This is a genomic window from Bacillus sp. FSL K6-0972 (assembly GCF_037976035.1).
Classification (GTDB): domain Bacteria; phylum Bacillota; class Bacilli; order Bacillales; family Bacillaceae; genus Bacillus; species Bacillus haynesii.
On record NZ_CP150260.1, the window covers coordinates 3,180,013 to 3,237,110 of the forward strand.

At 46.7% G+C, this 57,098-nt stretch carries 57 protein-coding genes, 1 riboswitch and 1 other annotated feature (1 of these 59 running past the window's edge); of the genes, 11 read left to right on the forward strand and 46 right to left on the reverse strand.

Annotation, left to right across the window (positions count from 1 at the left end; genetic code table 11):
* The 4 genes from MKX80_RS16085 to MKX80_RS16100 form a co-directional block, all read right to left on the reverse strand.
* Positions 1–1,915, reverse strand: the 5' portion of a protein-coding gene (locus MKX80_RS16085; RefSeq protein WP_339227158.1) for a DNA translocase FtsK. 1,106 nt of this gene lie to the left of the window's left edge; 1,915 of the gene's 3,021 nt are visible here — the first part of the coding sequence; it begins with the start codon at positions 1,913–1,915; its stop codon lies beyond the left edge, outside the window.
* Between the two features lie 185 nt (positions 1,916–2,100).
* Positions 2,101–2,706, reverse strand: coding sequence for a YtpR family tRNA-binding protein (gene ytpR, locus MKX80_RS16090; RefSeq protein WP_154998894.1), 606 nt, complete (start codon positions 2,704–2,706; stop codon positions 2,101–2,103).
* A gap of 18 nt (positions 2,707–2,724) precedes the next feature.
* A complete protein-coding gene (locus tag MKX80_RS16095) occupies positions 2,725–3,534 on the reverse strand; it encodes a DUF1444 domain-containing protein (RefSeq protein ID WP_154998892.1) in 810 nt (269 codons plus the stop codon).
* Between the two features lie 19 nt (positions 3,535–3,553).
* Positions 3,554–3,874 (reverse strand): thioredoxin family protein, encoded by a 321-nt coding sequence (locus tag MKX80_RS16100; RefSeq protein WP_003184462.1) that lies wholly within the window; start codon positions 3,872–3,874, stop codon positions 3,554–3,556.
* Positions 3,875–4,164: 290 nt separating this feature from the next.
* Between MKX80_RS16100 and MKX80_RS16105 the strand changes: the two genes are divergently transcribed.
* The gene (locus tag MKX80_RS16105; RefSeq protein ID WP_268342712.1) at positions 4,165–4,611 is read left to right on the forward strand and encodes a YtoQ family protein; all 447 of its coding nucleotides are present in this window, start codon (positions 4,165–4,167) and stop codon (positions 4,609–4,611) included.
* A 40-nt stretch (positions 4,612–4,651) separates the two neighbouring features.
* Here the strand turns inward: MKX80_RS16105 and MKX80_RS16110 are convergent, their stop codons facing one another.
* The gene (locus MKX80_RS16110) at positions 4,652–5,725 is read right to left on the reverse strand and encodes a M42 family metallopeptidase (protein WP_268342713.1); all 1,074 of its coding nucleotides are present in this window, start codon (positions 5,723–5,725) and stop codon (positions 4,652–4,654) included.
* Positions 5,726–5,861: 136 nt separating this feature from the next.
* Between MKX80_RS16110 and MKX80_RS16115 the strand changes: the two genes are divergently transcribed.
* Positions 5,862–6,176, forward strand: a complete 315-nt coding sequence (locus tag MKX80_RS16115; protein WP_154998888.1) for a PepSY domain-containing protein — start codon at positions 5,862–5,864, stop codon at positions 6,174–6,176.
* A 34-nt stretch (positions 6,177–6,210) separates the two neighbouring features.
* On the opposite strand, the gene MKX80_RS16120 is transcribed toward MKX80_RS16115, so the two are convergent.
* From MKX80_RS16120 to trmB, 3 genes are all read right to left on the reverse strand, one after another.
* The gene (locus MKX80_RS16120; RefSeq protein ID WP_268324538.1) at positions 6,211–7,908 is read right to left on the reverse strand and encodes an NAD-dependent malic enzyme; all 1,698 of its coding nucleotides are present in this window, start codon (positions 7,906–7,908) and stop codon (positions 6,211–6,213) included.
* 72 nt (positions 7,909–7,980) lie between these two features.
* On the reverse strand, positions 7,981–8,826 hold the full coding sequence (locus MKX80_RS16125) for an MBL fold metallo-hydrolase (RefSeq protein WP_268324539.1): 846 nt from the start codon (positions 8,824–8,826) through the stop codon (positions 7,981–7,983).
* A 96-nt stretch (positions 8,827–8,922) separates the two neighbouring features.
* Positions 8,923–9,564, reverse strand: a complete 642-nt coding sequence (gene trmB, locus MKX80_RS16130) for a tRNA (guanosine(46)-N7)-methyltransferase TrmB (RefSeq protein ID WP_154998882.1) — start codon at positions 9,562–9,564, stop codon at positions 8,923–8,925.
* A 179-nt stretch (positions 9,565–9,743) separates the two neighbouring features.
* Between trmB and MKX80_RS16135 the strand changes: the two genes are divergently transcribed.
* Complete coding sequence (locus MKX80_RS16135) at positions 9,744–10,022, forward strand: YtzH-like family protein (protein ID WP_154998880.1); 279 nt, start codon at positions 9,744–9,746, stop codon at positions 10,020–10,022.
* Here MKX80_RS16135 and MKX80_RS16140 read toward each other — a convergent pair.
* From MKX80_RS16140 to thpR, 5 genes are all read right to left on the reverse strand, one after another.
* A complete protein-coding gene (locus tag MKX80_RS16140; RefSeq protein WP_154998878.1) occupies positions 10,017–10,820 on the reverse strand; it encodes a phosphotransferase family protein in 804 nt (267 codons plus the stop codon). The two genes, MKX80_RS16135 and MKX80_RS16140, sit on opposite strands and share 6 nt — an antisense overlap.
* 188 nt (positions 10,821–11,008) lie before the next feature.
* Positions 11,009–13,141 carry a type I pullulanase gene (gene pulA / locus MKX80_RS16145; RefSeq protein WP_339227163.1) on the reverse strand — a complete coding sequence of 711 codons (2,133 nt, stop codon included), beginning with the start codon at positions 13,139–13,141 and terminating at the stop codon, positions 11,009–11,011.
* 26 nt (positions 13,142–13,167) lie between these two features.
* Positions 13,168–14,088 carry a YegS/Rv2252/BmrU family lipid kinase gene (locus MKX80_RS16150; RefSeq protein ID WP_268299322.1) on the reverse strand — a complete coding sequence of 307 codons (921 nt, stop codon included), beginning with the start codon at positions 14,086–14,088 and terminating at the stop codon, positions 13,168–13,170.
* A 52-nt stretch (positions 14,089–14,140) separates the two neighbouring features.
* Complete coding sequence (locus tag MKX80_RS16155) at positions 14,141–15,082, reverse strand: hypothetical protein (protein ID WP_268299324.1); 942 nt, start codon at positions 15,080–15,082, stop codon at positions 14,141–14,143.
* Entirely contained in the window at positions 15,066–15,671 is a 606-nt protein-coding gene (gene thpR / locus MKX80_RS16160; protein WP_154998869.1) for an RNA 2',3'-cyclic phosphodiesterase, read from the reverse strand. Before thpR ends, MKX80_RS16155 begins: the two co-directional genes overlap by 17 nt.
* Before the next feature lie 139 nt (positions 15,672–15,810).
* On the opposite strand from thpR, the gene cysK reads away from it, so the two are divergent.
* Positions 15,811–16,743, forward strand: coding sequence for a cysteine synthase A (cysK, locus tag MKX80_RS16165; protein ID WP_154998867.1), 933 nt, complete (start codon positions 15,811–15,813; stop codon positions 16,741–16,743).
* A 38-nt stretch (positions 16,744–16,781) separates the two neighbouring features.
* Here cysK and MKX80_RS16170 read toward each other — a convergent pair whose 3' ends face one another.
* The 4 genes from MKX80_RS16170 to pepV all read right to left on the reverse strand — a co-directional run bounded on the left by MKX80_RS16170 (position 16,782) and on the right by pepV (position 19,969).
* The gene (locus tag MKX80_RS16170) at positions 16,782–17,234 is read right to left on the reverse strand and encodes an MFS transporter (protein ID WP_268342717.1); all 453 of its coding nucleotides are present in this window, start codon (positions 17,232–17,234) and stop codon (positions 16,782–16,784) included.
* A complete protein-coding gene (locus tag MKX80_RS16175; protein ID WP_268342719.1) occupies positions 17,215–17,973 on the reverse strand; it encodes an MFS transporter in 759 nt (252 codons plus the stop codon). The genes MKX80_RS16170 and MKX80_RS16175 overlap by 20 nt, the downstream gene beginning before the upstream one ends.
* Before the next feature lie 114 nt (positions 17,974–18,087).
* Complete coding sequence (locus MKX80_RS16180; RefSeq protein ID WP_182070208.1) at positions 18,088–18,561, reverse strand: DUF2691 family protein; 474 nt, start codon at positions 18,559–18,561, stop codon at positions 18,088–18,090.
* A gap of 16 nt (positions 18,562–18,577) precedes the next feature.
* A complete protein-coding gene (gene pepV / locus MKX80_RS16185; RefSeq protein WP_154998861.1) occupies positions 18,578–19,969 on the reverse strand; it encodes a dipeptidase PepV in 1,392 nt (463 codons plus the stop codon).
* Between the two features lie 107 nt (positions 19,970–20,076).
* Here pepV and MKX80_RS16190 point away from each other — a divergent pair, with 107 nt between their 5' ends.
* Positions 20,077–21,384 carry an NCS2 family permease gene (locus tag MKX80_RS16190; RefSeq protein WP_043926246.1) on the forward strand — a complete coding sequence of 436 codons (1,308 nt, stop codon included), beginning with the start codon at positions 20,077–20,079 and terminating at the stop codon, positions 21,382–21,384.
* Between the two features lie 20 nt (positions 21,385–21,404).
* On the opposite strand, the gene MKX80_RS16195 is transcribed toward MKX80_RS16190, so the two are convergent.
* Both MKX80_RS16195 and MKX80_RS16200 read right to left on the reverse strand, forming a co-directional pair.
* Positions 21,405–22,565, reverse strand: a complete 1,161-nt coding sequence (locus MKX80_RS16195) for an ABC transporter permease (RefSeq protein WP_268342724.1) — start codon at positions 22,563–22,565, stop codon at positions 21,405–21,407.
* A complete protein-coding gene (locus MKX80_RS16200; protein ID WP_182070205.1) occupies positions 22,562–23,272 on the reverse strand; it encodes an ABC transporter ATP-binding protein in 711 nt (236 codons plus the stop codon). The genes MKX80_RS16195 and MKX80_RS16200 overlap by 4 nt, the downstream gene beginning before the upstream one ends.
* Positions 23,273–23,539: 267 nt before the next feature.
* Here MKX80_RS16200 and MKX80_RS16205 point away from each other — a divergent pair, with 267 nt between their 5' ends.
* Entirely contained in the window at positions 23,540–23,761 is a 222-nt protein-coding gene (locus tag MKX80_RS16205; protein WP_003184500.1) for a DeoR family transcriptional regulator, read from the forward strand.
* Positions 23,762–23,881: 120 nt separating this feature from the next.
* Here the strand turns inward: MKX80_RS16205 and MKX80_RS16210 are convergent, their stop codons facing one another.
* Both MKX80_RS16210 and MKX80_RS16215 read right to left on the reverse strand, forming a co-directional pair.
* Positions 23,882–24,604 carry a pseudouridine synthase gene (locus MKX80_RS16210; protein WP_154999617.1) on the reverse strand — a complete coding sequence of 241 codons (723 nt, stop codon included), beginning with the start codon at positions 24,602–24,604 and terminating at the stop codon, positions 23,882–23,884.
* 42 nt (positions 24,605–24,646) lie between these two features.
* Positions 24,647–26,275, reverse strand: coding sequence for a polysaccharide biosynthesis protein (locus tag MKX80_RS16215; protein WP_182070203.1), 1,629 nt, complete (start codon positions 26,273–26,275; stop codon positions 24,647–24,649).
* Between the two features lie 234 nt (positions 26,276–26,509).
* On the opposite strand from MKX80_RS16215, the gene MKX80_RS16220 reads away from it, so the two are divergent.
* On the forward strand, positions 26,510–27,784 hold the full coding sequence (locus MKX80_RS16220; RefSeq protein WP_182070202.1) for an NAD(P)/FAD-dependent oxidoreductase: 1,275 nt from the start codon (positions 26,510–26,512) through the stop codon (positions 27,782–27,784).
* 230 nt (positions 27,785–28,014) lie between these two features.
* Positions 28,015–29,550 carry a BCCT family transporter gene (locus tag MKX80_RS16225; RefSeq protein WP_154997213.1) on the forward strand — a complete coding sequence of 512 codons (1,536 nt, stop codon included), beginning with the start codon at positions 28,015–28,017 and terminating at the stop codon, positions 29,548–29,550.
* Positions 29,551–29,585: 35 nt separating this feature from the next.
* On the opposite strand, the gene MKX80_RS16230 is transcribed toward MKX80_RS16225, so the two are convergent.
* From MKX80_RS16230 to MKX80_RS16275, 10 genes are all read right to left on the reverse strand, one after another.
* Positions 29,586–29,768, reverse strand: coding sequence for a sporulation protein Cse60 (locus MKX80_RS16230; RefSeq protein ID WP_003184510.1), 183 nt, complete (start codon positions 29,766–29,768; stop codon positions 29,586–29,588).
* Positions 29,769–29,943: 175 nt separating this feature from the next.
* Entirely contained in the window at positions 29,944–30,261 is a 318-nt protein-coding gene (locus MKX80_RS16235; protein WP_003184512.1) for a rhodanese-like domain-containing protein, read from the reverse strand.
* Positions 30,262–30,340: 79 nt separating this feature from the next.
* The gene (locus MKX80_RS16240; protein ID WP_261763508.1) at positions 30,341–30,475 is read right to left on the reverse strand and encodes a hypothetical protein; all 135 of its coding nucleotides are present in this window, start codon (positions 30,473–30,475) and stop codon (positions 30,341–30,343) included.
* On the reverse strand, positions 30,472–31,590 hold the full coding sequence (locus MKX80_RS16245) for a hypothetical protein (RefSeq protein ID WP_186807207.1): 1,119 nt from the start codon (positions 31,588–31,590) through the stop codon (positions 30,472–30,474). Before MKX80_RS16245 ends, MKX80_RS16240 begins: the two co-directional genes overlap by 4 nt.
* Before the next feature lie 104 nt (positions 31,591–31,694).
* The gene (locus MKX80_RS16250; protein WP_154997207.1) at positions 31,695–32,054 is read right to left on the reverse strand and encodes a DUF1992 domain-containing protein; all 360 of its coding nucleotides are present in this window, start codon (positions 32,052–32,054) and stop codon (positions 31,695–31,697) included.
* A gap of 34 nt (positions 32,055–32,088) precedes the next feature.
* Positions 32,089–32,736, reverse strand: a complete 648-nt coding sequence (locus MKX80_RS16255) for a YesL family protein (RefSeq protein WP_154997205.1) — start codon at positions 32,734–32,736, stop codon at positions 32,089–32,091.
* 15 nt (positions 32,737–32,751) lie between these two features.
* A complete protein-coding gene (locus tag MKX80_RS16260; RefSeq protein ID WP_268317845.1) occupies positions 32,752–34,029 on the reverse strand; it encodes a Gfo/Idh/MocA family oxidoreductase in 1,278 nt (425 codons plus the stop codon).
* A gap of 19 nt (positions 34,030–34,048) precedes the next feature.
* Positions 34,049–34,543, reverse strand: coding sequence for a lipoprotein YteS (locus MKX80_RS16265; protein ID WP_154997201.1), 495 nt, complete (start codon positions 34,541–34,543; stop codon positions 34,049–34,051).
* Positions 34,540–35,661, reverse strand: a complete 1,122-nt coding sequence (locus MKX80_RS16270) for a glycoside hydrolase family 105 protein (protein WP_268342726.1) — start codon at positions 35,659–35,661, stop codon at positions 34,540–34,542. Before MKX80_RS16270 ends, MKX80_RS16265 begins: the two co-directional genes overlap by 4 nt.
* 28 nt (positions 35,662–35,689) lie before the next feature.
* Positions 35,690–36,655 (reverse strand): sugar ABC transporter permease, encoded by a 966-nt coding sequence (locus MKX80_RS16275; protein WP_154997197.1) that lies wholly within the window; start codon positions 36,653–36,655, stop codon positions 35,690–35,692.
* Between the two features lie 215 nt (positions 36,656–36,870).
* Between MKX80_RS16275 and MKX80_RS16280 the strand changes: the two genes are divergently transcribed.
* On the forward strand, positions 36,871–39,180 hold the full coding sequence (locus MKX80_RS16280) for a helix-turn-helix domain-containing protein (protein ID WP_182070198.1): 2,310 nt from the start codon (positions 36,871–36,873) through the stop codon (positions 39,178–39,180).
* Between the two features lie 31 nt (positions 39,181–39,211).
* Here the strand turns inward: MKX80_RS16280 and MKX80_RS16285 are convergent, their stop codons facing one another.
* The 5 genes from MKX80_RS16285 to MKX80_RS16305 all read right to left on the reverse strand — a co-directional run bounded on the left by MKX80_RS16285 (position 39,212) and on the right by MKX80_RS16305 (position 44,705).
* Complete coding sequence (locus MKX80_RS16285) at positions 39,212–40,717, reverse strand: extracellular solute-binding protein (protein ID WP_154997192.1); 1,506 nt, start codon at positions 40,715–40,717, stop codon at positions 39,212–39,214.
* A 16-nt stretch (positions 40,718–40,733) separates the two neighbouring features.
* Positions 40,734–41,612: a carbohydrate ABC transporter permease gene (locus MKX80_RS16290; RefSeq protein WP_076791082.1), complete on the reverse strand. Its 879-nt coding sequence runs from the start codon at positions 41,610–41,612 to the stop codon at positions 40,734–40,736.
* A gap of 141 nt (positions 41,613–41,753) precedes the next feature.
* Complete coding sequence (locus MKX80_RS16295; protein WP_268316053.1) at positions 41,754–42,518, reverse strand: NAD-dependent epimerase/dehydratase family protein; 765 nt, start codon at positions 42,516–42,518, stop codon at positions 41,754–41,756.
* 17 nt (positions 42,519–42,535) lie between these two features.
* Entirely contained in the window at positions 42,536–43,423 is an 888-nt protein-coding gene (locus MKX80_RS16300) for an alpha/beta fold hydrolase (RefSeq protein ID WP_268335314.1), read from the reverse strand.
* Between the two features lie 31 nt (positions 43,424–43,454).
* Complete coding sequence (locus MKX80_RS16305; protein ID WP_268342728.1) at positions 43,455–44,705, reverse strand: amino acid permease; 1,251 nt, start codon at positions 44,703–44,705, stop codon at positions 43,455–43,457.
* Positions 44,706–44,831: 126 nt separating this feature from the next.
* Here MKX80_RS16305 and MKX80_RS16310 point away from each other — a divergent pair, with 126 nt between their 5' ends.
* Positions 44,832–45,725, forward strand: coding sequence for a LysR family transcriptional regulator (locus tag MKX80_RS16310; RefSeq protein WP_268299344.1), 894 nt, complete (start codon positions 44,832–44,834; stop codon positions 45,723–45,725).
* A gap of 11 nt (positions 45,726–45,736) precedes the next feature.
* On the opposite strand, the gene MKX80_RS16315 is transcribed toward MKX80_RS16310, so the two are convergent.
* The 5 genes from MKX80_RS16315 to MKX80_RS16335 all read right to left on the reverse strand — a co-directional run bounded on the left by MKX80_RS16315 (position 45,737) and on the right by MKX80_RS16335 (position 51,789).
* Positions 45,737–46,144 carry a VOC family protein gene (locus MKX80_RS16315; protein ID WP_268299346.1) on the reverse strand — a complete coding sequence of 136 codons (408 nt, stop codon included), beginning with the start codon at positions 46,142–46,144 and terminating at the stop codon, positions 45,737–45,739.
* A 126-nt stretch (positions 46,145–46,270) separates the two neighbouring features.
* On the reverse strand, positions 46,271–48,685 hold the full coding sequence (leuS, locus tag MKX80_RS16320; RefSeq protein ID WP_154997180.1) for a leucine--tRNA ligase: 2,415 nt from the start codon (positions 48,683–48,685) through the stop codon (positions 46,271–46,273).
* 112 nt (positions 48,686–48,797) lie between these two features.
* Positions 48,798–49,009, reverse strand: a binding site (T-box leader).
* Between the two features lie 102 nt (positions 49,010–49,111).
* Positions 49,112–49,441, reverse strand: a complete 330-nt coding sequence (locus MKX80_RS16325) for a DUF4257 domain-containing protein (RefSeq protein WP_142238592.1) — start codon at positions 49,439–49,441, stop codon at positions 49,112–49,114.
* Positions 49,442–49,661: 220 nt separating this feature from the next.
* Positions 49,662–50,843, reverse strand: a complete 1,182-nt coding sequence (locus tag MKX80_RS16330) for an MFS transporter (protein ID WP_216930539.1) — start codon at positions 50,841–50,843, stop codon at positions 49,662–49,664.
* A 121-nt stretch (positions 50,844–50,964) separates the two neighbouring features.
* The gene (locus MKX80_RS16335) at positions 50,965–51,789 is read right to left on the reverse strand and encodes a MetQ/NlpA family ABC transporter substrate-binding protein (RefSeq protein ID WP_268299349.1); all 825 of its coding nucleotides are present in this window, start codon (positions 51,787–51,789) and stop codon (positions 50,965–50,967) included.
* A 57-nt stretch (positions 51,790–51,846) separates the two neighbouring features.
* Positions 51,847–51,954: riboswitch (SAM riboswitch) on the reverse strand.
* Between the two features lie 129 nt (positions 51,955–52,083).
* On the opposite strand from MKX80_RS16335, the gene MKX80_RS16340 reads away from it, so the two are divergent.
* The gene (locus tag MKX80_RS16340; protein ID WP_154997175.1) at positions 52,084–52,764 is read left to right on the forward strand and encodes a hypothetical protein; all 681 of its coding nucleotides are present in this window, start codon (positions 52,084–52,086) and stop codon (positions 52,762–52,764) included.
* A 28-nt stretch (positions 52,765–52,792) separates the two neighbouring features.
* Here MKX80_RS16340 and MKX80_RS16345 read toward each other — a convergent pair whose 3' ends face one another.
* Genes MKX80_RS16345 through MKX80_RS16365 form a run of 5 tightly spaced genes read right to left on the reverse strand, consistent with a single transcriptional unit; the run spans position 52,793 to position 57,071 of the window.
* The gene (locus MKX80_RS16345) at positions 52,793–54,124 is read right to left on the reverse strand and encodes an FtsX-like permease family protein (RefSeq protein WP_154997173.1); all 1,332 of its coding nucleotides are present in this window, start codon (positions 54,122–54,124) and stop codon (positions 52,793–52,795) included.
* Positions 54,114–54,812 carry an ABC transporter ATP-binding protein gene (locus MKX80_RS16350; RefSeq protein WP_182070188.1) on the reverse strand — a complete coding sequence of 233 codons (699 nt, stop codon included), beginning with the start codon at positions 54,810–54,812 and terminating at the stop codon, positions 54,114–54,116. Before MKX80_RS16350 ends, MKX80_RS16345 begins: the two co-directional genes overlap by 11 nt.
* A gap of 24 nt (positions 54,813–54,836) precedes the next feature.
* Complete coding sequence (locus MKX80_RS16355; RefSeq protein ID WP_182070187.1) at positions 54,837–55,814, reverse strand: ABC transporter permease subunit; 978 nt, start codon at positions 55,812–55,814, stop codon at positions 54,837–54,839.
* A complete protein-coding gene (locus MKX80_RS16360) occupies positions 55,808–56,686 on the reverse strand; it encodes an ABC transporter ATP-binding protein (RefSeq protein WP_182070186.1) in 879 nt (292 codons plus the stop codon). The genes MKX80_RS16355 and MKX80_RS16360 overlap by 7 nt, the downstream gene beginning before the upstream one ends.
* Complete coding sequence (locus MKX80_RS16365; protein WP_003184565.1) at positions 56,679–57,071, reverse strand: GntR family transcriptional regulator; 393 nt, start codon at positions 57,069–57,071, stop codon at positions 56,679–56,681. Before MKX80_RS16365 ends, MKX80_RS16360 begins: the two co-directional genes overlap by 8 nt.
* Between the last annotated feature and the right edge of the window lie 27 nt (positions 57,072–57,098).

Here is a 57,098-nt window from a genome sequence, read left to right on the forward strand (position 1 = left end):
TTTTGCTGTGCAGATTCGGCACTTCAATTCCGATCGTATTTTTTCCCGGAATCGGTGCCTCGATCCGAATATCTTTCGCTGACAGGCTGAGTTTAATATCATCTGACAGATTTGTAATTTTGTTGACTTTCACTCCGGGCTCAGGATGCACTTCAAACCTTGTCACAGAAGGCCCCTGGGTGACATGAACGACATTTGCTTTGACATTGAAGTTCTCAAGCGTAACGTCCAACAGCTCGCGCTGCTCGTGTATCCAGGCCTGATCATCCTGCTTTTGCGCCGGCGGCACATCAAGCAAAGACATATTCGGGAACTGATACCCTTGAGGCGCTTTTTCTTTTTGTTTATCTGACGCAAGCATCATGACATTAAACGGAACAGAGCCTTTCTTCGATCCCGGAGCGGCTCCTGCTTCCCGCTTCCGCGGAGCTTCAGGCCGACCCTCGTCTGTCCTTTTACTCTCCCGGTTCTGTTCGCTGCTTTCGGGTGCACCCGCGCTTGGCGTTGGCTTTTCCGTTTCTGCCTGCTCTTGTTTCCAGCCAGCCTGGCTGCTTCCGTTTGTTTCTTCAAGAACGTCAGCCGGCGCGTTGGAATCTATCCGGTTTTTGATATCGGAAGGCCCATCGCTCTGGACGGATATTTCAGAGTCGCGGCCATGAGTGTGCGGCTCTTCCGTAACTGAAGGGGCAGGACGCGTTTCGTCCATGCCGTTAGCCTTCCATTGTTCTTCAGTGACGGCTTCTGCATCCTCTGCCGGTTCCATCTCTTCTCCGGTTTCCTCAATCTTATCCAAAAGCTTTTCAATTTGTTCCGGCGTTTGTTGAGCGGGGATTGCTTCTTCTTCCGTCGTTTTGCTCCAAGATGTGGAGGCTTTCTCTTTTTCAGCTTCATACCCTAGCGCTATCTCTTCGACGAGCCCGCCACCTTCTGTCTTTTGCTCTGGACGGAATTCCGTTTCTTCTGGAATGTGCGTTGAGACAGGTTTTTCTGTTCGTTCGGATTCATACCGCAGCGCTTTTTCTTCAGCGAGCCCCGCACCTTCTGTCTTTTGCTCTGGGCGGATATCCGTTTCTTCCGGAATATGCGTTGAGACAGGGGCTTCTGTTTGTTCAGCTTCATACCCCAGCGCTTTTTCTTCAGCGAGCCCGCCACCTTCTGTCTTTTGCTCTGGGCGGATATCCGTTTCTTCCGGAATATGCGTTGAGACAGGGGCTTCTGTTTGTTCAGCTTCATACCCCAGCGCTTTTTCTTCGGCGAGCACGGCACCTTCTGTCTTTTGCTCTGGGCGGATATCCGTTTCTTCCGCCATATCCGTGGATACCGGCGGGACATTTTCGAATTCGGCACGCCATGCCGGATTGCGGCTCTCGCTTTTGGTCAGCGGACGGCCGTTCTTTTCAGTTTGCAAGGAAGCTTCTTCTCGTATCGGCTGCTTATTTCCAACAAACTTCTGCTCTTTTTCAATTTCTTCGTTAAACAGCGTGACACGCGCTTCAGTTTGTTTTTTTGCACGATATGTATGATTTTCCGGCTTGGCCCTTTTCTGTTCATGAAAGCCGTAAACCGGTGATGGGATAACGGACGGCCTAAAAGGTTTTCTCGCCGCTTTCTCTTCATTATGATATGAATTGCCGGGTTTCGGCTGAGAAGCTGAATGCCGGCTTTCCGGACGGCGGGTCCTTTGTTCTCGGCTGCCATCCTTTTCCCGCGGCCGCGTGCTTTGATCAGGAATAACCGGGAAGCGGAATTTCCCTTTTGGATATTCATATACGACTTTTGCGTCGGATATTTGCGGCATCTCTTCGTCTTCCTCTAAAGATGAATCCGCCTCAAATTCCTCTATGTGCTTTTTTTGTTTTTCATTATCTTCATCATCGCCTAAAAACAGGCTGAACATTTTATTAAACCAGCTCATGAATCATCACTCTCTAACTCCCTTAAATTTTTCGGGGACGGTTTTAAGTATACCACTGCTTCCCCACCCAGAAAAGGACAAGTCCTTCTCAAGCGTCCGCCCTCCCGAATAAAAAAGCCGCCAAGTTTGTCTACCCAGCGGCTTCTTTTTTACATCTATTCGAAAGTTTTGTTCATTTTATGCCGTTAAAATGCAAAGGCTTCTCCTGCTTTACGGCTGTCATCAAGGACAAGAATGCCTTTTTCCTTCGGCGCGTCTGGGAGGTTCAGCTCCTTGGCAGAACAAATCATGCCGCTTGACGCCACTCCGCGAAGTTCGGCATCTTTAATGATCATACCGCTTGGCATCACAGCTCCGACTTTGGCTACGACGACTTTTTGGCCGGCTTCAACATTAGGAGCTCCGCAGACGATTTGCAGCGTCTCGCTCCCTACATTCACTTTGCAGACACTCAATTTATCGGCATTCGGATGCTTTTCTTTTTCCTCGACATATCCAACCACAAACTTCGGAGAAAGGTCGACGGTCAGCTCGTCTTTCAAACCGTTGCGGACCAGAATTTCATTCACATCCTGGACAAAGGATTCGGAAAGCGCAATAGCTCCGCTTTCCTCAATGCTCAAATATGAGGAGGCATTAAAAATGTTATAGCCTGCTGTTTCCTTTGTGTCTTTGTGAAAAATTTTCACGACGTCTCCGTACCGCTCAAAAGCGATCTCTTCGCGCGGAATATCGTTCAATGAGATGAGCAGCGTATCGCCTACGCCTTCTGGATTATAAAATGCGTTCATGAGAAAAATTCCTTTCTATCATTTCTTTTTAGGGCGGTTTTTAGCCAGAATAAAGATCGGTTCAAGCTTTCCATCCTCATACAGGAAAGAAAGTGCAGTGATCGGCACTGTTCCGTTTGCAAAAAAGCTCATCGACATCTGCCCGAGAATATCGTATCCGGCATTGTTGCGGATGTCGGCAATAATCAGCACATCCTGGTGAGGGATTGACACGGCGAGGGTCCCTCCCGCGCTTTTCTCATACTCTGCGAGAATCGATTCGTTCAACACCCTGCTGGCGTCATAGCCGTCATTTGCTCTGAAAAAGTAGAAGTGATTGCCGGCAACTGTGTCTTCTTTGACAACGGTCTGGAGCGAGCGAAGGTTAAAGGAAGCTGTTTCCCGAATCCTTTCCTTTGTCCAGCCCTCTTTTTCAAGCATTTTTTCATCGATCAGCCGGTATGTGTTGCCAAGGTCGAGCGCATAGTAAATTCGTGTTTCAGCCGTGTGGCCGTCAAAAACCAAGGGAACGCCTGCGCTGGACTTCTCGGGAAAGGAAGTTGAGCGGATGACGGGATAAATCAGACTTTCGCGTCCTTCCATTTCCTGCGACTGGCCTTTCATGGCATTGAGCGCTTCCTCAGTATAATAGACGACTTCGTCAATCGCATCATCTTTTTTCTGCTCCCATTTGGCGATGATCCCAGGGAGCTCGAGTGTAATGCCTTTTCCAGTGTTTTTATCCTCGATTCTCAAGCTGTCTTTTTCCCTGTCGAAATGAAAGGACCAGTTGTCATTTTGCAAACGTTTTTTTAATATATCGGAAAGTTTCCTTGACGTCATTTTCATAGGGGAACTCTCCTTTCGGCTACTTATTCAGTGAATCTGTCAAAAATTGCTCGATTTCCTCTTTCGTTTTCCGGTCTTTGCTGACAAAGCGGCTGATTTCGTTTCCTTCTTTAAATACGAGGAAGCTTGGAATTCCGAAAATGTCCCACTCCGCGCACGTATCAATAAATTTGTCGCGGTCAACATAATAGAATGTAAATTCCGGATAATTCGCTTCAAGCTCTGGCAAAAACGGTTCTACAAAACGGCAGTCCGGGCACCAGTCAGCCGAAAACATCAACAAGGATAAATCGTCTTTCACAACTTTTTGCAATTCTTCATTCGTCTCGATCGTTTTCATCACTCAACGCCTCCAATATATGTTCTTATCATCCATTCGGATCATACCAGACAACCGGCTCCATAGCCAGCCTTTTGCTGTCCACCGGCTTTTTTAAAAGATGGACGATTCTTTATGTATCTTACCCGTTTTAAAAAGGGAAAATCTTAACGATCCGATCCCCTTTCATATCATAAGCATAATTTTTTTGCTTTATCAAGCCATTCTCGTTTAACATGGTAAGTAATAGGGTAAAAATATCCGTTAAGGCGCCTTGCGCCGTGATCTTATGACAGTCAGGAGGAGCATGTATGGAATTTATCGTTTATCTTGCCGGAGAAATACATAGCAATTGGCGCGAAGAAGTGAAGGAAAAAGCAAAATCGCTCAAGCTGCCGATCACATTTGTCGGACCGATGGAAAATCACGACCGCTCCGACAACATCGGTGAAGAAATTATGGGCAAGCAGGCTGATTCGATCGCGAAAGATGATGCAGCCTCAGATTTGAACAATTTTAGAACTTCCATTTTAATGAACAAGGCAGATGTGGTCATCGCTCTTTTCGGGGAAAAATACAAGCAATGGAACACGGCAATGGATGCTTCATACGCGATCGCCAAAGGCAAGCCCCTGATCATCATCCGACCTGAGTCACTCCATCATCCGTTAAAAGAACTGTCAAACAAAGCGAACATTACTGTAGAAACCGTAAATCAGGCGATTAAATCGTTGTCATACGTATTTGAAAGCCGGTAAAAAGATACCCTGTGCGTAAAGCAGCACAGGGTTTCTTTGTTCAATCATTTCTCAATATCGACTGTACGGCAGAACTGTCGCAAGCTTTGACAAGCTTAATCAGCAATTCTTTTGCAGCAAGGTAGTCATCAACGTGGATAATGGAAGCAGATGTATGGATGTATCTTGAACAAATACCGATCACGGCCGAAGGAACGCCTTCATTTGAGATGTGAACACGGCCGGCATCGGTTCCTCCCGGGGAAACAAAATATTGATACGGGATGTCATTTGTCTCTGCCGTATCCAGCACAAAATTTCTCATTTCGCTGTGCGTCACCATGGTCCGGTCGAAAATCCTCAACAGCACCCCTTTGCCAAGCTGGCCAAATTGATTTTTGTCGCCGCTCGCATCATTTGCCGGACTTGCGTCAAGCGCGAAAAACAAGTCAGGCTGTATCATATTGGCCGCAGTTTGCGCGCCCCTTGTCCCGAGCTCTTCCTGGACGGTCGCGCCTGAGTAAAGAGTGTTCGGAAGTTCTGTTCCCTGCAGTTCTTTCAGCAATACAATGCTGAGTCCGCAGCCGTAGCGGTTATCCCATGCTTTCGCAAGAATCTTCTTTTCATTTGCCATCGGAGTAAACGGACAGATCGGCACGATTTGCTGGCCTGGTTTGACACCGATACGTTCAGCATCTTCCCTGTCATCCGCACCGATATCAATCATCATGTTTTTGATATCCATCGGACGTCTCCTCTGCTCATCTGTCAAAAGATGAGGAGGCGTGCTCGCGATGACGCCGGGGATCGGCCCGTTGTCCGTATGGATTTCCACCCGCTGGGCCAATAAAACCTGGCTCCACCAGCCGCCCAGCGTTTGAAATCGAAGCAGGCCGTTGTCTGTGATTGATGTAACCATAAATCCCACTTCATCCATATGGCCGGCCACCATGATTTTTGGACTGCCTTCCGGTCCATGTTTAACGCCGAACACGCTTCCAAGTCTGTCCTGGATGATCTCATCAGCATATTTTTCAAGCTCTTTTTTCATGAAACGACGGACAAGATGTTCGTTTCCCGGAGCGCCGGGGAGCTCCGTCAGCGTTTGAAAAAGCGTTCTCGTTTCCTGATTCATCTGTTTCCCTCTTTTCTTATGTATCTCTCTACATTTTACATAAGTGTGCGATGTGTTTCCAGAAGAGAGCCCATCCTTAACACGGACGGACATGTTCTGTATAATGAAAAAAACAAGCTTTGGAGGTGCTGAAAAGATGAAACTGCGCCATTTTCTTCTTGGGGCCGGCATCGGCATTGCCGCGGCCGTTGTTGTCAAACAATACGTTATGCAGCCTTACATTTCTTCTGAAAAAGCGCTGCGCATCGTCAAGTCCGCTTTTAAACAGAGAGGTCCGATCGACGGTTCATGGATATATTCCGTTCCGGAAGCCTATACCGTAAACGGCGAAACCGTCATGGTGTACAAAACAGGCATTACCCGTTCCGCTTTCGGAGAGCTTGAACAGTACGAAGTCATGGTTGATGCAAAAACAGGCATGATCGTAGATGTGATTGATACTGCAGCATAGCATCAAAAAGATGCGGCCTGATGGCCGCATCTTTTTATATGGCGCGAATCGGCCGGTAGACCGGATGCCACATCGCATCCTGCACCGCCTGAATCACATCGTCCGGCTCATTTTCTGCAACTCCGTCTTCTATGGCTGCTTTGATGACAGCCGTTGCCACGGTTGCAGAAACCGTGCGCAAATCCTCAACTTCCGGAAGAAGCGCGGCGCCGGGCCGGCCGGTATCAACCATGCCAGCGATCGCAGCCGCGCTGGCGTAAAACATGTTGTCCGTAATCAGCCTTGCTTTTGATACGAGCGTTCCGAGCCCAAGGCCTGGGAATACAAAGGCATTATTCGCCTGGCCGATCGCATAACGGGTGCCGTTGTATTCCACAGGCGCAAACGGACTTCCTGTGGCGACGAGCGCCCGCCCTTCCGTCCATTTGATCAAATCTTCAGGCTTTGCCTCAGATAACGGCGTCGGATTGGACATCGGAAATATAGCCGGCCGTTTCACATGCTTTGCCATTTCTTTTACGATTTCCTCTGTAAATGCGCCCGATACAGTCGAGGTTCCAATCAAAATGGTAGGCTGCACTTTTTTAACCACTTCGAGCAGATCGATTGTGTCCCCCGGGCCGTTCCGGCTGAAGCCTTTTACCTCGTCAGCAGGCCTTGCATACGGCTTTTGAATGTCCTGCAAGTCGTTCATATCGTCGGTCAGCAAACCGTTCCGGTCAACACACCAAAAACGGCGGTATGATTCCTCTTCCGATGCCCCCTCTTGAACGAGGGCGGCGCGAATTTGCTCAGCGTTGCCGATCCCGGCCGTCCCCGCTCCGAATATGACCACTTTATGATCCTTCAGCGGCATTTTGGATATTTTGACGGCCGCAAGCACCGCTGCGAGGGTTACTGCTCCCGTGCCTTGAATGTCATCGTTAAAGGTGCAAATTTTGTCTTTGTATTTTTTCAAAATCTGACGTGCGTTCTGCGTTCCGAAATCTTCCCAGTGCAGCAAAACGCCTGGAAACGTCTCGGTTGCGATTTGAACGTATTGCTCAATAAACGATTCATAACGCTCGCCCCTGATCCTGGAATGCTGATTCCCGACATAAAGCGGATCATTGAGAAGCCTTTCTTGATTTGTCCCCGCATCAATGACTACGGGGAGTACCCTGTTAGGATCGATTCCCGCAGCCGCAGTATAAACGGCAAGCTTTCCGATCGAAATGGCGATGCCGCCGACTCCCCAATCCCCGATTCCGAGAATTCCTTCAGCATCAGTTGCCACTATCAAATCGATCCGGCTTCTTTTAGCGGCCAGATTTTCAAATGCCGTTTTCATACCTTCAGGGTCATTAACCGACAAAAACAGCCCCCGCGGTTTTCTGTATTCATGGCTGTATTGCTGTATTGCCGTTCCGACAGTCGGGGTATAAACTATCGGCAGCATTTCTGTCATATGATCGTTCAGCAGCCTGTAGAACAGCACTTCATTGCGATCGTGAAGCGCCGTTAAATAGACGTTTTTGCTCAAGTCATCAGGCTGTGATTGGAACTGTTTATACGCCCGTTTTGCCTGTTCTTCAAGCGTCAGCACCTTGGGAGGAAGCAATCCTGTCAAACCGAGAGCTTCCCTTTCCTCCGAAGGAAAGGCAACCCCTTTATTCAGCAGGGGAGTCGCAAGGACTTCAAATCCTCTTAATTGCGTCTCGATCACTTGTTCATTCAGTTTATTGTGGATCACCCGTCGTCTTCCTTTCAAAAGTTAGTTACCCTTAGGATGGATAACAACAAAGCAAACCATTCACCAAAATAGCTAGCGCCTTTCTCTTTTTACTGATTCTGCAATATCGCCGTTTTCATCCCATTTTAAAGCTCTGTAAAGGGCGTCATGGTAAAAAATGTACCAGGCGTTTTTTTCGGCGGCCTTCGCCTGCCATGCTTGCTTCGCGGCAATCGATGTCATCGGATAATCGTCGTACGCCAGCACCCAGAGAGGATTCTGATGGGCGTGTGTAGGCATAATGTCAGCCATATGAAGGGCCGTTTCACCGGCATCTTCGAGAACGATCACCGAATGGCCGTCGCTGTGGCCGCCTGTATGATGCATCGTGATTCCGGGCAAAACTTCAAGCTTCTCGTCGAAGGTCCTCACTTGATGCTGAACCGCTTCCCAGTTTTCTTTCCAATATGTATTTTGGGAGCGGATATTCGGATTTCTCATCTCTTCCCACTCGATCGCAGACGTGTAAATCGCTGCATTCGGAAACACGGAAACAAGGCTTTCTCCCTCAAAGCGCGTTAATCCGCATGCATGGTCAAAATGGAGATGTGTCATCAGAACGGCGTTGATATCTTCCGTTGAGAGCCCGAATGCTTTTAACGAGTCATCAATTGACGATTCTTCGGTGACCCCGTAATTTCGTTTTTGTTTATCCGTCAGTTTGCCGCGCCCGATACCGGAATCGATCAGCAGATTCGTGCCGTCTTTCTGAACAAGTATAGGGTCTGTTCTAAGTTCGATTTGATTTTTCTCATTGGCGTCATACTTTTTTGACCAAAGCGGCTTGGGAACAACACCGAACATTGCGCCCCCGTCCATATGCGTGACGCCTCCGTTCAGCCATGTCAGCTTGATTCGTCCGATTGTTAAAGTTTCCATGATCATCCCTCCTCCTCCTATCGTAGCAAAAAAAGCAACCCGAATCAGCTTCATTTGAAAGCAAAAAAAACAGACCGCAGGAAGCAGTCTGTCTTTTTATGTTCGCCATTCAGCTTCGACTCTGTAGATCGGCTGACCTTTAGCAGCGAACTTTTCTTCGTATTCGGTCATCACATTTCCTTCAAATTCGCTTTGATGCAGGTCAAGGCTGACAAACGTCAAAACGAGTCCGTATTCGGAAAAACTGGTGAGGGAGTACTCAAATAACCCGCGGTTATCGGTTTTAAAATGAATCTCTCCCTTGCCTCCGAGCACCTGCTCATACTTTTTCAAAAACGCTTGATTGGTCAGACGGCGCTTTTCATGGCGCTTTTTCGGCCACGGGTCGGAAAAATTCAAATAGACCCGGTCGACCTCCCCGTCTGCAAAAACGTCTGAAAGCATATTGGCATTGATGTTCAAGAGCTTTACATTCGGCGCCTCTGTCTGCTTTACTTTATCAACAGCGGTTACGATGACGCTTTTAAATAATTCGATTCCGATATAGTTTACACCCGGGTTTTGCAGGGCCATTCCTGAAATAAATTGCCCTTTTCCGGTTCCTACTTCAATGTGGATCGGGTTGTCATTTCCAAAAACGGAATGCCATTTCCCTTTGTATTGAGACGGCTCGCTGATCACAATATGAGAGTTTTCAGCCAGGTAGTCATCCGCCCAAGGCTTGTGACGCATTCGCATGTACTTACACCTCTATCTGTTATATCGTCTTACAACATACCATGAAATGCGGGAATCCCGCAAGGCTCTTCCAAAGCAAAAAAGACCGAAGATCGGCCTCCGGGTCTTTCGCGTATAAATTACAGCTTTCTGAACATTTTAATCCATATACTCCGAGTATGAAGGGAAGTGCCAATATTATGGGCTTAAATCAGCAAAATCAGATTCATCTATTAAAAGACATTCTCTCAGACCATCAAGCAGACTGCACCGGAACCGTCGCTGAATGCGAACAGCTGGAGCGGATTATCAAGTCTTTAATGGCAAATACGAATCTTGACGCCGGCCTGAAAGGCGTTCTCGAAGACATTTATTTGTACAGCCAGCGGGGAAGAGCGTCCGCTTCGATCAACAACCACATTCAGGAGCACCAGGATCATCTTACACAATGGGTGGAAGATATCGACTCATTTTCATGAAGATCCGGCAAGACGCTCCATCAATGCGTGCAGCTGTTCCAGCCCCTGGTGAAAGCCTTCCTGATTGCCTTTCGCTTTTTGCCAGAGTGTTGTCATTGTCTTTTCCGCCAATACGTACCAGGCCATTCTCAGCCTGAGATTGTCCGTTAACGAAGAGCCGTAGCGTTCGAGCCAGCTTCCCCATTCCCGCTCTTCAACGTAATGATAAAGAAGCGGCCCCAGATCGATCGCGGGGTCTGCAATCATCGCTCCATCCCAATCGATTAAATAAAGCTGGTTCTGATCTGTGAGAAGCCAATTGTTATGATTGACATCGCAGTGACAGACGACCTTTTCTCCGGACTGTACATCTTCCAGATGGCGCTCCAGATATAAAAGGGCTTGGTCCAGCTGCGGTATCGGATATTGCCGGGCCTGGATAAACTGCTTCAATTGAGTGATTACAGAGCTTGGCTGAAAAGGCTGTTTGCCGAGTCTCTTCAGCATGTCTAAAAGCTCTTTGGAGCTGTGAATTTTCCGAAGCATCTCAGCCACCGCCTGGCTGTTCATATCCTTCGGCTTCAGCTCTCTTCCCTTGAGCCAGTGCTGTGCCGTAATCACATCCCCGTTTTCCATTCGTTTTGTCCAAACGAGCTTAGGAACAATTCCTTCCGCGGACAGGACAGCCAAAAAAGGAGAGCTGTTGCGCTTTAAAAAAAGCTGCTGTCCATTATATTCTGCATAATATGCGTCTCCTGTAGCTCCTCCTGCGGGGGAAATCTCCCATTCGCTACCTAGTAATTGTCCCAACCAGTTCATATCGATTTTCAACCCATCATTTCATTAAAAGATTTTAAAAAGCATCTGCTCCCTGGAACGGGCAGCAAACCGCTTGTATTGTCGTCTCTTTATATTCAAATAAAAAGACGGCTATTGAGAGTCATTTGTGCTAAACAATAGCCGTCTTTTAAATTTTAGCGCTAGACGCCAAACTTCGTCAAGCAAAACTAAAAAATCCCTTTTGGTTCGTATAAAACATAGGTCCCGATGCCGTTCAGCCGAAGCCTTTTTTCCACTTGAACCTTCCCATTGAAGAACGTAAAAGGATCGCAGTGCAGCAAGTACCGTTTCTGATCGGGCAGTTCAAGCGTCTCCTTTTTTGCAAACGGACAATGCACCACTATGATTTCGTTCCAGGGATCAAATGCCGCGATGTTCTTCAGCTTGTAAGCCGTCACCTCTCCAGTACCGCTCATAAAAGAAAGATGTTCCTTGACTTCTTCCTCTTTTTGCAGACGAAAAGCGGGATGGCTTCTCCGCAGCCGGATCAGCTGGCGCACATATTCGACATCCTCGCAAAGCTCCGCCCGCTTTTCCCAATCGAGCCTGTTGATGCCATCTCCCGAGCTGTAGCTGTTGCTGTCCCCATTCTTTGTTCGGCAAAATTCCTGCCCGGCGTGAAGAAATGGAACGCCTTGCGAAAGCAGGACGATCGACAACGCGAGCCTTTGCCTGAGCCGTTTTGTGTACACATCTTCTTCCGAACAGAAGGCCATTTTATCCCAAAACGTATGATTGTCATGGCACTCCACATAATTAATTGACTGTGCTGGCGGCAAAAATCCGGGTGAACCGGCAATACCGTGCTGAAGCGCCGCTTTTTTCCATGTGTCCCCTAAAGCATACCCGCGGTCACTAAGCTCAAATGTACTCCCTTTGACTGCGTTTCTGAACCGATCATTAAAAAAGCCGACCGCTGGAACTTTTCCGGCATTTTGCAATGTTGCTTTTTGCCCGCTTTCAAGCGGGGTATTTAAATCCCAGCCTTCTCCGAACAGAAGCACGCCCGGCTTCACATTCTCGGCAAGCTTACTGATTTGGCGGACGGTTTCAATATCAAGAATGCCCATTAAATCAAAACGAATTCCGTCGACATCATATTCTTCCAACCAATAGCGGACAGAATCGAGGATATATTTTCGCACCATCAACCGCTCAGAAGCAATATCATTTCCGACGCCTGTTCCATCGGATGGAAAACCGTATTCATTATGTCTGAAAAAATAACCGGGAACCGTTTTTTCAAAAGGGGACGTTTCCCTCTTGTACACATGATTATATACGGCATCCATGATCACGGAGAAACCGTGTTTGTGCAGCGACTGAATCATCGATTTCAGCTCGGTGATTCTGCATTTGGGGTTCTGCGGATCGAGTGAATAGCTTCCTTCCGGGGCATTAAAGTGAATAGGGTTATAGCCCCAATTATAAGATTGATCAGGAGCAAGCTCATCAACTCCGGCAAAATCGTGAAAGGGCAGAACCTCGATGTGGGTGACGCCGAGCTCTTTCAAATAGGCAATTCCCGTTGAGAAGCCGCCGGACGTTTCAGTTCCGTCCTCTGTAAAAGCAAGATATTTGCCTTTATGGCGCATACCGCTGTCCTCATGAATCGAGAAATCGCGGATGTGAACCTCATATATAACTGCATCGCACGGACTGTGAAGGCTTGGCGCACGGTGTTTTTCCACCTTGACTTCATCAGGATCTAATACAACGCCTTTTTCCCCGTTTGCCGTAACAGCTTTTGCATAAGGATCGACTGTCAATAACGGCGTCCCATTTACATAAAGCTCATATAAATAGGACCAGCCGTTCAGATCGCCTTCGACCGTTACCTCAAAAACACCCTTTTTTCCGCGCATCATTTGAAAAGTATTTGTTTGAAATGAATCAGGGCTCTCCAGCTTGATCGCTGCCGTACTCGCGGTCGGCACCCATACCTTAAATAAAGTACGCTCTTTTGAATAAAAAGCCCCGAGACGGCCGTCATAAAAAAAAGCCTTGTCAAACGCCGCGCTTCTCGTAACAGAGCCGATTTGCAGGTCTGTCCAGGCGCTTTCTTCACAGCATACTTTGTGAACTCTTCCGAACGGAACGGTGCGGCTGCTTTCGAGAACATACTTAAATTGCTCCTCAAGCTCCTCCGTCGCTTTTACTGAAAGCCCTATCTTCTCTCCTTGATCATCTTCAAGAAAAAAAGGGGGGCTGCAGCTTGACGCACGGCTCTTCTGAACTAAAACAGTGATCGTTCTCATTCCATCGAGATAAGCTTCAAAAGGGCGGCTGATACCCGGCATCTCAGTCTCTCCTTCATCCGAAAGATTTAAGCTCTTAATCGAAGGGATTCGGTCCCTGTTTTAATGAAAACGGGCGCCCAGCCGATCACCTCTCCATCCGCCTGAAAGAGCACCCGCTCATTCGTATGAAAATAGATGTCTTTCGTCTTAAACGCCGTAACACCGTTTTTGCCGACATGTTTGCCGAATATCATCGCAAACAAGAGGCCGGCTTTTTTCAAGATGGGCAGGTCTTCGATAATGATCACGTCTAAAAGCTCATCCCGGGGATTTGCGTTCGGTGCGATCTTCATTCCTCCGCCATAGTAAGGGTGATTTGAAACCGACGCAAACCAGATTTTTTTAAACGTACGCTTGTCATCCCCGTTTTCATACGAAAGAACAAATGGTTTAAACGTAAACGCCGTCACAAAGAAAATCAGCGGATGAATCAAATGATTCAGCCTGAGAGCAGCCGTCCATTTCGGCAAAGCTGACACCTTTTTGGCGGTGCAGGCATCAAACCCGAGGCTGAGATGATTAGCAAAATAAAGTTCGTTTTCACTGTCTTTCGTATGAAAGCTACCGAGGGCATAGGTCCGGGTCAGCGATTGCCCTTTTCGCTTCATTTCTTTGATGACATTCGATTTTTTCACGGTAAAGCCGCGTTTAAAATCATTGCTTAAGCCTGACGGGATGACGCTCAGCTGAATGTCCCGCAAGCTGACCAAGCCATTGAGCACTTCATGGACGGTTCCGTCCCCGCCGATCACCAGCAGGCGCTTCAGTCTGTCATCCTGCATTGTTGATATTTGCCTTGCCAACACTTCAGCATGCCCGGGATGCTGAGTCATAAATGAGCGGTACGATACATCTGCTTTTTGGAGGTCTTTCTGCAATGATTTCCATACTCTTAAGGCCTTCGAGTTTCCCGCCTTTGGATTTATGATGATATACCAATCGCTCATGATTCCATTCTCCATTTTATAGTATGAAAAAGCCGGGATAACGTTCTGGCGGTCAGCTCAGCCATTCCTGTCTCCGCATCGAGTCGGAGACGCCGTGCGACAACAAAATTTTCGCCGTTTTCAGCTGCTGGCTTTTAATCGGGGCGAAGTTCTTTTGCTGTTTCTCCAGCCACTCTTTCCAGTGTCTCTTGTCACAAATGCCGATTCCGTACGGGGGTTCCGGATAATCGATGTACGATGTCCGGCTGACGATGACTTTGCGCACAGGCAGTTCGATCCCCGATCCCTTTAACAAACCGGAAAGAACTGTGCCTGTCCTGAGAAGCTCGACAGCCGGGTTTAACAGTGACCGTTCCCTGCCCCTTACCGTTTTTTCTTTCCAAAAACGATCTTTAGAACCGATAAATGCGCTGTCCCTCTCACCTTCAAGAAATGACATACAGTAGATCTCAAGAGGCGTGAGAATCAAGACGCTGAGCTCTACCGCAGCCTGATTCACCTGCAGCACCGGCCGATACATGATGAAATATGAATCCGGCAGCTGCTGTGCTAAAATGTGCAGGATTTTATCGCTTTTTATTTCCCGGGAAAGTCTGGATATGTCAGAGATTGTCGAGCTTGCCCATTTCAGCTGAAACTCGTACACGTATTCTTTAAAAAACGACGCGAGTTCTTCCCCTGCCGCAGGAATTCTTGCGATCAAACTTTCATCCGTTTCTCCGTCCAGTCCGTTAAACCATTCATCGGCTTCTTTTCCTTTATTAATATCGGATGCTTCTTTTTTTCTCTTTAATGTAAATGTATTCTTTCTTTTTCCGACCGTTTCATCACCGGCGGCTCCTTTATCGTGGTGAATGCTTTCTTTCTTTTTTTCAGCCATCTCTTTAATTGACTGCCAGCGCTGCTTTTTCAAGCGGATAAACTGGTTGATATAATGATAAGGATCCTGTTCATATCTTGAAATACAGTCCTGTATTTTAATAATCTGTGCCATCTGCGTTCATCTCCGAATCTTGCTTTTCTGCAGCCGGCCGTTCGCCGAAATGGAAAACGGCTTGATGCTCGTATTTGGGAAGCCTGTCTAAATGGGTTTGAAAGATGGTGAAATGCCGGGCTGTAAATGACACCTCGGCTTCAAGCGGCTTCAGGCGGCCGTTCAAAGAGGCTGATCCATTCCACTTTCTGGCGACCGTCACATGTGGATGAAAAGGCCGTTTTTCAATATCAAAGCCCGCCTCATCTGCAGCATGCTTCACCCGTTCCCTCACCTGAAAGAGAGCGGCTGAGTATTCCGGTTCTACATGAAGAATTCTCGGCTCTGACGGCTTGCCGAACGTTCCGAAACGTTTCAAGGCAATCTGAAACGGAGCCGTCTCATCGGAGATCAGCTTGAGGCTGTCAGCGAGCATAGCCAGCTGCTCCTCTTCAGCAGAGCCGAGGAACACGAGGGTGATGTGGTAGTCCAAAGGATGCACCCATCTATGAAAAGAAAGTTCCGGACGGCTGCTGACCGTGTGATAAAGCGGCTCACTAAGCTCCGCCGGAATTGGAATTCCAATAAAGTAATGCGGTTTGACTGACATATGTATGGCTTCCTCCTCATTCGTCTTCTCTATATTTTAACAAAAAATATAAGGACTTATAACCTCTCTATTTTCCACTTTCCAAGGCCTTATGATAGGATATTGACAGAACCATGTTTTCTAGAAAGGGTGCACAGTCGTGAGAGCCGTTCAAAATATTGCAGAATTAATCGGGGAAACGCCCCTTGTCAAGTTGAACCGCGTTCAGCCCGAAAACGCGGCCCAAGTATATATCAAGCTTGAATCTTTTAATCCGAGCGGAAGCGTGAAAGACCGCGCGGCCTACCAAATGATCCTGGATGCCGAAGAAAAAGGCCTGCTGAAACCGGGTTCAACCATCATCGAACCGACGAGCGGGAACACCGGCATCGGCCTTGCGATGAACGCGGCGGCAAGGGGCTACAAAGCCATCCTTGTCATGCCTGATACGATGACAAAAGAGCGGATCAATCTTCTGAAAGCATACGGGGCTGAAGTCGTCCTGACGCCGGGAGATGAAAGAATGCCGGGCAGCATCAAAAAAGCGCAGGAGCTCGCTCGGCAAATCCCAGGCAGCTTTATTCCGATGCAGTTTGATAATGAAGCCAATCCGGAGGCTCACCGGAGATCAACCGCTCTGGAAATTGCCCGGGCAATAGAAGAAATCGGCAAACCGCTTGCCGCATTCGTTGCAACAGCAGGGACAGGGGGAACGATTACCGGAACAGGCGAAAAGCTGAAAGCGTTGTTTCCGGGGATAACCGTTCATGTGGCAGAACCTGCAGGGTCGCCAGTTTTATCCGGCGGCAAACCCGGAAAGCACAAGCTTGTCGGGACAAGTCCGGGATTTATTCCAAACATTTTAAATGAAAACGTCTATGACGAAATCTTAAAGATCAAGGACGAAGAAGCCTACGAGATGACACGCAGTTTGGCGCGGGAAGAAGGAATCCTTGTCGGCCCTTCTTCTGGAGCCGCTTGCTTTGCTGCTGTTGAAACGGCCAAGAAGCTCCCTCCCGACAAAGTGGTCGTCTGCATGACAGCCGATACAGGGGAACGCTATTTATCAAGCGATTTATTTCAATTTGATTAAGAAAGAAAGCCTGATTTCTGTTCTGAAATCAGGCTTTTTTATGAAGAAACCGATGATTGCACGGCTGCCGTCTTTTTTGAAAAGGTGTTGATCATCACGAACAACAGGAAAGAAAGAGAAGATAAAACACCGAAGAACAAATAGACGGACAGGGCTGAATAGCGTTCATAAATCAGCCCGCCGGCAAATGTACAAAACCAGTTGCCAAAACCGTTTCCGACGGCTGTGTACAGACTGATCGCTGTAGCGCCTAAATGGCCGGGAGCCAGCTTTCTTACGTATTGCAGCGCGGCCGGGATAAACAATCCAATGGAAAAGCCTTGTACAATACATGTCGCATAAACGAACGGCAGCGACGGCATGATGTAGTAAAAAAGCCAGCGAAGCGAGGAAATGAGAACCGCAAACAGCAGCACCCTTTCAATTCCAAACCGCTGAATCAAGCGGTTCGCGGCTTTCATAAAAGGCGCTTCACTGCCGGCAGCGACCAAAAACGCGATCCCCCTCTCCCGCAAGTGTGCCTCCGATTTCATTGATATAAATGCCAAAATAAATGTTATGAGCAAGTGTAGGTCCCATCATCAGAAAGGCGGCAAGCAAAAAGATCAAATACTTTCTGATTTTGAATAACTCTCTGATCCCGCTCTTCAAATCGACCTTCATCGCTTTATTTTCTTTCGGAAGCCTGTGAGCAAATATAGCTGAGGCGATCAGGAACAAAGTAAACGTATAAAAAATAACGGAAAGATGAAAAATTTCAGCAAGCCTTCCCATTACAAAAACGGCGGCGGCAAAGCCAAGGGCTCCCCACAGCCGAATCGATCCGTAGGGGATTTTTGTTTTTTCCGAAAAACTGACCGCTATGCTGTCGGACAGCGGGACGATGGCGCTTTGAAATGCAGCAAGAAAAATCATCGCAAGAAGCAGCCATTCATATGATTTGAATAGTGAGAACAAAAAGGCAAATAAAGCCGTCAACAGTAAAGCCATCGTCAAAAGCACGGTAGGCTTTCTCGTTAAATCGCTCATGATTCCCCAGACAGGCTGGATGAAAATCATGACAACGGGGCTGATCGACAAGATCAGGCCGATTTGTCCGCCTGACAAATGAACGGCATCTTTTAAATACACGGAAAGAAGCGGATAAAACGCCCCGTAACCGAAAAAGAACAAAAAATAAAATGAATAAAACCGTTTCCTCACATGCAGCAATTCCTTTACCTGCTTCAAAAAGCCCCTCTCCTCTCGGACGCCTGTACGCACCTTTACTATATTTGTTATCCCTGAAAACAGCAATGTTTTTCAGCAAAAAAGCCGCTCTATAGAGCGGCCGTCTTTGTTGTGCTAAACATGCATCCCTGTCCTGGCATCGTTGTGATCCGTTATATATTCAATACGCTTAAAACCGCAGTTCTTTGCGTTTTGATACAGAAGCTCCAGCTTTTTTTGATCTTTGCAGTATATCGTGACAAAACTCGAATCGGCTGTAAGCACAATCAGCTCGCAGCTGCTTTTCATATATGATTCATATGTGCTGACATCCTCAGGATGACCATCCTGAGGAAAAGCCTTCAGATCAGCGAAGATAAGATAGTATCTTTTGTCTTCGAGCCTTTTTTTTAATGCTTTTCCTGTCAGCACCTGCGGTTCTTGGGGAAAAAGATTTTCATCTGACAATTCACCGTTTTGCACGAGATAGCATTCGCCATCTGCAAGCAGCCAATTGAAACAGGCCAGATCAACCGGCTTCAGCATATCGAGAAGAAAGCGCCCGTACCCGTTCGGGATTTCAAATAATACGCCTCGCTTATGACTCATGTCATCACTCTCTTTGCTACTTCGCCAATTCATAAATAGCCTGTGCATAAATCGATACAGCCTTCAGCAGATCATCGATTTCCATATACTCGTCTTTCTGATGGGCAACGTCAGGACGTCCTGGAAACAGCGGTCCAAATGCCACGCCGGCTTCCAGTGATCGTGCATATGTCGCCCCGCCGATGGAAATTAATTGTGCCGTTTCCCCTGTCTGCTCCTCATAGACCCGCTGCAGCGTTTTGATCAGCTCATGGTCTTTTGCTACATGATGGGGCTTGCTGTCTTTAAAGCTGATAAGGCGGGCGCCCTGTATTTGTGACAGCCCGGATTTCACCCGGCCGCTCTCTTCAGTCACAGGATAACGAATATTAATATGGGCCTCCCCGCCTTTTTCCTGTTCATACTGCAGCCGGCCGACATTCAACGTCAGCTCTCCGCTGATGTCATCACGGCAGTCGATGCCGATCTTTTTCCCTCTCGTATCTCCGGCAAAAGCCCCGCTAACCGTTTGAACAAAATGGAGACCGGCTCTGTCAAGGGATTGTGTATGTAAAAACTCGGCCAAAATGAGACCGGCATTGACACCGTTATTAGGCTCCATGGCATGAGCTGATTTGCCGTACACGGTTAATGTCAGTCTGCCGCCTTCTTGAAGAATACGCCCTTCTGCGCGCTTTTCTTTTACAAACCGGGCAAATGACTCTTCAAATCCTGACGGGGCAGCTCCGGCCAGAACGGCTTCGGCATCATCAGGCACCATGTTCAGACGCCTGCCGGACCGGAAAATCTCCAATACTAAGTCCGCACCTGTTTCCGCTTGATCAGTTTCAATTTTTAAAGCTGCGTCAATCAGGCCTTTTTCCGCATAGATAATCGGAAAATCAGCATCAGGCGCAAAACCGGCTGAAGGCATCTCTTCGTGTTTAAAGTAATGCTCGACACAGCGCCAGTCGCTTTCTTCATCGGTGCCGATAATCATTCTGATTCGCTTTGATAATGGGAGGCCCGAGTCTTTGACAATTTTTAATGCATGAAACGCGGCCATTGTCGGCCCTTTATCATCAAGCGCTCCCCTTGCATAGATGCGGCCATCTCTGATTTCTGCAGCAAACGGATCGCTCGTCCATCCATCTCCGGGCGGAACGACATCAATGTGGCAAAGCACGCCGATGATCTCCTCGCCTTTCCCCCATTCGATATGGCCTGCATAACCGTCAAGATTTTTGACCGTAAACCCGCTTTCTTCCCCTTTATTTAGAAGCGCTGTCAGGCATTCTTGAATTCCTTTTCCAAACGGCCGGCCCGGACCCGCCGTCTCTTCATCAAGGACGCTGTTGATTTTTAAAAAACCTTGAATATCCTCTACGATCTCATTCCGTCTTTTTAAAACTTCCTGTTCCCAGTTCATAATTTCGCCCCTTCTTTTTTCAGTTTAGCCAAAAACCCTTGCAAAAACACCCGATAACGAATAATATAGATATTGTTTTGCTATAATGTTCGTTATTGGAGGAAATGATGTTTAACATAAAAGAAAACCAAACCACAGTCAAAAAAGAAATCCTCGCCGGTATTACAACCTTCTTTACAATGGTTTATATCGTCGTGGTCAACCCGAGTATCCTCTCCGGCACAGGCGTCCCGTTTGATCAAGTGTTCACTGCCACAATCATCGCCGCAGTCGTCGGAACGCTTTGGATGGCGCTTGCCGCCAACTTTCCGATCGCGATTGCACCCGGGATGGGACTGAACGCGTATTTTGCAGTGTCAGTCGTCGGCTCGTCCAACGGCGAAATTTCTTACCAGACGGCGTTCAGCGCTGTCTTCGCGGCCGGTATCCTCTTTATTATCTTATCGCTAACACCTCTTAGAAAACAACTGATCGAAGCGATTCCGGCCAATCTAAAATACGGGATTACCGCCGGAATCGGATTGTTTATCGCTTTTGTCGGTCTGAGAGGAGCCGGAATCATTACCGCCAATGAAGCCAATTTGGTCGGGCTCGGCAATCTGCACTCGCCCGGAGTGATACTGGCACTAATCGGCTTGGCTTTCTCTGTTGTTTTGATGGTCATGAATGTGAACGGCGCTCTATTTTTCGGTATGATCTTAACCGGACTGATCGCCTTTTTCACCGGCCAGCTTGAGTTTACCAAAGGGATTCTGTCAATGCCTCATCTGCCCGAAAAGCTGATTGTCACAAACCCTTTCGCCGCTTTTGGCGATGTCATCCACTACGGCCTTTATTCGGTTGTGTTCTCGTTTCTGCTCGTGACGATTTTTGATACGACAGGAACGATGATCGGTGTCGCCGAGCAAGCCGGACTCATGAAAAACAACAAACTGCCGAATGCAAGAAAAGCCCTCCTTGCCGATTCGACAGCGACGACGATCGGTGCAATGTTCGGGACAAGCCCGACGACCGCCTATATCGAATCATCCGCCGGGGTGGCCGCAGGCGGAAGAACAGGGCTTACGTCTTTAACCGTCGCTGTGCTTTTCGGCGCAGCGCTGTTTTTCAGCCCGCTTGTCAGCGCGGTCTCCGGGATCGCAGCGATTACGTCACCGGCATTGATCATTGTAGGAAGCATGATGATCGGCGCTGTGACCAACATCCGCTGGAAAGAACTTGACGAAGCATTTCCTGCCTTTCTCGTCATTTTGACAATGCCACTGACATCGTCTATTGCGACAGGCATTTCCCTCGGGTTTATCTCTTATCCGATTGTGAAAGCCGCGAAAGGCAAATGGCGCGAGATTCATCCGCTTGTCTTCGTGTTTGCCGTTCTCTTTTTCATACACCTCTTCTTTTTGGAAGGGCATTAAACGACTGAACCCCGTCTTTTTTAAAAAGACGGGGTTTTCAGCATAAGGTTGAGTGCGATGACGAGGCAGCACCAGATCAACCCCGGATAGTAAAGCCAGTCGATGGAACTCCGCCTGGCTTCATAAAAAGCGTCGCTTTCTTTGTCTGCCCCCAGCAAAAAAACGCGTTCCATCACCTTATCAAAATGGACGGATAACAGACTTCGATAAGCGAATGCAAAAACCAGGAGAGCACCCGCTTTCATCCAGATCGGTCCAACCATCATCAGCGCCGTAAAAATGCCGATCATTTGCATAAGCTGTCTTTTATAGTCCGGATGGCGCAGCATCACTTTAAAAAAGATTTCCTTAAGACCATTTTGCATTGTACGCACTTTAAAGATGTTCTGAGATTTTTTAAAGAACAGCCGCGGCCTTTTCGCCTTTCGTTTCCCCGGCTTCGGCACGCTTCCGTCAAGGTTCAGCGACAGGAAAAATTTTGCGAGTCTCAGCTTTCTTCTGTTATCAAACTCAACCTCTTCATAAAATAGAAACATGTTTCCGATGGTGCCTCTGGCGGTCTTTACCACGGCCGCAGTCAGCACCAGACCGCTCAGGAGCACAATCGGCCAGGAAAAGAATAAAACAACTGCACAAGCCGACAGCCACACGAAAAAGATCAGCCCGGCGTTCAGCACCCTGTGTTTCAGCTTGTACTGCCGCCCGAGGTTCCGCCGCTTTAAGACGGTGATCAAGAAATTGAGGCAGAAATAATAAAAGAATACGGCGAGACAAGCAGTCAGTTCGGCCCCAAACTGTCTGACGAACAGAGGAGTAAACACGGCCGCCGCAAACAGCCATTTACAAATCTGGACAAACAGACAATATAAATAGCCGCACCTTTTCATGTTCAACACGAGCGTCTTTTTTTGCAACAAATAAAGCTGATCGGCTTCCATTAAAAAAGTCCTCACAGACCCAAACAGCGTAAAAACGGCCGGAGCCAGTACAATCAATCCGGCCTGCCACCCGTTATGAAACGAACCTCCATTCAGCCATTTGATATATTGATAAACACCGATTCCAGCCCCAGGCAGCACAATATACAGCGCAACCGTCCAATCGATGACCAGTTTTAAGATCCGCAGCTGATAAAGACAGTCCGCCTTCAGCCTGCTGATAAACAGCGACCGGCCGCTCATGCTGGCGCACCCTTTACAGCATAGTAAAAGCAGTCAAGCAGCGAGCCATTCGAAAGGCCGGTTTTCTCCTGCAGCTCTTCGAGTGTACCTTCCAGCATCAGACGGCCATTTGAAATCAGCAAAAAACGGTCACAGATCTTCTCGGCGGTATCCAGCACATGCGTACAAAGCAAAATGCCCGCTCCCCGCTTCTTCTCTTCTTTCAGCATATCCAAAAAGAGGCGGCTTGCGATCGGATCGAGCCCGATAAACGGTTCATCGATAATATATAGGTCAGGCTGCATGAGAAAAGCATGGATCAGCATCAGCTTTTGCTGCATCCCTTTCGAAAAGCTCCCCGGATAATCGTGAAGCGCATGCTCCAGCGAGAATCGTTTGATGAGCCGATTTGCCCTCGGCAAAAACGAGGAATCGTCCTCCTGTAAAAACGTCCCTAAAGCCGTGATATGCTCCCATAAAGTCAATTCGTCGTAAAAACTGGGCTGTTCAGGTATGTATGCATAGTTTGACGTTTTAGGCCATTCAATCTGTCCGGCCATATGCCTTGTTAAACCGAGTATCGTTTTAATTGTCGTGCTTTTCCCCGCTCCATTCGGGCCGATTAAGCCGACGAGCTCGCCTTCCCCTACAGCAAATGATATATTTTCGATCGCCGATTCCTCTTCTTCATAACCGGATTTTTCGATATGCACCTTTAACTTCATCATCTACACCACCTCTCTTTTATTACGTATGAAGAAAGAAAAAGTTTAAATTTTTTTATCAAAAAAACGCGATCGCACTGCATGTTCTGCTTACGATTTTCATTTTTTCATTAATTTGGATCCGGCTTTTTTCTGGATATTTGGCAAAGAAATCGTGTATAATATTTATTGATCATTTTCAAGAAATGATCGCTAACCGTCCATGCTGCATTTTGGAGTCGTAAGTTGTGGTAGTCAAGTCCATTCGATCATACGATAGGGAGTGGTTGTTTGAAACCTTCAACAAACCGAATGCTAACCAGGATCAAATCAGTCTACATGTTCATTCAAGAAAAAGGACTCGTTACAACCCAGGAACTGGTTGATGAATTTGGCACTACACCGAGAACAATCCAGCGTGATCTGAATGTGTTGGCATACAACGATCTAGTACACAGCCCTAGCAGAGGCAAATGGGAGACTACAAGAAAAAAAGTGAAAATCTCCTCATAGTAATATTCTGAAAAATTGAACTTTAGCGCTGATTATCATATAAGACAGCCATCAAACATAAAAAGCATCAAACTCAATGAAGTTCGATGCTCCATAAACCCACTTCAGGCACTCGACGAATCAGAGTGTCTTTTTGTTTTGCAATGCGGCTAGCTCGTGTTCAGAGAGCTCCCTGTATTCCCCCGGCAAAAGCTCTTCATCGAGATCGACATCCCCCATTTTCAGCCGCTTTAAATAGATGACGTCATGGCCGACCGCCTTCAGCATTCTTTTTACCTGATGAAATTTCCCTTCCGTTATTGTCAAAAGCAGACGTTCCACGCTGTTTTCGCTTTCCAAAAGCGACGCTTCAGCCGGTTTTGTGACATAGCCTTCACCGATATCGACCCCTTTTTCAAGCTGGTCCAGAGCCGCCTGATCAATCGGCTTATTGACATGGACTTCATACGTTTTAGGCACGTGTTTTTTCGGGGATAAAAGCTGGTGTGCCAATTGTCCGTCATTCGTCAGAAGCAGCAGTCCCTCAGTATCTTTGTCAAGCCTTCCGACCGGAAACGGCTCAAACCTCAGCAGCTCAGGATCGAGCAGATCGACAACCGTTTCCTGCCGGCTGTCTTCTGTTGCAGACAGCACTCCTTGGGGCTTGTTCATCATCAAGTAAATAAATTCCTGATAAATGACGGGCTCACCGTATACCGTGATGTCGTCTGATTCCGGGTCAACGTGCTCTTTGGCGTCTTTGACTAGTTGATCATTGACGCGCACCGCGCCGTTTTTCAGCATTTTTTTGACTTCTTTTCTTGACCCGTAGCCGCTGTTTGACAACAGTTTATCCAATCTCATGAAGACACTCCCTTTTTTTCTGCATAAAAAGAAAAGCCCTTTTTAGGAGGACTTTCTTTTGAAAAAGCGATTCAACCGCTGACCGAAGATTTTTTCGAGCAGCTTCACACGGTAAGCCAAGTACAGATAAACTGATCCGCCGACCGCGGTTGTGATGAAAATGACGACAGCAGACCTGATCTGCCCGCCTTCATATGAAATAAACAGACTAAGAAGCGCCTGAACAAGCAGCAAAATGATGCCCATAACCGCCGTCAGGATCAGCATCAGCAAAAACCGTTTAAACAGTTTGCGATACGAATAGCCTGCATGGCGTTTAATCATGATAAATCCATATAGGAGTGACGCTGAATAGCCGAGCGCCGTTGCCAAAATCGACCCGCTACCTTGAAACAGCTTGATTAGCGGAACGTTAAGCGCGATTTTGATCACAATCCCGATCATCAAACTGACAACCGCAAATTTCTGCTTGTTCACTCCCTGCAAAATTGCAGCGTTGACGGTGAAGAGCGAGAATAACAGCGCCACAGGTGCGTACCAGAACAAAATAACTCGTCCCATTTCAGGGAGCAGGCTTTCCGAGCCGTAAAAGAACGTGTAAACCGGACCCGACAAAAGAGCCATACCGACTGATGCAGGAAGAACGATGAAGAGAATGATCTGCATCGCCTGATCAATCTGTTTGTTTAAAGCAGGGAAATCTTTGTTGGTAAAGTTTTCAGTCACCGCCGGGATCAAAGTCAGGCCGAATGCCGTCGCGAGAGATACCGGAATCATCACAAGCTTTGGCACGTACAGCGTCACGATCGCCATCAAATCCTGGCTGATGTTTTGATAGCCGGCTGCAATCATCGCTTTATTAAACGTATTCGTATCAATGTACTGGTAAAGCGGTATCGCCAGCCCGACAAAGACGTAAGGAGCGGCATAGCTGAACAGCTCTTTAAACATCTGCCGGTACGTAATATTGGCGGAAGGAACAAGGTTCGGCTTCAGCGCCAGGAGCGCCCCTTTTCTTTTCTGCCAAGAAAAATAAAGAGTGAACAGCCCAGCGAACGCGCCGATCAAAGCCGCAAAAGTCGCATAGCCGACAGCGACGACAAGCCCGCCGTTTACTACTTTGATCACCAAGTAAGTGGCCGTTAATAGAAAAACGATTCTGGCAATTTGTTCAACGACCTGTGAAACGGCTGTCGGCCCCATCATCTGGTGACCTTGGAAAAAGCCTCTGATCAGCGCCAAAATCGGCACAACCAGTAAAGCGAGACTGACCATGCGAATGACATACACGACATGTTCAATCGTCAGCCCGTTGTTTTCTGTACCGCCAAGGGCCATCTCCGCAAAAAACGGGGCGGACAAATATAAAATGGAGAAAGCAATGATGCCTGTGACGAGCATCATCGACATTCCGGCGCGCAGCATCCTTCTCGTTGTTTCATAATCACCCATCGAGTTATATTTCGAAACAAACTTGGACACGGCCGCCGGAAACCCCATGGTCGCAATGCTTAAAAAAATCGTATATTGATTATAACCGTACTGGAACAGGGCACCGCCGGTGGCACCGACCATGGCTCCGAACGGAATCAAATAAATCATTCCGAGGATCCTTGAAATATAGGTACCAAGCGTTAATACAAATGTGCCTCTTAACAGTTTGCTTGACATGTTCCCAATCACCATTTTTCTTCAATAGATTCAACTTTTCTATTTTAACATACAGGCGCATCACTCAGGTAATAATAACATGGCTAAATTTTAACATGCCCATGTTTTATCGTTTTTTCATCATGCCGTTCTTTCGTTATAATAAGAAGATGGAGCGCGGATGTTGTCTGATCCAATCTGCCCCGCCTGCACAGAATGCAGGCTCTACAAGACAGGAAAGTTGAGGATAATAGTATGAAGTATTTTGATGTCATCGTCATCGGCGGAGGCCCCTCCGGGCTGATGGCCGCCATCGCGGCCGGTGAACAGGGGGCGGACGTTCTCTTGATCGACAAAGGTAACAAACTCGGCCGCAAGCTGGCCATTTCGGGAGGCGGACGGTGCAATGTGACAAACCGCTTGCCGGTTGATGAGATCATCCGGCATATTCCCGGAAACGGACGCTTTTTGTACAGCGCTTTTTCTGAATTTAACAATGAGGACATCATCAAGTTTTTTGAGCGCCTGGGCGTCAAGCTGAAAGAGGAAGATCACGGAAGAATGTTTCCCGTCTCCGACAAGGCTCAGAGCGTAGTAGATGCACTTTTAACAAGGCTTGAACAGCTTCATGTGAGCGTACGTACAAACGAAAAAGTGAAAACTGTCCTATACAATGAAGAAAAAGCGAGCGGGATCGTGACGGGCAGCGGCGAAGAGATTGCAGCAGGCTCTGTCGTTATCGCTGTCGGCGGGAAAAGCGTCCCCCATACGGGATCGACCGGAGACGGCTATGAATGGGCGGAAAAAGCCGGCCATACGATTACGGAACTGTTCCCGACAGAGGTTCCGGTTACGTCTGACGAGCCTTTTATCAAGCAGAAAACATTGCAGGGCCTATCACTGAGAAACGTCGCCCTCAGCGTATTGAACAAAAAAGGAAAGCCGGTCATCACCCACCAAATGGATATGATTTTTACCCATTTTGGACTTTCAGGGCCCGCTGTCCTCAGATGCAGCCAATTTGTCGTCAAAGAGTTGAAAAAGCAGGAAAAAGTCAAGCTGAAAATCGACTTGTTCCCTGACATTCATGAAGAACAGCTTTTTCAAAACATGCATAAAGAATTAAAAGACGCTCCGAAAAAATCACTTAAAAACGTGCTGAAGCCTTGGATGCAGGAAAGGTATCTGCTGTTTCTTCTCGAGCGCAACAAGATTGATCCTTCTGAAACCTTTTCATCCCTTTCCAAAGACCGTTTCAGAGCTTTCGTCAAAGACTGTAAAGAGTTTTCCGTCAACGTGAACGGCACCCTTTCGCTTGACAAAGCCTTTGTGACCGGCGGAGGGGTTTCCGTAAAAGAAATCGATCCTAAAAAAATGGCGTCCAAAAAAAAGGAAGGGCTTTATTTCTGCGGGGAAATCCTCGATATTCACGGCTATACGGGTGGGTATAATATCACATCCGCGCTTGTCACAGGCAGACTTGCAGGCTTGAATGCAGGCGGATTTTCGCTTTGCCGGAGAAAAAAATAAAATTGCTCTAAACCCTTGACAAATGTGGAATGGCAGAGTTTCAGCCCAGTGCTGAGACTTGTGCCTTTTTTGAAAAGTATGTTACGGTTAAAGAGTTTTGTTTCACCTGATTGTGGGGTAATAGGGGAAGCTAGGTCAAACTTCCTGAGAGAGAATGATTTTTATATGTGCAACTCATACTAAACATAATGATGGGAGTAAGGACGAAAAATGATTAGAGGGTGAGGATGATTTTGAAAAATATTTCAAGCGTTTTTTGGATTGTGATTGTTATCACAGCAGCAGCTGTATTATGGGGAATCGTTGCTCCGGATAACCTTCAAGCGTTAACGACTTCGATTCAAGGTTATGTTACAAACACACTCGGATGGTATTACTTATTGGTGGTTTCTCTGTTTGTCGCATTCAGCATCTTTTTGATCTTCAGTCCGATTGGAAAGATCAGATTAGGGAAACCTGAAGAAAAACCTGAATTCTCTCGATTATCTTGGTTTGCCATGCTTTTTAGCGCAGGTATGGGCATTGGTCTCGTATTTTATGGCGCGGCTGAACCGATCAGCCATTATGCCATTAGCTCTCCATCAGGTGAAACAGAAACAGCCCAGGCCTTCAGAGATTCTCTGAGGTATACATTTTTCCACTGGGGATTGCATGCTTGGGCGATCTATGCGATCGTTGCCCTTTGCATCGCATACTTTCAATTCAGAAAAGACGCGCCTGGCTTGATCAGCGCGACGCTGTTTCCGGTCTTCGGCGACAGAGTCAACGGACCGCTTGGAAAAGGGATTGACTGCATCGCTGTATTCGCAACCGTCGTCGGTGTAGCGACTAGTCTCGGAATCGGCGCCACGCAGATCAACGGCGGACTCCATTATCTATTCGGAGTGCCGAACAGCTTCCAGGTGCAGCTGGCGATCATTGCAGTCATCACCGTTCTGTTCTTAATTTCCTCATGGAGCGGAATCGGAAAAGGCATCAAGTATTTGAGCAATACGAACATGGTGCTGGCCGGCGTCCTGATGATCTTTATGCTTTTCGTCGGACCGACGGTATTAATTATGAACTCGTTTACGGACACGATCGGAACGTATATCTCCAATGTGGTGCAAATGAGCTTCCGCCTTGCGCCTAATGATCCGGACAGCCGTGAATGGATCAATTCATGGACGATTTTCTACTGGGCTTGGTGGATCTCCTGGTCGCCGTTTGTCGGTATTTTCATCGCCCGTGTATCAAGGGGGCGCACAATCAGGGAATTTTTGATTGCCGTCTTGTTTGCGCCTACTGTGCTGGCGTTTCTATGGTTTTCAATTTTCGGGGTTTCAGCGATGGATCTTCAGCAAAAAGGAATTTTCAACGTTGCAAAACTGTCTACAGACACGATGCTGTTTGGAATGTTTGACCACTACCCGCTGGCGATGATTACATCTATCGTTGCCTTGTTGCTCATTGCCGTATTCTTTATCACTTCTGCAGACTCGGCAACATTTGTTCTCGGAATGCAAACGACTTACGGTTCACTAAATCCTGAGAATTCGGTCAAGATATCATGGGGCATCATCCAGTCAGCAATGGCTGCGGCGCTCCTGTATTCAGGCGGACTATCGGCGCTGCAAAACACCGCCATCCTGGCCGCACTGCCGTTCTCAGTCGTCGTGATTCTCATGATTGTATCGTTATATAAATCTCTGTCACAAGAACGAAAAGAGATTAAACAAGCCGAGAAATTCCAGAAGCCAAGAAGCCCGAGGGTGAAAAAAGCATAAACGAAAACAGCTCTTCTCTCTGAAGAGCTGTTTTTTTATGTCCTGTATAAGATTAGCGCTGAAAAACAGTAAAGCTGTTCGCCTTGAGGATCGCATGCGGCTGATACGTCATATTTTATATCGACCAGCTGGTCTTCCGACAGTTTTTTTAAGAATTCATTGATTTCATGCTGCAAATCTTTTTCGTGTTCTTCATCAAATACGGCCACCTTCAGCATACGCTCTCTCCTTTCTATAATGAAAGGTATTCGCACACAGCCGAAGTTATGCTTAAAATCCTTAGCAAAAGAACCTTCAACATTGGCAGCGGACGCTCCGAACGTTTCCTGACATTTGGTGCTCCATTTTAAATAAAAAAACTTCTTACCTGTACAGATAAGAAGTCAAATCCGCTTATTTTGTTTTCGGCTTCGTGTTTCCGGTCCATTCTAGCATGCCGCCGACCATGTTGGTGACATCAAAGCCTTTATCCTGCAAATAGAGGCAGACATTTTCGCTTCGTTTGCCTGATCGGCACACAAAAATATAAGGCTGATCCTTTTGAAAGACGTCGAGTTTTTCAGGGATATCCCCCATTTTAATGTGGACGGCTTCAGGGATCATTCCTTCAGCCACCTCTTCATCTTCTCTGACATCAATAATGTTCAGCGTTTCTCCTTTTGCAAGCCTGTCTTTCAGTTCATCAGGCGAAATCTCTTTTATCGTCATCATTACTGCTCCCTTCAATTGCCTTTAGGTGAGACTATTATAGCAAAAGTCGGGAGGCCATTTCTATTTCGGCAGGTTTTCTCTATCGTCCGCTGTCAGGAAACACCGATTTGCCCAATGGCTGAAACGATCCGTCCTGTGCTGCAGAATCAGCTGTGAAGCTTCCCCCCATCAGGCAAACAAGCATGACGGCGAAAAAACAAATGGTTTTTTTCATATAAGCTCCTCCTTCATTTTATATATTTGATTTTTCGCATGCTGTGATTTTTCCAGGTAAAGCGCACTTTTTTCATGGTCGCCTGACTTCATGTAGTAGTCGGCAATATCTTTTGTCAGTTCAGCAACATGCGGCCATAGCCGTTTATCCCTCATATATTCAAGCGAAAATTCAATATCGAGCGGATGGCCAGCGTCATACAGGGCAAAAATCAGCCTGAACTTCGCTGCGTATTCATCCTCTCCTTGTTCCGCCGATCTGGTAAATCCCTCTTTGCAGAGACGTCTCGCTTCTTCGGGAGAACCGTTTTTGTACATGAGGTGAGACAGCTCAAAAAGGGTGTTGATGCCAAAAATCGATTGCTCATGGACACCGATTGAAAGGGCTTTTCTAAAATGCTCCTCCGCCAAAAGCGGCATGCTGCATTTGGCATAGTTCAGTCCCATATTATGATAGATCAGCCCGATGATTCGCCGGTTTTGGAGGGAAACGGCCTGATCAAGCGCCCGGCCGTAGTGCTCCTCCGCTTGTTTGATGCGGAACAGTTCAAACTGAACCGACCCGAGAATCATTTCGCACCCGATCGTTTTGTCTATGTATTCTTTATGCTTACTGAAAAGTGAGAGCGCTTTTTCGGAGTAGTTCAACGATCTGAAATGATCGTCTATTTGGTAGTAGGCGGTCGCAATTTTATAATAAAATTCCGCTTTTTCAATTTCATCCGTCAGTTTATGCAGCTTCGTTTCTGCTTTTTTGTAACAGTTGATCGCCTCAAGATAGTTTTTCTCATAAAACTCATACATGCCTGAAAAAAAGAAAAAATAGTATTGAATGATGTCATCCGCGCTCTTAACCGTTTCCTTCTGCCTTTTAATCTTCCGGAAGAGCTCGGCTGATTCTGCAAACTGCTCCATCATCAATTTGCAGCGGTAGTCCAAAAGCTGAAAATAGAGTTCCAAATCCCTGTTTTTGTCCATTTTAGAAAGCAGGTTTTGGATCTCGTATCTCAAAGATACAGCCTGGAGCGCTTCATGGCGCTTGATCATGGTGTACCACTGATTCAAGAGCCCGGCCGCTTTTTCGTATGCCGCTTTCGCTTCCACTTCTTCATTCATCCTTTCTTCTTTTTAAGAGCATAAAGATTACCTTTATTAACTTTATTTTACAGAAGATAATTGTTATTGGCAATTATTTTTATGAATAAGTGCAGGGAATGGCATCAGCTCCAATATTTGAGCTGACTTTCGAGGTTTTTGGCTGAAACAAGGCCTTTTTGGAATTGGTTCGGACAGGTGAGGTTGTATTTTTTAATTTTTTGGTTGATGGCCTCAATCAGCGTTTCGCGCTGATTCGATTTGATCGCTTTTTCTATCTCTTGTTTAATTTCCTTTTGCAGCTTTAGCCACTCCGGCAGATAACGGGCGTTTTTAAGGGTTGACGAAAGTGCATCCCCCTCGAGCGCCTCTTTGCTGAGCGGTTTTCCAAAACCGGGGAGGGACTTGAAGTCGTCTTTCTTTTCGCTCTCCTTTACGGCTTGATCAATCCAGTGTAGATATCGTTTTTTAAATTCTTCACCCATAAGGGCCTCCTTTCACCACACCTAAAGCAAAGGATCAGGTATGTCTTGTCGTTATGGCGGTTTCCCTCTGTTCTACGGCTTCCGCTTTTTTCAACACTTGATATGCCAGCCACATGACCGCATAACTGAGCAGACTGACGCTGAAAAAAGGAACGATCCCGGGCAAAAAGGCAAATGCGATATAAAGCACTGCAGTGACCGCCATCATCGTTAATGTATATTGCAAATACGATATGCCGAGAATGAGCGAAAACTTGAAATACATCCGCTTCTTCCAATCGAAATGGGCGAGCAGCGGGAACATATAAAACAGCATGATCAAAAACAAAAATCCAAAAACCATAATGACGAACCTGAGAACGTGCAATAGGAAATGCTCCGGATAAATAAAAGCAAGGTCAACATAAATGATGATGCCGACCGCCGCCAGAATGAAGCCGATAGCGTTGGAACGAAGAAACTCGCCGCGGTACGCCTGCCAGAACGTTTTGAATATCGGAATATCGGTTTTGCCCATAATCCATTTTCTCATCACGGAAAACAATGCAGTCGTCGCCGGCATAAATCCGAAGACGCCAAGACCGAGCATGGTAAAAACAAACCACAGCAGATTGGCGTAAAAAAACTTCATCACCCATTCACAGAAGCTCAACACCCTTCCCATGGAGACGTTTTGTTCCACGAATTTCTCTCCTCCTTATGTATATTGCCGGGTATACAGAAGTTCACTGATTTCTATCGGCTTTTTTTCTTTGATGGAGCGCCACAATGCCTCGCCGGCTGCAATTGAATAGGCGCCTGCTTCGGCACCGGCCAGAATGTCGTAATTCCTCAAAGGATCTCCTCCGCCAAACAGCTCTTCCAAAAGCAGCGGGTCTCCTCCGCCATGCCCGCCGGGCTGCCTGACGACGCGAATTGTTTCTTTCGATTCAAACAGCGGATAATAATCGATGGTCTGTTCTGGAACTTCAAATGGAACTCTTGCCGGCGCATGATATTCCTGCGTTTCAAGTCTTCCCTTTGTCCCGTTGATTGCAAGCCGGTAGCCTTCATACGGGGCTGAAAAATGAACGGAGTAATTCAGAAGCGCCCCTTTGTCGTATTTCAAAACGGCTGCATACGTATCCTCGATATCGATTTCTTCATCGAAAATACAAGCGTCAGGCCTGTAATCGGTATAGAGCAGATGCTTGTTTTCGTTGGTCTTGACATGGTCGTCCTGCGGGTCGCCTGCCTGCCATCTCATAAAATAGCGGCATTTCTTTTTGACATGGCATGTTCCGCAATAACGTTTTTCCCCTTTTTCAGGATTCATTTCGCCGTCGTGTCCGTAGTAATACAGACCGCCATAGGCAAAAACCTCGCGGGGCGTTTGATCGAGCCACCAATTGACAAGATCGAAATGATGGGTTGACTTATGGACGGAAAGCCCGCCTGAGAATGCTCTCATCCTGTTCCAGCGTTTAAAATAGCTTGCGCCGTGATACGTATCGATGTACCAGTTCAAATCAACCGATGTAATCTTGCCGAGTTTTCCTTCAAGTATCAGTTCTTTGATCTTGCGGTGGTACGGATTGTAGCGGTAGTTAAATGTAACGGTCACTTTTCCTTTGCTCTCGGCTTCGGCTTTTAACACGGCTGCCGCATCCCGTGCTGTTGTCACCATCGGCTTTTCAGTGACCACGTCAATATCTGCCCGTAAAGCACCCAATATATAGCGGACATGCGTATCATCACGGCCTGCTACAATAATGGCGTCCGGCTTGATTTTGTCAAGCATTTCGGTAAACGCTTTCCCTTCGAAAAACGGGACAGGACGAAGCGCCGGAAACCTTTCTTTGCAGACTTCTTCCCTCAGCGGATCGATGTCCAAGAGCGCAGCGATGCGGTGTTCATCCCCGTATTTTTCCACCAGAGGCTCGATAAACATGTTAAAAGCGCGGCCGCTCAGACCGCATATCGCATATGTTTTCATCGGCTCCTCCCCCTTTCATTCATTTTGATCGAAGCGCTTCGATGAGTTCCGTCGCTTCAGGGGTTTTCTTCGCATAAACCGGTATGAAAGCTGCCATGTCTGTATTCAGCTGAAACGTATAGCCGTTCAAACGTTTTTCTCCTTTTTCGATGACAGCCGCATACTGCTGTACTTCCCCGTTTTTTCCCGGAGCGCTGTACGGCTTTTTTTCTTCCGAAGCAACATTTAATGGCTGAAGTCCTTCAGGATCGTAAAAAGGTTTAAACATGTCTTCTGGAACGATAAACAGATCTCCTTCTTTCGCCGCAATTTCAACAAGGAGTTTTTCAGGTGCAGCCGGGAAAACGGTGATGTTGAGCTGTTCTTTCCCGGCAGCGCGCTGTATGTTTTCCTTTATTTCAGCCGGTGCATCCGAAAAGATCAATACGTCTGTTCCCCGGCTACCATCCTTTCCGCATGAGGAAAGGAGAAGCACTGCTGCGAATAGAAGGACGGAGAAGGCGAAGTTTTTCACTTCGCTTCCCCGCAGGAAATACGGCCGGTCTTTTCGAGTTCTACAAGAGCCATGATCAATGCCCCGACACCGTGCAGATCGTTGGTGCTTTTTTCCCGCCCGACATAATAATCGTATGTCCCTGCAGAAGTTCCGACGCAAATATCTTTTAAAAGCAAGCCTTCTTTTGCACTCAGCTCGATTTTTTCTTCGACGAGTCCTTTGAAAGCCTTTGCCGCTCTATCAATATATGAAGAATCGATATAGCCCATGCGAGCACCTTTGGTCATCGCATACATATACAAACACGAGCAGGAGCTTTCAAGCCAATTGTCCGGAAGTCCGCCTTTATCGACAACCTGGTGCCATAACCCTGTGCTTTCATCTTGAAAATCAGCAATGCTTTTGACCATCTCTTGAAGCGTCCGGGTCCACTCCTGTCTTGTGTCATGCCCCTGCGGGAGCAGTTCGATCATGTCGCTCAGCGCAAGCGCATACCAGCCGATTGACCTTCCCCAAAATTCGGGAGAACAGCCTGAGACGGGGTCGGCCCAGGGCATTTGCCTCTTTTCATCCCACGCGTGATAATACAATCCCGTCCTGCCGTCTTTCGTATGTTTTCTCATCAGTCTTTCCTCGAGGATGACCATGTCGTACAGTTCAGGCTCATTAAACGCTCTTGCATACTTAAGTGCGAAGGGCCCTCCCATGTACAATCCGTCAAGCCACATTTGGTAAGGGTATTTATCTTTATGCCAAAAACCGCCTTCTTCTGTTTGATTCAGCGTTTCGAAAAGGCCCTTCAGCTTTTTTGCGGCTTTGCGGTAGCGTTCATCGCCCGTCTCCTCGTACAAAGGATAAAGGAGAAGTCCGGCTTGTATAGCGTCCAGCTCATCCCTCCTGAAATAAAAATTGCCGCAGTCATCGATGAGCTCATCGGCATATTCTTTTACATATTTGAAGTATGCTTCTTGCCCCGTCTCTTCCCAGAGGCGAATCAGGCCGCACAGAAATACGCCCTGATGGTAGTGCCAGCGTCCGGCCGGCGGCAGCTCCTTCGGTGTATACGCTTTCATTATTGTTTTGGCCGCTTCTTCGGCAATGTAAAGAGGCGATTTTGTGATGAGAGATTGATTCATGTCATTCAATTCCTTTCATCAAAGAATATTAATAGATCCCTTCTTCTCCAAATTTCTTCGCCATCCTGTTTGCAAATACGACAAGAATGAGACCGACAGCTGCTTTAAATAAACCGACGGCTGTACTGTAGCTGAACTGTCCCTGCTTTAATCCGGCCGTGTATACATACGTATCAAAGATTTCGGCCACTTCGCGGTTCGTTGCATTCAAAAGCAGATACACATGCTCAAAGCCGAGCTCGAGCGTATCGCCGATTTTCAGGATAAGCAAAACAACGATGACGCTTCTGATCGCAGGAAGTGTGACATGCCACATCCTCCTCAGGCGATTGGCCCCGTCCATTTTCGCTGCTTCGTAAAGCTGCGGATCGACAGCGGTAATCGCCGCCAAATAAATGATTGTCGACCAGCCAGCTTCCCTCCAGATGACCTGGAGAATGTACATCGGCCTGAACCAGCTTTCATTCAGCAAAAAGTTGATCTTTTCTCCGCCGAAGTAAGCGATGATCTCATTGATCAGTCCTCCGTCAACAGTCAACAGGACGAATGAAAGTGATACGACAATGACCCATGACATAAAATGCGGAATATAGATCAACGTCTGGACAAACTTTTTGAACAGTGCGACTCTGACTTCATTCAATAAAAGCGCCAAAATAATCGGTATCGGAAAGAATACGACAAGGTTGAGAAAAAACAAAATCAATGTATTCTTCAGAAGCATAAAAAACGTCGGTTCGGTAAACAGCCTTTCAAAATGCTTAAAACCCACCCATTCGCTCCCCGTTATGCCGAGAAACGGCTGGTAATCCTGAAACGCTATGACAATCCCCCACATCGGCACATACTTAAAAAGCAAAAAATAAATCAGTCCCGGCAGAATCATCAAATATAAATATTTTTGCTGGAGAAACTTTTCCCAAAAACGCGTCTTTCGTTTTTTCTCAACAATAAGGGCCGGATTTTTCCCGGTCTGGACATCGGCTGCTTTCATAAACGGCCTCCCTTCGTGATGTTTGCTTTCACTTTATCCCACCATGAAAAAATAAATCTACAATCATATCATCACATCGGCCGCACCTCGCCCGGCAGCCGGCAAAACCTAATAAAATGAAACGATGGTTAGAAAATGATTATTGACAAATTCACACAAAAGTCGGATTAATTATATATGTACATCTCAAACGAAGATTTGTTGGGGGGGAATTTATGAAGAGAAAACAATATAAGTTTTACTATAAGCTGGTGACCTTCTTTCTCGTCCTGAGCACCATTCCGGTCATCATCGTCGGCTTTTTTTCATATCAGAGATCAGCGGAAACCATTGAACAAAACGTTACAAACGAAAAGCTCCAAACCGTTGGCCAGACACAGCTTAATATTGAACATATTTTAAAAACGGTTGACCATTCCTTCACAAATTACGTCCGTTCCTATCCTTTAATTCAGACGCTCAGCCGCACCATTACACCAGAACGCTTTCAGCTGTACAACCAAATTAACAAGGAATTAAACGAACTGCAGACATTCGATACCGATCTGTCGGATATCACGCTGATCAGCCAAGAAAAAAAGTGGTATATCAACAATTCCGGTTTATATCCTTTAGATCAGGGAAAACAAGCCATCACAATCTCGCTTTACAACGCTTTAAAAAGCCGTTCCAGCTGGCTGCTTGAAAAAAACAATGATCTTGTCGCCACAAAAGAAGGGGCTTCTGGAAACTGCCTGTATAACGTCAATCTGGTCAAACAGCTTCCTCTGAACAGCATGGAAAACAGAGGCCTTGCGATCGCGAGCATTCCTTCTTGTTCGCTTGTCAAGCGCATGCCTCATCATTCAAAAACAAACAGCATGATGGTGCTTGATGACAACGGACGGATCATCCTTCACTCAGACCCGTCAATGATTGGACAATCGATTAAACAAGAAGATTATTTCAAAACGATCCGCCGGCACCAGGAAAAAAACGGCCAGTTTGATACAACAGTCAGCGACACCGCCTATAACATTACATACCAGAAATCAGATTACAATAATTGGATATATGTTTCGTTAACGACCATTCCGGAACTTTATCAGCAGACGGCATCAATCGGCTGGTTCACGTTTACGATCTGCATCATTTTGTTAGCGCTTTCATATCTATTTTCCTGGTTTGGTTCGCGTCATTTTTACAGACCGATCAAGGTTTTATACGAATCCGTCTCCGGCTTTTCTGCGGGGGCCGATTCCGGCCAAGAGAAACCGAAAAACGAATTTGAACTGATTGAACGGAATATTAAAGAGATGAAAAATAAAAACCATGATCTGGAGGTGCGTGTCGAACAGCAGGTCACACAGCTGAAGCAGTATTTTTTAACAAGGCTTTTGCTCGGCAAGCTGAGCGAAGAAGAAATCAAAGACCGCTTTACAGGGCTCGGCTTTCCTGAAGATTGGAGCCACCTGTCCGTTTTCACACTGCAAATAGATACATTGAAAGACACGTCATACGAAAAAAAGGATCTTGATGTCCTGCTGTTTGCGATCAACAGCCTTGTCGAACGATCTGTGCCAAAGAATAAGCGCCTCCCGCCGGTTGTCATTGATAAAACGCAGACAATCATCATGTTGAACCGCGGACAGCCGCTGGACAGGTTTCAGGAAGACTTGGAGCATACCGCATCATCCATCAAGGATAAAATTCATGAAGAGCTTGGATTGTTCATTAGCATCGGTATCAGCCAGCCGTTTACAAGCCTTGCAATGTCGAAGCGCGCTTATTTGGAAGGGCTTGAAGCGCTGACATACCGTCTGAAATCCGGAAAACACACAGTGATTTTTTATGAGCATCTTGACCGCAACAAAGCGTTTTTAACCCAGTTTCCGAAGCAGATTCAAAATGAACTGTTTGAAGCCATTAAAACGTGCAACCGTAAACAAGCAGCCGAACAGCTTCATCTTCTCCTTGAATCGATTTGTTCTGAAAACATGAATCCTCATCACTGCCAGGTTGCGATTGCAAGGCTGTTGAACAACTTGATTGAATTTATGCATTTGCTCGGAATCGAGATTTTTGAACCGAACGAAAATACGATGCTGTACGACGACGTCTTTGAGCTGACGACCATCGAGGAGATCGAAAGCTGGCTGAACGCACAGATCATCGTCAAAATGATCGATACACTCAGCATCAGAGAAGAATCGCAATACAAAAACATCTCAGAAAAAATCGTCCATATTATCCAACAGGAATTCGACACGGACTTAACGCTCGAATCGATCGCAGGAAGGCTTCATTACAACCCCAACTATTTAAGCAGCATCTTCAGGAAAGAAATGAAAATATCGTTCAGCGAATATTTGTCATCCTACAGGCATCATATCGCGAAAAACTGGCTGACGGAAACGACGCTGTCCGTAAAAGAAATTTCTGAAAAACTGAAATACAAAAACCCGCAGAATTTCATCCGTTCATTTAAAAAGCTGGAAGGAATCACGCCCGGCAAATACCGCGAGCTGAAAAATCATTCGGCATAAAAAGACAATCCCGGTTCCCCGGGATTGTCTTCTATTTTTCCGCTTTTTTAAATGACTCCTCATATTCTTCTATTACTTGATTTCCGCCGTTTGTCCGCCATTTTTCAACCGCTTTCTCGAACTGACTTTCATTGATTTTGCCGAGGATGAATTGATATGTGGCATCATCAATAATCTTTTGCAGTTCATCGCCTCTTTCAGATGCGGCCGGTGAGTACAAACTTTCGGCCGGGTTTGAGACGATGATCTCATTATTGTCCTCTGTCAGCTCTTCATATTTAGTACGGAGCGGATCGCCCGTATTTTTCAAGTATTGTTTATCAATGCCGACGAGAGAGACGAGCGGTTGGATTTCCGCCTGCCAGTCTTTCAGTTTTTCGTCCATTCGTTTGAATTGTTTATCCCCTTCTTTTTTATAGTGAACCCCTTCGATCCCGTACGTCATCAGGCTGTAAACATCCTCTTCGGCGATCCGGTCGAAAAAGGCCAGAATCCTCTTCAGCTCTTTTTCTGTTTTGACGCTTGTTTTCGGGAAGGCAAAGATTCCGTTATGCCCGCCCGATGCCCAGACGCGTTCTTTTCCGTCCGGCCCTTTGATCCGATTGATGATCTCAAGCTCCATTTTGTCATCGACAGACTGGTCTCTTAAATTGACGGCATCGACCATATTTCCGACATAAATGCCGGCCTTCCCTTGTGAAAACATCTCCTGCTGCTGCGTTTTGCTCGTAACCGGGAAGTCTTTGTTGATCAGCCCTTCATCATACAGCTTTTTCATATATTTCATCGTATCCATGTACTCTTTTGTCATGAAGTCAGGCGTGAACTTGCCGTCTTTTTCCTCCCAGTCAGTCGGCATGCCCATATAGGACCCCAATGTTTTAAAGGCGCCGTAGATCAAATCGTTTCTGTCGGCAAAGCCGATCGTATCGTTCTTTCCGTTTTGGTCAGGATCTTTTTCTGTAAATGCCTTCGCTGTTTCGTAAAGTTCATCAACTGTCTTCGGCATATCGAGCCCAAGGTTGTCAAGCCAGTCTTTACGGATGACAACCCCCTGCCTTGATAACGGACGCTCTCTGTAGATGCCGTAAAGCTTTCCGTCGATTGAAGCGTTTTTATTGATCAGCTTGTTCATCTTGCTTAAATTCGGATAATCCTTTAAATAAGGGCCGACCTCCCAAAACATCCCCGACCTGAATGCATTCATGACAGATGAATTTTTAATGTCCTGAATGGTGACGACTTTCGGCAGGTTTCCGGCGGCGAGCGCTGAGTTTAAGCGGTCCTCTTTTACCGCATCAGGCACCCACATTAAATCGAGCTTTGTATTGGTGAGCTCCTCGATTTTTTTAATCGCCGTGTCCTTCGGCGGCTGCTGATGATAAAGGATCACCATCCAGCTCAAATCCAAAGGCGAGTTCAGATCGACCTTCTCCTCCTTTGAAGAAGCCTGATCTGCTCCGCTGTTCGAACAGCCAAGCAGTCCGCCGGCCAAAAGCACGAACGCAAAAATCGGAATCAGCCATTTTTTCCCCATATTGTCCCCTCCGTTTTTATCCTTTAATTGACCCTAAGAGAGCGCCTTTTGCAAAGTGTTTTTGAATAAACGGATACACGAGCAGCACCGGTATGGTTGCAACGACAATGACCGCCATTTTGATCGTTTGTTCCGGCGGCGCCGCGGCTGCTCCCATCTCCGTCATATCTCCTTGCATACCGCTTGATACGATGACAATCTGGCGAAGCAAAACTTGTATCGGCCATTTTGTCGCATCGCTCAAGTACAGAATCGCCTGCATGTACGTATTCCAATAGGTGACGGCGTAAAACAGCGAAATCGTCGCAATCGCCGGCAAAGACAATGGAAGAATGATGCGGAAGAAAATGCCGATGTCATTGCAGCCGTCAATTTTGGCGGATTCCTCGAGGCTTGACGGTATGTTTTGAAAAAAGTTCTTTAAAATAATCAAGTTAAACGCATTAATGGCGGTCGGAAGAATCAGAGACCAATAGGTATCGAGCAATCCGAGTGATTTTACGACGAGAAAGGTCGGGATCATCCCTCCGCTGAACAGCATCGTAAACACGACCAAGAACATCAGGACGCGCCTTCCCATCAGCTCCTTTCTCGACAACCCGTATGCCATTAAAGAGGAAAGAAACATGCTGACCGCCGTCCCTACGGCTGTGACAAGAATAGAAATGATTAAGCTTCTGTATACAATGTCAGTTGAAAAAATATACCTGTACGCATCCAGTGAAAAAGTCGTCGGTATTAAAATGAATTTTTTCGAAATGACCTCCTCAACTGTCGCAAAAGAGGCTGCAATAACGTGGATGAACGGCAGCACACAAACCAATCCGAACCCTGTTAAAAATGAATAATTCAATATGTCAAACACGCGGCTTCCAGCAGAATGCCTGATCGTCATTTCCCCCTTCTTGTAAGCGCTGTCAAAATATTACGATATCGTGTCTAAAATGTAGCAGACAGAAAGGAGAGCGTCTATAATCATTTTTTAAGCAGGATCAGGAAAGCGGAGAAAAAGATCATCACCTTAGAAGATGATACCTCAGTCTTCATCAAGGATGTCTGAAGCGCTGACTTTCGGTTTGTACCCCAGTTCCTGAATGGCGGAATCGATCGACCACGGCCGCCCCTTATTGTCGCTGACAGCATAATATGTACCATATGTTTTGCCGGATTCGATCGCAGCTTTAAAAATCCCGATGAGGTCGGTGTGGGATAACAGCGTTTTTTTGCTCCTCGGTTTTGCGCGCAGCGTTTCCTGCTCATTTTCAGCGGCTGTCCCGATCCGCAGATTGATCACGGAAACCTTGGCGTCTAATTGGTGGGAGAATAGGTAGCCGAGATTTTCAGACGCCAATTTTAACAAGCCGTACAAGCTTTTGGACTGCGGGTAGTCATCCGTGTTGATCTGCCTCCCCAGCAGAGAATCGCCGTCCTTTTCATATACATCTGTCACATGGTTGCTGCTTGCAAATACCACCTTCGGCACGCCGAGCTCCGCCGCCGCCCGCAAAATCGTATATGTCGCTTTAAAAAAGATATCCGTCATTTTCTCAAACTCCTGCCGGTCAAGCAAATCGCCCGTCGGCTTGACAGCCAAAAGGTTGATCACCGCATCTGTATTCGCAGGAATGCTTTTCACGACTTCATTGTAATCTGCCGCATCCACCCGGACAAACCGGGCAGCCGGCTTTTCATCCGGTTCTTTTAAATCGAGCACTGTCACCTCGTATCCTTCACCTGCCAATCCGTCCGCTAATACGCGGCCGACCGTACCGTTCCCTCCGATGATCGTCACCTTTTTCACAGTATTCACCTCCTGTTTTACAGCCATGTTTTTAAGAAACCGATCGCTTTATGCCTCATTCCGGCTGTCTCGAGGTGTCCTGAATGAGAGCGAAACACTTCATAGCGTTCACGGGCGCCTTTTTCTTTATACACATCGGACAGCTTTTCTTCAATGAGGTCAATCCCTTGAACTGGCGTCAGTTTATCTGCGGTTCCGACGAGGCTTAAATGTGGCCTTGGAGCGATCAAGCTTTCGATTTGAGCGGTTGAAAAGTGCTTGACCAGCCCGGGAACATACGAATAGAGATTGTGGCGGTCCAAATTTTGCGTCTTGATTAATGTTTCGCTGTCCACCTGAGCGCATATATCAACGCATACGCTGACCCGCTCATCCAATGCAGCAGTCCACCAGGCCATCAGGCCTCCCATCGACATGCCGAGTGAAGCGATGCGGCTTTCATCTGTGTCCTCCCGCATGTTCAGATAATCGATGGCTCTGATGCTGTCGAAGACCATCATTCCCCACATCACCCGCCCTGTCCAAAGCATTTCTTTAAATATCTCACTCTCCGTTTTGCCCCGCCTGTCTCCAAAAGCCCAATGGTCAATCGCCAGCACGGAAAATCCCAAGGCCGTCAATTCCTCGGCGAACGGCGGCGCTTGTAAGTAATCCGCTCCTTCAATCAGCTCCTCCTTTCCTATTTCGTAACGACCTCCGTGTGAATGACAGTAAAGCACGGCCGGCCGCTTGCCGTTCATCTGTTTCGGTTTTGCAAAATAGGCCGGCACCGCTTCAATTCCGTTTAAATCAAGCAAAAGCGTTTCGAGAATAAAAGATGACTTTTCTTCAATTTTAAGAGTGCTCGCATCAATGCCTTTTTTCCCCGGCAAATCGCCGAGCAGTTTGAAAAGTTGACTGCGCATCGTGTTCCCCTTTCTTTTTTCGTTTGATTCATTAATACGATTTGAAAGGGCGTTTTACCTTTTTCCAGATGATAAGTTGACGGAAGTTCACAACAAACAAGGCGCTGGCAAGCATGATAAACAGTAAGACCCAGGATGATGAAAACAAAAGAAGCAGCGAGAAGCACCCCATGAGAAAGAGGCATACTATTTTGTAAACGCGGCCGGATAACAGCTTGTAAGCAGCAGCAAGACCGCACAGCGAGTTGCAGATGAAAAAGGCGTTTGCGATCAAGACGAGCGTCTCAACATTAAGAAAATGAAACATCAGGCAGACGAAAACGATGGTATGGATGAGAAACATAAGCCCCAGCGCTGCCATCGGCTGATTTCCCCTTGATCTGTAGGCAAACAGCCTGCCGGCCTGCGAGGCCACCAGCCTGGCTGCTCCGCCTGTCACCTGAAAATAAGCGCACATGCAGAGGACAGCGGTGAGCACTGCGATCACCGGCAATGCAAAAGATCCGAACAACGGCGTCAGCATCATCGCCAGCTTCAATTGCCCGTTTGCGAAGAATCCCGGATCAATCCACTGAACAGCTGCCGCAGTCGCCAAATATATGACCGTTACCGTCAGACTGCTGATCACGACGGCCCGTGGAATCGTTTTCCTGCGGTTTTTCACTTCCATACTGTAGTTGCCGACGATTTCCCATCCGACCAATGCCCAGAACAGCAGCAGCAATCCGCGGCCAAAATCGGCAAACTGAAAGGTTCCGTCTACGAGAGGCCCCTCACGGAGGTAAGGCACGGAAGCCGCGCTGCTTCCAAACAGGATGAGTGCCGCGGCAGTGGAGAAAATGAGTGCAACCATGCCGACAAATGAAAGATTAAAGCAAAGGACAACCATACAAAAGATGAAAAAAACAAAGCCGTACAGTTCAGCAGGAAATGCTGTGCCGGCCGCAAGAGAATGAATATATTCGCCGGCCGTCATTAATACGGCGGCGGGGCCGAAACTCGCAGCCATGATAAAATAAAAGACTGCCAACTTTTTAACACGGGAACCGAACGCTTTTTCAGCCGCATAAGCAATCCCGGCATCATTCGGATACTCGACGCTCAATCTGGCAAAAACCCAGGCAAATAAAAAACCGATTCCCAACATTAACAGCCATGCAAAAATCGCATAGTCCCCCGCTGTCTGATGAATCATCGGCGGCAGCAGAATGATTCCGGATCCTAAAATGGGCCCCGTCATCAGCCCGCTTAACAATAAAGGGCCAAGCTTTTTTTCTCTCATACTGATACAATCCTTTCGCAAAGTCGTTAAAATGATTGTAATCTTGTTTAATTCATCAGTAAAATAGATATTATCGATCTGTAACTTCGATTTTTTCGATATAAGATAAAAAAGGGAGATGACGAGATGGAGATCCGACATTTGAAAACATTCAAAACCATCGTGGATATCGGCGGTTTTACCCGTGCTGCCGATTATTTGGGATATGCGCAGTCCACTGTGACTTCGCACGTTCAAGCAATCGAACAAGAATTAAGAAAGCCGCTGTTCTACAGGCTGGGGAAAAAAATGATGCTGACAGAAGCGGGAAAACACCTTCTCCCTTATGCCGCAGAAATGGTCGAACTGTATGAAAAAGCGAGGCACATTCCGGAAAACGACCAGGAGCCGTCGGGAAACTTGATCATCGGCGCCTCGGAATCTTTAACGGTTTACAGATTGCCTGCCATTCTTCACGAATTTACAAACAAATATCCGCAGGTCACGGTCACATTAAAGTCTTCCACGTGCTGGCAGCTGAGAGACGAATTGAAGCAGGGAAAAATCGATGTCGCTTTTCTTTTGGACAACGATCGGAAAGAAAACGACCTTCATGTTGAAAAGCTTGTCAATGAGCCGATGGTATTCATCTTCCCCAAGGAACACCCGGCAGGACAAAAAACCCTTGATGATTTGACTTTTACCGCAAATGAAACGTTTTTATATACGGAGCACGGCTGTAGCTACCGTGATTTTTTTGAGGAATATTTACGTCAAAGGGGAGTCATTGCCGACCATACGATGGAGTTTTGGAGTGTCGAAGCGATTAAACAGTGCGTGATGTGCGGGTTGGGCGTATCCCTTCTTCCTTTGATCACAACGCGCACTGATATCGAAGAAGGAAAGCTTCAGGGCACGCTGGTCCGCGACGCCCTGTTTTCCACTCAAATGGTTTATCATAAAAACAAATGGCTTTCTCCTGCAATGGCGGCTTTTACAGATATCGTCCGCAGGAAAGCAAAAGACTGGGCACAGGCATAACGTTCCTATATCTAAATGCCTTCGGTATTCATCAGCACGATCCGCCAGCCGTCCGGATCTTCCACCGTTGCCCCTTTGTCCTTCCAATATGGATTTTCTGGCGGCACTTCGTGATAGCCCATGTCAGCGAGCCTATTTAATATAATCTTGATTTCCTTCAGATCAGGAATATAAAAAACGAGCAGATTGTCTTTAGTCGGTGCCGGACAAGGGCTGCCTTCGATATGGGAGGTGAATTCAAGGTGGTATTGGACATTCGGCAGGCCGAACATGACGCCATTATACCCTTGATGGCCGGAAAAACCGCCAAGCTTTTTCAGGCCCAGCCCCTTTTCGTAAAACGCAACGATTTCGTCAAAACGGTCTGTAGGCCGGGCGATTCTGACCTGTACGGCGGAAAAATCGGAAAAACGCATCATGATCATCTCCTTTTTTCCCATTTTAAGCGGTCAAGGATCATTAGAAACGAGGCGAACGGCCGAAATATTTTCATCCTTTCGATGGAATGACAAAAAAGCCCCTTCGGATTGAAGGGGCTTTCGCCATTAATTTGCAACAATATTGACAAGCTTTCCAGGTACAGCAATCACTTTTCTGATCGTTTTTCCTTCGAGCTGTTCTTTTACTTTTTCATTGTTTTTCGCCAGCTCTTCAAGCTGTTCTTTGTCCGCGTCAGCCGGAACGTTCAGCTTCGCTTTCACCTTTCCGTTCAGCTGAACGACGATTTCGACTTCGTCATCAACGAGCTTTGCTTCATCATAGACAGGCCATGCTTCATACGTGATCGTTTCCTCATGACCGAGGCGGCTCCACAGCTCTTCAGCCAAATGAGGCGCGACAGGAGAAAGCAATTTCACGAAGCCTTCCATGTATTCTTTCGGAAGCTGATCAGCTTTATATGCTTCATTGATGAAGACCATCAGCTGTGAAATACCTGTATTAAAGCGCAGGCCTTCGAAATGATCCGTCACTTTCATGACCGTTTCATGGTAGACGCGCTCAAGCGTTTCGCCGGCTCCTTCAACGATCTTCTCGTTTAACCCGCCATTGTCATCGATAAACAAACGCCATACGCGGTCAAGGAAGCGGCGGGCTCCGTCAAGTCCTGTCGTTGACCAGGCGATCGATGCATCCAAAGGTCCCATGAACATTTCGTACAGCCGAAGTGTGTCCGCACCATGCGTCTCCACAATTTCGTCCGGATTGACGACATTGCCTTTGGATTTGCTCATTTTTTCATTGTTTTCACCAAGAATCATCCCTTGGTTATAAAGCTGTTTGAACGGCTCTTTCGTCGGAACGACCCCGATGTCATAAAGGAATTTATGCCAGAAACGCGCATACAATAAGTGAAGTACGGCGTGTTCCGCCCCTCCGATATACATATCGACAGGAAGCCATTCCTTTAATTTTTCAGGGGAAGCCAGTTCATTCGGGTTTTTCGGATCGATGTAGCGCAGGAAGTACCAGCAGCTTCCCGCCCATTGCGGCATCGTATTCGTTTCGCGTCTTCCCTTTTTGCCTGTTTCAGGATCTGTCACTTCCACCCATTCTTTAATGTTCGCTAGAGGGGACTCACCCGTTCCGCTCGGTTTGATTTCCGACGTTTTCGGCAAAATCAGCGGTAGCTCTTCTTCAGGAACCGGCGTCGATGTACCGTCTTCCCAATGGATGACCGGGATCGGTTCGCCCCAGTAGCGCTGACGGCTGAACAGCCAGTCGCGGAGGCGGTATGTTACCTTTTTCTCGCCCTTCCCGTTTTCCTCGAGCCACTGGATCATTTTCTCGATCGCAGCCGCTTTATCAAGGCCGTTCAGAAAATCTGAATGGATATGTTCTCCGTCGCCTGTATATGCTTCTTTCTCAACATCCCCGCCTTTGACGACTTCTTTGATCGGCAGCCCGAATGCTGATGCAAATTCGTGGTCCCGCTCATCATGGGCAGGAACAGCCATAACTGCTCCGGTCCCGTATGTAGCCAAGACATAGTCCGCAATCCAGACCGGAATTTTTTCTCCGTTTGCCGGATTGACCGCATAAGCGCCTGTGAAGACGCCTGTCTTTGTTTTAGCAAGGTCTGTCCGCTCCAAGTCGCTCTTTGATTGAACTTCTTCGATATAGGCGTTGACTGCGTCTTTCTGTTCAGGCGTCGTGATTTTTTGAACCAAATCGTGCTCTGGAGCCAAAACAGCATATGTCGCACCGAATAATGTGTCAGGCCGCGTTGTGAAAACCGTAAACGTTTCGTCTGTGCCGTCGACCGCAAAATGAACATGCGCCCCTTCAGAACGGCCGATCCAGTTGCGCTGCATCTCTTTAATGCTTTCCGGCCAGTCGAGTTCTTCCAAATCTTCAAGCAGGCGGTCGGCATAAGCGGTAATCTTCAGCATCCACTGTTTCATTGGACGGCGTTCTACAGGATGGCCGCCGCGTTCGCTTTTGCCGTCGATGACTTCTTCATTGGCAAGAACGGTTCCAAGCGCAGGACACCAGTTTACAGGGACTTCATCTACATAAGCGAGACCTTTTTCGTAAAGCTTTAAGAAAATCCACTGCGTCCATTTATAGTAGTCCGGATCTGTTGTATTGACTTCTCTGTCCCAGTCATACGAAAAGCCGAGCGCTCTGATCTGGCGGCGGAAGTTGTCAATATTCTGCTCGGTAAAGACGGCAGGATCGTTTCCCGTATCTAGCGCATATTGCTCGGCAGGAAGCCCGAATGCATCCCAGCCCATTGGATGGAGGACATTGTACCCTTGCATCCGTTTCATGCGGGACAAAATGTCAGTTGCTGTATAGCCTTCAGGGTGTCCGACGTGAAGGCCTGCGCCTGACGGATACGGGAACATGTCCAATGCATAAAATTTCGGTTTGGATTTATCTTCACGCGTGGCAAACGTTTTATTTTTCAGCCAATAGTCCTGCCACTTTTTCTCGATTGTTTGATGGTCAAAACTCAATTGTAAAAACCTCCTTTGAATATGTGTACGGCTTCTTTGTCTTCAAGTATGGACGGGACTGGCAGCGTTATATTCAGATTATTCTAAAATCAAAAAAACTCTCCCATCCCTAAGAAGGGACGAGAGATTCGATTTCCCGCGGTACCACCCTTGTTAGTGTGCACGAGGCACACTCACTTGATATCTGTAACGCAGATACGCGGCAGCAGCTTATCACTGCTGCAACTCTGAGGTGAGTTCGGAAGCTCATTTGATTGACTTTCACCAGCCGTCAACTCTCTGAAACAAAATGGGCTTCTTACTGCTCCTCTTCACTGTTCTTGCCGTAACCGTAATCTTATCTGTATTTTATAGAATTCTGTTCATAAGTGCAAGCAGGTTTGTATACAATGGGAATGTGCTGAAAAAAGGGTAAGAGTGAGGATCTTAATCGTGTGGAGATTTGTTTTGCCGTTCGGAGTTCTGTACATTTGCCTGCTGTTCTCTGACAAAGTCAAAGCTTCTCAATACAGCTTCACCGCCGTAGCCGGCAATGATCGATAACACGACAAGCTGAATTCCAGAATCAGGTTCCGCAGATAAAACAAGCAAAATAGAAGCAACCATTCCGACAAGAATATCTTCAAAAAAACCAAGGTAAATGAATCGTTTCGTTGTTCTCGGTTTCTCGAGGCGTCCTCTTTTTTTAATGTGCCCGAGAACCCCCATAATCCCTCCAATCAAACAAGCAACCAAAACTTGATGCAGCATCTTCATCACCTTCCTAAAGCCCTTAGTTTAGTCAAGCGACTTCAGGCCATCGAGCAGCCCCCCTAGACCCCTTGCGATGATATTCGATACTACCATACAGAAAATGTGTTCTGTCTGAGAAGAAAAAAAGCTTGTTTCTTCCATTATATGTGAAGAATTGGTTGATAATCTTGATTCCTTCGATTCATTTTCGGATAATTACAATTACCTATTTTTTCTATGTTACTCATGCATCTGATTGAGCAGAGAGCTGCTTTTCCTTCCTGTCGTATAAAAACGCCGTTCCTATTGCGATCAGCAACAATACGAGCAGAACCGCGAGCAAAAGCTGCATATTGAAATAATCAACCAGCATTCCGCCAAAAAGCGGCCCGATCATTCTTCCGCCGGTCGCCATACTGTTGACAAACCCTTGATAAAATCCTTCTTTCCCCCTCGGGGCGAGACGGTTTGCGATTGTCGGCACAGCCGGCCATACAAGCATTTCGCCAATGGTCAGCACAACCATCGCGGCAAGAAACCCCGGAAACCGTTCAGCGCCAAACAAAATTCCATATGCCATCATAAAAATGACAAATCCGATCACGATTTGGTTTTTCAGCGATTCGGCAAACCGTTTCACAAAAAAACCGATCAGCGGCTGACCGAAAACAATGAGCGCCCCGTTCACTGTCCAAAGCACGCTGTACTGCCCCAGAGATATCCCCAGCTCCTGGGTATGTGAAGCAATGGTCGAGGACCATTGCGAATAAGCGACCCATCCGAGCAGGTAGCCCGTACATATGACCAAAAGCGCAGAAAATCTTGATTTCCCGCTGACTGAATCGGCATGATCCAAAACAGAAGACTGCATAGCTTTTTCAGAGCGGATGCGTCTAAATCCGAAAAACGCAATCATGAAAAAGACGGCATATAGCATCGCATTCGCCAGAAAAACATACGCAAATGAAAAAGATGCGACAATTCCGCCGAGCGCTGACCCAACTGCCACCCCTGCGTTTTGCGCCACGTATACAGCATTAAACGGCTTTCTGCCGCCTTCCGGCCAAACTGACCCGGCCATTGCATAGCATGCCGGAAAAACGATCCCTGATCCAAAGCCGGCCAATGTTAAGAAAAGAATGTATTGGAACCAATCGTGAAAAAAGACGAGGCCTGAAAGGCTCGCAAACGTGATTACAATGCCAAGGACAACCGTTTTAAATCCGCCGATTTTATCGAATAGATAGCCCCCGAACAAATTGCCCAGCACATTTGCCCCTGAGTTCAGCATCAGCACAAATCCGGCCGCTGTCAGCGACTTTCCCAAATGCTGATGGATATAGATTGTATTCAGCGGCCATAAAAAAGATGCCCCTGTAACATTGATAAACATTCCGATGACCAAAAGCCATAATGTGCGCGGCATAGCGTTTCCTTCTTTCTCTTTATCATTCCCTCTAGATTCTATTCGTTTTGCCCATTTTTTTCAATTGACGCGATTTCAATTTTCAGCATAAAAAACCCCCTTTTTAAGGGGGAAAATTTTTTTATGATTTGGACATCCATTTCGGCTTTCCGAAACCGGCGAATTCCCGATCGATCGCATCTTCGAAAGCTTTGGATTTTACCGCTTCTATGAGATCTTTGGCAAATGGCTTGTCTTTGTTTTTTTCATCCACTACTACTTGATTGCGGTAGCGGTCAGGCATGTTCTCAAGCGCCAGCGCGTCCTGCAGCTTCATATTGGCGGAGAGAGCGAAATTTCCCGGGACAGCCGCGATATCCAGGTCATCGACAGATCTTGGAAGATTGGCGGATTCAAGCTGTTTAAATGTCAGCTTTTTCGGATTTTCCGCAATGTCCTGTACAGAGGCTTTCAATGTGTCGACATCGCTTTTCAGCCGAATCAGCCCCTGATCCTGAAGGGTTAAAAACGCCCTGGCAGCATTTGCCGGATCGTTTGGAACAGCCACTTCCGCTCCGGTTTTGACATCGTTCAAGTCGTTATATTTGGCAGAATAGAGACCCATCGGAGCAGTCGGCACAGAAATGAGCGCCGCAAGATTTTTATTGTTTTCTTGATTGTATGACTTCATAAAAACCTCGTGCTGAAACAAATTGGCGTCGAGTTCGCCTTCGCTTAACGCCGTGTTCGGCTGTATGTAATCGGTGAATTCGACCACTTCCACTTTATAGCCTTTTTTCTCAAGCTCAGGTTGAATCGCTTTTTTGACCATATCGTAATACGGTCCTGCAGTAGCGCCTATTTTGATCGTTTTGCCGTCGCTTTCGGCACTGTTTCCGCATGCGGCCAGAAGCGCCAGGCTCAAGGCCAGTACCAGCGCAGAAGTCCATTTTAATAACTTGTTCATGTATATCTCCTCCTCCAAAATAAAAAAACTCTTTCAGACGGCTGAAAGAGTTGATTAAACTTATCTTTCAGAATGCGTCTGACATTCTGCTGGATTTAGCACCTTGCATTCCTGCAGGTTGCTGAGATTTCGCCGGGCCAGTCCCTCCATCTCTCTTTATAAGCTGCATATTCGGTTTTTAAATGATTTCTTTATTTTACGTTTGAATATTTAGATTTGCAAGAAGTTTTTTGTTATAAACATTTTTTCTTTTTAAGCTAAAATATAGTTATTAATTAAGAAAGGAGACGAATCATGGAATCTATCATGCTGATCGGGTTTTTATCCTTCCTTTTTTCCATCTGCTATCTTGTATTTCATTTGATCAAAAGGATTTTTTCTCCAGGCAAAAGGTTTTCCAGGAAACTCTTTTATCCTTGTTTTGCAGGCGGACTTCTCCTCCTGATCATCTCTGCACCTTATTATGATGAGGAAACATATGCCGCCGATGAGACAAAAACGGAGGATCTGACAACCGAGCTTCAGGAACTGAAAACTGAACACAGCACTTTGCAAAAAGAGCAAACCGCATTAAAACAGCAGGTCAAACAGGCAAACAAAAAACTGAAGGCAGTCAAAGCGGAGAATGACACATTAAAAAAAGAAAACGAAAAACTGACAAAAGAAAAAGACTCGCTTACGAAAAAAACAAAATCGCTGACAGAAAAACTGGCTAAGGCTGAAGAAAAAAGCAGCAGTGCCGAAACCTCTGTAAAAGAAAAGAACGCCACCGCTCAGGCCGGGACGTCACACAGCTCGCCCGTCGCTAAGAACAGCAGCGCTGAGAGCAAACAGGAGTGCAAAATCAAAGGAAGCGTCAACCATATTTATCATACACCGGGAAGTACATATTATGACCGCACGAAAAACGTCACTCGCTGGTTCTGCACAGAACAGGAAGCGCGTGATGCGGGGTACAGACCTCCGAAACGTTAAAAAAGCCGGCATACCGCCGGCTTTTTCTTTACAGCTCTCTTCTTAATGCTGTCAGCACGTTCGTTCTTGTCGCTTTAATGGCCGGATTCAGGCCTGAAAGAATGGCGACGCCTGCACTGATCAAGGTCGCGATGAGGACAAGACTGACCGGAATGTACGAGAAGGTGATGCTGAGGTCTGCTGCACTCGCTTCTCCTTCTGAAACCGATGATAATATGACAGGTATAATCTTGTTCACTAAAAAGCTGATACCGTATGAGATGATAATACCTAAAACAGATCCTAAAATACCGATATAGGCGCTTTCAAGCAGGAACATTCGGCGGATCACGTTCGGGCTCGCCCCGATCGCTTTCATAATGCCGATTTCCTGCGTCCGTTCTGTAACCGCCATTGTCATCGTGTTGAAAATGCCGATCGCTGAAATCAAGACGGCAATGACTCCAACAAAGATCAGACCAATTTTAAAAGCCATGAAAAAAAGATTGATGCTTTCGAGCTTTTTCGTTATTGAATCGACGTAAAAGCCTTCATCCTCCAAATCTGTTGTCAGCTGTCCGACATGTTCAAAGTTATCCGCGTAAACCGAGAGCGACTTTTCGATCATGCCACTGTCTTTGTCCGCCTTCAGAAAGCCGGTGATGTCTTTTTGCATGTCGTCGCTGACATAGACTGTTGAATCGCTCGCCCATTCATAAGAAGGTTTTTTCGTCACTCCGACAACTTTCAGGTCATATGTTTTCGCTTCCCCTTCTTCACCTGTTTTTTCATCCATTTTTGAAATCTTTAATTCAATCGTTTTGCCGAGAATATCTTCTGCGTATCCTTTTGGTTCTTTTACTTCCTCGGCATTATTTTCCATCTGCTTTTCATAATCTGCGGCTTCTTTTTTCGTCCAGAGGTTCTTCCCGAAATGGTAGCCGACGACGATTTCATTCGGTGTTTTCGCTACGCGGCCGCGATCGAGTTTGATATTGGCTTTTTGCTCAGCGGCCATGTCGGTAATCGAGATATGCGAAATTTGATTATTGGTCCTGTTGCCCAATTTTGCTTCAGCAGGTGCGTACACCTTCGTGCGCTCGATAATCGCAGACACATCTTTGCGGTTTTCAAATTCTTTCAAGTCTTTCTTTTGAACTTTCTGATCGCTTTGCCCTTCTTTTCCGACAACATTTATCTCAGTCACGATCTGCTCTTTCATCAGCTGTTCAGTCATCGATTTTTGCAGGCCGAACCCGACGGATGCGAGCACGATTAAAAACGCGCAGGCCACCGTTGTTGCGAGAATGGTCATGAATACACGCAGGCGGTTTTTCTTCATATTTCTTCTAATGAACTTCAGCTGATCCTTAAACTTCAACAGTCTCTACCCCTTTCTCTAACACGCCATCAGATAAATGAAATTTCGTATTGGCGATCGATGCCACCTCGTCATCGTGCGTGATGATGACAAATGTAATGCCGCGTTCCCTGTTCAGCTGTCGAATGAATTCGAGGATTTCCTGCTCTGTTTCGGAATCCAGGCTTCCGGTCGGTTCGTCAGCTAAAATGATTGATGGATTCAAGATCAAAGCGCGGGCGATGCTGACGCGCTGCTGCTGTCCGCCTGAAAGCTCATTCGGATAGTGGCCGGCGTGGTTTTCAAGGCCGACGCGGTGAAGCATTTCATTGACGCGCTGCTTTCGCTCCGACGGATGAACACCTTTTAAAGTTAGAGGCAGTTCGATATTTTCAAAAGTCGTCAAGCTCGGAATCAGCTGAAAACTTTGAAAGATGAAGCCGAAATGCTCAAGCCTGAATGCGGCCCATTCTTTTTCGCTGTACTTCGTGACATCCGTGCCGTCGATGACGATGTTGCCTTTTGTCGGGGCAATGTAGCCGGAAATCAAGTTCAACAGCGTCGATTTTCCGGAACCGCTCCGTCCGACAATGCAAGCGATTTCGCCTTTTTCGACGGTAAGCGAGACGTCCTTTAACACTTTAATTTCATTTTCCCTTCCCTTTTTGCCGACTTTAAACGAGTGGTGAATATGCTCTACACTGATCATTTGTAAATCTCCTCTCCATTTTGATTACAGCTGTTTTATTTTTTTAAAAATCAAGAAGTAACTGATTAAAAATCCGACTGCCAATCCGATCAACATACCGAAGATATAGCTGAACAGGTTCGAAGCAGCGGCTGTGCCGAATCCCCAGATGCCAAATAAAATAACGAGAATCTGGATCGGACGATCCATTTTTCTCCAGAGAAAAAAATGTCCGTTCCGTTCAAGCTGCTGTTTGATAAAGCAGAAATAGCCGATTATATAAAACAAGATCCCCATGGCGAGCGGAATAAGCGTAAAGGCCAGGCTGCCGTCTTGAATGCCGAAACTGTTGAGGTATATGATCGGCGTCATATAATCTAGTAGTTCTGTTTCATCATAAAAGAAAGCAGGGTCATGCCCAAAGAAACCCAGGATGATTCGTAAGTTGGCCAGCGGAAGGCCGATCAGCAAATACGGCAGAATCGACGCTGAAAAAGCAACGATCATCTGGGCCAGCGGATTGCCGGTCATCGCCCCCGCCGCCATGACAAGCGAGTAGACCATAAAGCAGAAGATGACCGACCCGATAAAATACTCATGGAAATGGACGACGTCAACCTTATATAAAACAATCAAGGCATAAGATAAAAAATAAGATAATAGCTGGGCTGTTAAAAGAATTGAAATGCCAAAGAAATATTTAGTGTTGAAAATGATGCCGCGTTGATAAGGGAGACCGAGAGTAAAATCAAGCGTTCCTCTGCTCCGTTCAAACCCGATCTGGCTGAGTGCAAGCGCGACTCCGCCAACCCAGAACATTCTGATAGTCCCGCTTACCCCATAATCTTTATATAAAACGCACTCTATATCGGGAAATTTTTTCTGTTCTGCAAGGCATCCCTGGTACTGGAAATAATCATTCAAAATCGCTAGCGGCTCACTCAGCATCACCGCTGCAAACACGACTAAAAAAATCCAGAAATGTTGTTTCCATTCTTTATATAAAAGTCCGCGCTCTACCATCTTCGCTTACCTCCATACTTCGCGATGAATACTTCCTCAAGACTGACCGGAAGCTCGTTCCAAACTTTCGGAGACAAACTTTTAAGAAATTGTTTGCTCACATCGTCTTCTTTCAGAATCAACACTGTATAAAAGACGCCGGTGTGATCCAAAACAGGGATTTCCCTTTCCCTGATTTTTAAATTGACATCTTCTTCAAATGCCATTTGGATTTTAATAAAATCGCCTTTCAGTTCATCAAGATCCATGATGTTCGACAATGTATTGTCTTCGAGAAAACCGATTCGGTTGCACATTCTTTCAATATCCTCAAGCCGGTGGGATGTGATGAGAATCGTCGTGTTGTTTTCAGCCACCTCATCGACCATCAGCTGAAGAACGTCTTGTCTTGTGACGGCATCAATGCCGTCTGTCGGCTCATCAAGCAATATGACCGCCGGCCGGATCGCAAATGACAAGATCAGCGACATTTGCTTTTTCAATCCTGTAGACAATTCCCTGTACTTTTTTGTTTCGGGAATATCGTACCGGTTCATTAATTCATTTGCGTATGTAACATCAAAGTCCGGATAAATGTTACGTAAAATATTGACGAGCTGTTTGTAATTGTATTTTTCGAAGTAGGTGTTTTGAACCGGCATATAGACGATGTTGCGCTTTACGAGCGGATGGTCCTTCACCTTGACGCTGCCGAAGTAGATGTCTCCCTCATCAGGCAGCAGGATTTGCTGAATCAGGCGGAGAAGCGTCGTTTTTCCTGAGCCGTTTCTTCCGAGCAGTCCGAAAATCTCTCCTTCCTCCAGCTTAAAGGAGATGTCTTTGAGTATTTGTTTTCCGTCAATCGTTTTTGACACAGATTTGAGCTCAATCATTCACTTCGCCTCCTCTCACTTCTTCGTCAATTTCCGCCATCCACTCCTGCAGCTTTTTGGTGTCGATCCCCGCGTAATGCGCATCGATGATCAGCTGTTTTAACTGCTCTTTAATCATCGCAATCTTCCCTTCATCAAGCGTAACTTTCGCGTTTTCTGAAATATACGTTCCTCTACCCCTCAACGTTTCAATTATTCCTTCACGTTCAAGTTCTTTATAGGCTTTGCTGACCGTATTCGGGTTTGCAATGATAATGGTTGCAAGCTCTCTGACAGAAGGAAGTTTATCTCCAGGCTTGATTATCCCTTTTAAGCAAAGCTCTTTCATCTGCTGGATAATCTGCTCATAGATCGGGGTTGAGCTTCTCGGATCGATTTGAATCATCTATCTCCCTTCTTTCTCGTTCAATCT

Excerpts from the sequence above, each read along its gene's own strand:
- ytpR (WP_154998894.1), bottom strand. The coding sequence starts at position 2,706 with ATGAACGCATTTTATAATCCAGAAGGCGTAGGCGATACGCTGCTCATC.
- MKX80_RS16095 (WP_154998892.1), bottom strand. The coding sequence starts at position 3,534 with ATGAAAATGACGTCAAGGAAACTTTCCGATATATTAAAAAAACGTTTG.
- MKX80_RS16100 (WP_003184462.1), bottom strand. The coding sequence starts at position 3,874 with ATGAAAACGATCGAGACGAATGAAGAATTGCAAAAAGTTGTGAAAGAC.
- MKX80_RS16105 (WP_268342712.1), top strand. The coding sequence starts at position 4,165 with ATGGAATTTATCGTTTATCTTGCCGGAGAAATACATAGCAATTGGCGC.
- MKX80_RS16110 (WP_268342713.1), bottom strand. The coding sequence starts at position 5,725 with ATGAATCAGGAAACGAGAACGCTTTTTCAAACGCTGACGGAGCTCCCC.
- MKX80_RS16115 (WP_154998888.1), top strand. The coding sequence starts at position 5,862 with ATGAAACTGCGCCATTTTCTTCTTGGGGCCGGCATCGGCATTGCCGCG.
- MKX80_RS16125 (WP_268324539.1), bottom strand. The coding sequence starts at position 8,826 with ATGGAAACTTTAACAATCGGACGAATCAAGCTGACATGGCTGAACGGA.
- trmB (WP_154998882.1), bottom strand. The coding sequence starts at position 9,564 with ATGCGAATGCGTCACAAGCCTTGGGCGGATGACTACCTGGCTGAAAAC.
- MKX80_RS16135 (WP_154998880.1), top strand. The coding sequence starts at position 9,744 with ATGGGCTTAAATCAGCAAAATCAGATTCATCTATTAAAAGACATTCTC.
- MKX80_RS16140 (WP_154998878.1), bottom strand. The coding sequence starts at position 10,820 with ATGAACTGGTTGGGACAATTACTAGGTAGCGAATGGGAGATTTCCCCC.
- pulA (WP_339227163.1), bottom strand. The coding sequence starts at position 13,141 with ATGCCGGGTATCAGCCGCCCTTTTGAAGCTTATCTCGATGGAATGAGA.
- MKX80_RS16150 (WP_268299322.1), bottom strand. The coding sequence starts at position 14,088 with ATGAGCGATTGGTATATCATCATAAATCCAAAGGCGGGAAACTCGAAG.
- MKX80_RS16155 (WP_268299324.1), bottom strand. The coding sequence starts at position 15,082 with ATGGCACAGATTATTAAAATACAGGACTGTATTTCAAGATATGAACAG.
- thpR (WP_154998869.1), bottom strand. The coding sequence starts at position 15,671 with ATGTCAGTCAAACCGCATTACTTTATTGGAATTCCAATTCCGGCGGAG.
- MKX80_RS16180 (WP_182070208.1), bottom strand. The coding sequence starts at position 18,561 with ATGAGTCATAAGCGAGGCGTATTATTTGAAATCCCGAACGGGTACGGG.
- pepV (WP_154998861.1), bottom strand. The coding sequence starts at position 19,969 with ATGAACTGGGAACAGGAAGTTTTAAAAAGACGGAATGAGATCGTAGAG.
- MKX80_RS16190 (WP_043926246.1), top strand. The coding sequence starts at position 20,077 with ATGTTTAACATAAAAGAAAACCAAACCACAGTCAAAAAAGAAATCCTC.
- MKX80_RS16195 (WP_268342724.1), bottom strand. The coding sequence starts at position 22,565 with ATGAGCGGCCGGTCGCTGTTTATCAGCAGGCTGAAGGCGGACTGTCTT.
- MKX80_RS16200 (WP_182070205.1), bottom strand. The coding sequence starts at position 23,272 with ATGATGAAGTTAAAGGTGCATATCGAAAAATCCGGTTATGAAGAAGAG.
- MKX80_RS16210 (WP_154999617.1), bottom strand. The coding sequence starts at position 24,604 with ATGAGATTGGATAAACTGTTGTCAAACAGCGGCTACGGGTCAAGAAAA.
- MKX80_RS16215 (WP_182070203.1), bottom strand. The coding sequence starts at position 26,275 with ATGTCAAGCAAACTGTTAAGAGGCACATTTGTATTAACGCTTGGTACC.
- MKX80_RS16220 (WP_182070202.1), top strand. The coding sequence starts at position 26,510 with ATGAAGTATTTTGATGTCATCGTCATCGGCGGAGGCCCCTCCGGGCTG.
- MKX80_RS16230 (WP_003184510.1), bottom strand. The coding sequence starts at position 29,768 with ATGCTGAAGGTGGCCGTATTTGATGAAGAACACGAAAAAGATTTGCAG.
- MKX80_RS16235 (WP_003184512.1), bottom strand. The coding sequence starts at position 30,261 with ATGATGACGATAAAAGAGATTTCGCCTGATGAACTGAAAGACAGGCTT.
- MKX80_RS16240 (WP_261763508.1), bottom strand. The coding sequence starts at position 30,475 with ATGAAAAAAACCATTTGTTTTTTCGCCGTCATGCTTGTTTGCCTGATG.
- MKX80_RS16245 (WP_186807207.1), bottom strand. The coding sequence starts at position 31,590 with ATGAATGAAGAAGTGGAAGCGAAAGCGGCATACGAAAAAGCGGCCGGG.
- MKX80_RS16250 (WP_154997207.1), bottom strand. The coding sequence starts at position 32,054 with ATGGGTGAAGAATTTAAAAAACGATATCTACACTGGATTGATCAAGCC.
- MKX80_RS16260 (WP_268317845.1), bottom strand. The coding sequence starts at position 34,029 with ATGAAAACATATGCGATATGCGGTCTGAGCGGCCGCGCTTTTAACATG.
- MKX80_RS16270 (WP_268342726.1), bottom strand. The coding sequence starts at position 35,661 with ATGAATCAATCTCTCATCACAAAATCGCCTCTTTACATTGCCGAAGAA.
- MKX80_RS16275 (WP_154997197.1), bottom strand. The coding sequence starts at position 36,655 with ATGAAAGCAGCCGATGTCCAGACCGGGAAAAATCCGGCCCTTATTGTT.
- MKX80_RS16280 (WP_182070198.1), top strand. The coding sequence starts at position 36,871 with ATGAAGAGAAAACAATATAAGTTTTACTATAAGCTGGTGACCTTCTTT.
- MKX80_RS16285 (WP_154997192.1), bottom strand. The coding sequence starts at position 40,717 with ATGGGGAAAAAATGGCTGATTCCGATTTTTGCGTTCGTGCTTTTGGCC.
- MKX80_RS16290 (WP_076791082.1), bottom strand. The coding sequence starts at position 41,612 with ATGACGATCAGGCATTCTGCTGGAAGCCGCGTGTTTGACATATTGAAT.
- MKX80_RS16300 (WP_268335314.1), bottom strand. The coding sequence starts at position 43,423 with ATGCGCAGTCAACTTTTCAAACTGCTCGGCGATTTGCCGGGGAAAAAA.
- MKX80_RS16305 (WP_268342728.1), bottom strand. The coding sequence starts at position 44,705 with ATGAGAGAAAAAAAGCTTGGCCCTTTATTGTTAAGCGGGCTGATGACG.
- MKX80_RS16310 (WP_268299344.1), top strand. The coding sequence starts at position 44,832 with ATGGAGATCCGACATTTGAAAACATTCAAAACCATCGTGGATATCGGC.
- MKX80_RS16315 (WP_268299346.1), bottom strand. The coding sequence starts at position 46,144 with ATGATGCGTTTTTCCGATTTTTCCGCCGTACAGGTCAGAATCGCCCGG.
- MKX80_RS16325 (WP_142238592.1), bottom strand. The coding sequence starts at position 49,441 with ATGAAGATGCTGCATCAAGTTTTGGTTGCTTGTTTGATTGGAGGGATT.
- MKX80_RS16330 (WP_216930539.1), bottom strand. The coding sequence starts at position 50,843 with ATGCCGCGCACATTATGGCTTTTGGTCATCGGAATGTTTATCAATGTT.
- MKX80_RS16335 (WP_268299349.1), bottom strand. The coding sequence starts at position 51,789 with ATGAACAAGTTATTAAAATGGACTTCTGCGCTGGTACTGGCCTTGAGC.
- MKX80_RS16340 (WP_154997175.1), top strand. The coding sequence starts at position 52,084 with ATGGAATCTATCATGCTGATCGGGTTTTTATCCTTCCTTTTTTCCATC.
- MKX80_RS16350 (WP_182070188.1), bottom strand. The coding sequence starts at position 54,812 with ATGATCAGTGTAGAGCATATTCACCACTCGTTTAAAGTCGGCAAAAAG.
- MKX80_RS16355 (WP_182070187.1), bottom strand. The coding sequence starts at position 55,814 with ATGGTAGAGCGCGGACTTTTATATAAAGAATGGAAACAACATTTCTGG.
- MKX80_RS16360 (WP_182070186.1), bottom strand. The coding sequence starts at position 56,686 with ATGATTGAGCTCAAATCTGTGTCAAAAACGATTGACGGAAAACAAATA.
- MKX80_RS16365 (WP_003184565.1), bottom strand. The coding sequence starts at position 57,071 with ATGATTCAAATCGATCCGAGAAGCTCAACCCCGATCTATGAGCAGATT.